This is a genomic window from Sessilibacter sp. MAH1 (assembly GCF_054658315.1).
Map to the genome: position 1 here is coordinate 230,686 of NZ_BAAGIC010000003.1, position 57,671 is coordinate 288,356.

The 57,671-nt window shown below is 42.9% G+C and carries 41 protein-coding genes (2 of these 41 only partly in view); 32 read left to right on the forward strand and 9 right to left on the reverse strand.

All coding sequences use genetic code 11. The features are described 5' to 3' along the window. Positions 1-1,042: the 5' portion of an NCS2 family permease gene (locus ACYQ28_RS04435; protein ID WP_460048285.1), read on the reverse strand. The gene continues 278 nt to the left of window position 1, outside the view; the window shows 1,042 of its 1,320 coding nt (coding positions 1-1,042); it begins with the start codon at positions 1,040-1,042; its stop codon lies beyond the left edge, outside the window. A 658-nt stretch (positions 1,043-1,700) separates the two neighbouring features. Here ACYQ28_RS04435 and xdhA point away from each other — a divergent pair. The 10 genes from xdhA to ACYQ28_RS04485 all read left to right on the forward strand — a co-directional run bounded on the left by xdhA (position 1,701) and on the right by ACYQ28_RS04485 (position 15,132). Beyond that, entirely contained in the window at positions 1,701-3,236 is a 1,536-nt protein-coding gene (gene xdhA, locus ACYQ28_RS04440) for a xanthine dehydrogenase small subunit (protein ID WP_460048284.1), read from the forward strand. Further along, the gene (xdhB, locus tag ACYQ28_RS04445; RefSeq protein WP_460048283.1) at positions 3,229-5,685 is read left to right on the forward strand and encodes a xanthine dehydrogenase molybdopterin binding subunit; all 2,457 of its coding nucleotides are present in this window, start codon (positions 3,229-3,231) and stop codon (positions 5,683-5,685) included. Before xdhA ends, xdhB begins: the two co-directional genes overlap by 8 nt. Before the next feature lie 320 nt (positions 5,686-6,005). Beyond that, on the forward strand, positions 6,006-6,902 hold the full coding sequence (gene xdhC, locus ACYQ28_RS04450) for a xanthine dehydrogenase accessory protein XdhC (protein ID WP_460048282.1): 897 nt from the start codon (positions 6,006-6,008) through the stop codon (positions 6,900-6,902). An 18-nt stretch (positions 6,903-6,920) separates the two neighbouring features. After that, entirely contained in the window at positions 6,921-7,448 is a 528-nt protein-coding gene (gene uraD / locus ACYQ28_RS04455) for a 2-oxo-4-hydroxy-4-carboxy-5-ureidoimidazoline decarboxylase (protein ID WP_460048281.1), read from the forward strand. A 60-nt stretch (positions 7,449-7,508) separates the two neighbouring features. Beyond that, positions 7,509-7,856: a hydroxyisourate hydrolase gene (gene uraH, locus ACYQ28_RS04460; RefSeq protein ID WP_460048280.1), complete on the forward strand. Its 348-nt coding sequence runs from the start codon at positions 7,509-7,511 to the stop codon at positions 7,854-7,856. A gap of 26 nt (positions 7,857-7,882) precedes the next feature. Beyond that, entirely contained in the window at positions 7,883-9,196 is a 1,314-nt protein-coding gene (gene guaD, locus ACYQ28_RS04465) for a guanine deaminase (protein ID WP_460048279.1), read from the forward strand. Between the two features lie 245 nt (positions 9,197-9,441). Then, positions 9,442-10,656: a urate hydroxylase PuuD gene (locus ACYQ28_RS04470; protein WP_460048277.1), complete on the forward strand. Its 1,215-nt coding sequence runs from the start codon at positions 9,442-9,444 to the stop codon at positions 10,654-10,656. A 334-nt stretch (positions 10,657-10,990) separates the two neighbouring features. After that, positions 10,991-12,010, forward strand: a complete 1,020-nt coding sequence (locus ACYQ28_RS04475; protein WP_460048276.1) for an acyltransferase family protein — start codon at positions 10,991-10,993, stop codon at positions 12,008-12,010. A 553-nt stretch (positions 12,011-12,563) separates the two neighbouring features. After that, complete coding sequence (locus ACYQ28_RS04480; RefSeq protein ID WP_460048274.1) at positions 12,564-14,096, forward strand: FMN-binding glutamate synthase family protein; 1,533 nt, start codon at positions 12,564-12,566, stop codon at positions 14,094-14,096. Positions 14,097-14,550: 454 nt separating this feature from the next. After that, a complete protein-coding gene (locus ACYQ28_RS04485) occupies positions 14,551-15,132 on the forward strand; it encodes a superoxide dismutase (protein ID WP_460048272.1) in 582 nt (193 codons plus the stop codon). A gap of 100 nt (positions 15,133-15,232) precedes the next feature. On the opposite strand, the gene ACYQ28_RS04490 is transcribed toward ACYQ28_RS04485, so the two are convergent. Then, entirely contained in the window at positions 15,233-16,108 is an 876-nt protein-coding gene (locus ACYQ28_RS04490) for a LysR family transcriptional regulator (protein WP_460048271.1), read from the reverse strand. A gap of 150 nt (positions 16,109-16,258) precedes the next feature. On the opposite strand from ACYQ28_RS04490, the gene ACYQ28_RS04495 reads away from it, so the two are divergent. From ACYQ28_RS04495 to ACYQ28_RS04505, 3 genes are all read left to right on the forward strand, one after another. Next, positions 16,259-17,365, forward strand: a complete 1,107-nt coding sequence (locus ACYQ28_RS04495) for an S-(hydroxymethyl)glutathione dehydrogenase/class III alcohol dehydrogenase (RefSeq protein WP_460048270.1) — start codon at positions 16,259-16,261, stop codon at positions 17,363-17,365. Between the two features lie 329 nt (positions 17,366-17,694). Continuing rightward, on the forward strand, positions 17,695-18,531 hold the full coding sequence (gene fghA, locus ACYQ28_RS04500; RefSeq protein ID WP_460048532.1) for an S-formylglutathione hydrolase: 837 nt from the start codon (positions 17,695-17,697) through the stop codon (positions 18,529-18,531). 497 nt (positions 18,532-19,028) lie between these two features. After that, positions 19,029-20,138 carry an enoyl-CoA hydratase/isomerase family protein gene (locus ACYQ28_RS04505; RefSeq protein WP_460048269.1) on the forward strand — a complete coding sequence of 370 codons (1,110 nt, stop codon included), beginning with the start codon at positions 19,029-19,031 and terminating at the stop codon, positions 20,136-20,138. A 482-nt stretch (positions 20,139-20,620) separates the two neighbouring features. On the opposite strand, the gene ACYQ28_RS04510 is transcribed toward ACYQ28_RS04505, so the two are convergent. After that, positions 20,621-21,382, reverse strand: coding sequence for an SDR family NAD(P)-dependent oxidoreductase (locus ACYQ28_RS04510; protein WP_460048267.1), 762 nt, complete (start codon positions 21,380-21,382; stop codon positions 20,621-20,623). Positions 21,383-22,146: 764 nt separating this feature from the next. Between ACYQ28_RS04510 and rimP the strand changes: the two genes are divergently transcribed. The 10 genes from rimP to ACYQ28_RS04560 all read left to right on the forward strand — a co-directional run bounded on the left by rimP (position 22,147) and on the right by ACYQ28_RS04560 (position 35,474). Then, a complete protein-coding gene (rimP, locus tag ACYQ28_RS04515; RefSeq protein ID WP_460048265.1) occupies positions 22,147-22,602 on the forward strand; it encodes a ribosome maturation factor RimP in 456 nt (151 codons plus the stop codon). 22 nt (positions 22,603-22,624) lie between these two features. After that, entirely contained in the window at positions 22,625-24,127 is a 1,503-nt protein-coding gene (gene nusA / locus ACYQ28_RS04520) for a transcription termination factor NusA (protein WP_460048264.1), read from the forward strand. A gap of 16 nt (positions 24,128-24,143) precedes the next feature. Further along, on the forward strand, positions 24,144-26,957 hold the full coding sequence (gene infB / locus ACYQ28_RS04525) for a translation initiation factor IF-2 (RefSeq protein WP_460048262.1): 2,814 nt from the start codon (positions 24,144-24,146) through the stop codon (positions 26,955-26,957). A 26-nt stretch (positions 26,958-26,983) separates the two neighbouring features. Next, positions 26,984-27,373, forward strand: a complete 390-nt coding sequence (gene rbfA / locus ACYQ28_RS04530) for a 30S ribosome-binding factor RbfA (protein WP_460048261.1) — start codon at positions 26,984-26,986, stop codon at positions 27,371-27,373. Between the two features lie 3 nt (positions 27,374-27,376). Further along, positions 27,377-28,360 (forward strand): tRNA pseudouridine(55) synthase TruB, encoded by a 984-nt coding sequence (gene truB, locus ACYQ28_RS04535; RefSeq protein ID WP_460048260.1) that lies wholly within the window; start codon positions 27,377-27,379, stop codon positions 28,358-28,360. Positions 28,361-28,674: 314 nt separating this feature from the next. Beyond that, complete coding sequence (rpsO, locus tag ACYQ28_RS04540) at positions 28,675-28,944, forward strand: 30S ribosomal protein S15 (protein WP_460048258.1); 270 nt, start codon at positions 28,675-28,677, stop codon at positions 28,942-28,944. Between the two features lie 123 nt (positions 28,945-29,067). Beyond that, positions 29,068-31,188: a polyribonucleotide nucleotidyltransferase gene (gene pnp, locus ACYQ28_RS04545; RefSeq protein ID WP_460048256.1), complete on the forward strand. Its 2,121-nt coding sequence runs from the start codon at positions 29,068-29,070 to the stop codon at positions 31,186-31,188. A gap of 113 nt (positions 31,189-31,301) precedes the next feature. Then, complete coding sequence (locus tag ACYQ28_RS04550) at positions 31,302-32,135, forward strand: S1/P1 nuclease (protein ID WP_460048254.1); 834 nt, start codon at positions 31,302-31,304, stop codon at positions 32,133-32,135. 701 nt (positions 32,136-32,836) lie between these two features. Next, the gene (locus tag ACYQ28_RS04555) at positions 32,837-33,649 is read left to right on the forward strand and encodes a formate/nitrite transporter family protein (RefSeq protein ID WP_460048253.1); all 813 of its coding nucleotides are present in this window, start codon (positions 32,837-32,839) and stop codon (positions 33,647-33,649) included. Between the two features lie 103 nt (positions 33,650-33,752). Further along, positions 33,753-35,474, forward strand: coding sequence for a protein kinase domain-containing protein (locus ACYQ28_RS04560; RefSeq protein ID WP_460048252.1), 1,722 nt, complete (start codon positions 33,753-33,755; stop codon positions 35,472-35,474). A 167-nt stretch (positions 35,475-35,641) separates the two neighbouring features. Here ACYQ28_RS04560 and ACYQ28_RS04565 read toward each other — a convergent pair whose 3' ends face one another. The 4 genes from ACYQ28_RS04565 to ACYQ28_RS04580 form a co-directional block, all read right to left on the reverse strand. After that, complete coding sequence (locus ACYQ28_RS04565; RefSeq protein ID WP_460098975.1) at positions 35,642-36,085, reverse strand: CopD family protein; 444 nt, start codon at positions 36,083-36,085, stop codon at positions 35,642-35,644. A gap of 282 nt (positions 36,086-36,367) precedes the next feature. Beyond that, positions 36,368-36,757 (reverse strand): type II secretion system protein GspG, encoded by a 390-nt coding sequence (locus ACYQ28_RS04570; protein ID WP_460048250.1) that lies wholly within the window; start codon positions 36,755-36,757, stop codon positions 36,368-36,370. A 195-nt stretch (positions 36,758-36,952) separates the two neighbouring features. Continuing rightward, complete coding sequence (locus ACYQ28_RS04575; RefSeq protein ID WP_460048249.1) at positions 36,953-37,642, reverse strand: hypothetical protein; 690 nt, start codon at positions 37,640-37,642, stop codon at positions 36,953-36,955. 9 nt (positions 37,643-37,651) lie between these two features. Further along, positions 37,652-38,203 (reverse strand): flavodoxin, encoded by a 552-nt coding sequence (locus ACYQ28_RS04580; RefSeq protein WP_460048248.1) that lies wholly within the window; start codon positions 38,201-38,203, stop codon positions 37,652-37,654. A 662-nt stretch (positions 38,204-38,865) separates the two neighbouring features. On the opposite strand from ACYQ28_RS04580, the gene ACYQ28_RS04585 reads away from it, so the two are divergent. From ACYQ28_RS04585 to ACYQ28_RS04605, 5 genes are all read left to right on the forward strand, one after another. Continuing rightward, a complete protein-coding gene (locus ACYQ28_RS04585; RefSeq protein ID WP_460048247.1) occupies positions 38,866-39,756 on the forward strand; it encodes a LysR substrate-binding domain-containing protein in 891 nt (296 codons plus the stop codon). A 795-nt stretch (positions 39,757-40,551) separates the two neighbouring features. Then, positions 40,552-42,834 carry a TonB-dependent receptor gene (locus tag ACYQ28_RS04590; RefSeq protein ID WP_460048246.1) on the forward strand — a complete coding sequence of 761 codons (2,283 nt, stop codon included), beginning with the start codon at positions 40,552-40,554 and terminating at the stop codon, positions 42,832-42,834. Positions 42,835-42,935: 101 nt separating this feature from the next. Then, a complete protein-coding gene (locus ACYQ28_RS04595; RefSeq protein WP_460048245.1) occupies positions 42,936-44,309 on the forward strand; it encodes an APC family permease in 1,374 nt (457 codons plus the stop codon). 295 nt (positions 44,310-44,604) lie between these two features. Then, complete coding sequence (locus tag ACYQ28_RS04600) at positions 44,605-45,942, forward strand: aminotransferase (protein WP_460048243.1); 1,338 nt, start codon at positions 44,605-44,607, stop codon at positions 45,940-45,942. 421 nt (positions 45,943-46,363) lie between these two features. After that, positions 46,364-48,229, forward strand: coding sequence for a DUF885 domain-containing protein (locus ACYQ28_RS04605; RefSeq protein ID WP_460048241.1), 1,866 nt, complete (start codon positions 46,364-46,366; stop codon positions 48,227-48,229). Positions 48,230-48,449: 220 nt separating this feature from the next. Here the strand turns inward: ACYQ28_RS04605 and ACYQ28_RS04610 are convergent, their stop codons facing one another. Beyond that, the gene (locus ACYQ28_RS04610; protein ID WP_460048240.1) at positions 48,450-49,349 is read right to left on the reverse strand and encodes a response regulator; all 900 of its coding nucleotides are present in this window, start codon (positions 49,347-49,349) and stop codon (positions 48,450-48,452) included. Positions 49,350-49,365: 16 nt separating this feature from the next. Then, a complete protein-coding gene (locus ACYQ28_RS04615) occupies positions 49,366-52,824 on the reverse strand; it encodes a hybrid sensor histidine kinase/response regulator (RefSeq protein WP_460048238.1) in 3,459 nt (1,152 codons plus the stop codon). A 611-nt stretch (positions 52,825-53,435) separates the two neighbouring features. Between ACYQ28_RS04615 and ACYQ28_RS04620 the strand changes: the two genes are divergently transcribed. The 4 genes from ACYQ28_RS04620 to urtC form a co-directional block, all read left to right on the forward strand. After that, positions 53,436-54,401, forward strand: coding sequence for a porin (locus ACYQ28_RS04620; RefSeq protein ID WP_460048237.1), 966 nt, complete (start codon positions 53,436-53,438; stop codon positions 54,399-54,401). Positions 54,402-54,512: 111 nt separating this feature from the next. Beyond that, positions 54,513-55,754, forward strand: coding sequence for an urea ABC transporter substrate-binding protein (gene urtA, locus ACYQ28_RS04625; protein WP_460048531.1), 1,242 nt, complete (start codon positions 54,513-54,515; stop codon positions 55,752-55,754). Between the two features lie 144 nt (positions 55,755-55,898). Continuing rightward, complete coding sequence (gene urtB, locus ACYQ28_RS04630; protein WP_460048236.1) at positions 55,899-57,575, forward strand: urea ABC transporter permease subunit UrtB; 1,677 nt, start codon at positions 55,899-55,901, stop codon at positions 57,573-57,575. Next, positions 57,575-57,671 carry the beginning of an urea ABC transporter permease subunit UrtC gene (gene urtC / locus ACYQ28_RS04635; RefSeq protein WP_460048234.1) on the forward strand. 1,043 nt of this gene lie beyond the right edge of the window, so the window shows 97 of its 1,140 coding nt (coding positions 1-97); its start codon is at positions 57,575-57,577; its stop codon lies off the right edge, out of view. The genes urtB and urtC overlap by 1 nt, the downstream gene beginning before the upstream one ends.

The following is a 57,671-nucleotide window of genomic DNA, read 5'->3' on the forward strand; positions in this document are numbered from 1 at the left end:
TAACTTCCATTAACGGCGTTAGGAACAAGGCCAGAATAAAGCAGATGGCAACCACAATACCGGTCAACCCGGTACGACCACCGGCAGAAATACCGGCTGCGGATTCAACATAAGAGGTGACCGGAGAAGTACCTAAAACCGCACCGGCAACACTGGCGGCGGCATCGGCGGTCATAGCACCGCCCATTTTGGGCAGTTTACCGTTCTCGTCGAGAAGTCCTGCGCGACGAGAAACCCCTAGCAGTGTACCAATGGTATCGAACATGTTGACGAAGACCATGGCAAACACAATATCCCAAGTGTCTTCGAAATGTTTGAACGGGTACATTAAATCCATAGCAAATAAAGTATCGGCCATGCTTTTGGGCAAACCGATGATCGCTTCGGGAACCGGTGTAAGGGTGCCTTTTTCGGTCGGAATAAATAAGCCGATAATGGTTAATGCTAGAACGGACAACACAATTGCTGAGTTGATTTTGCGGATCACTAAAACCGCGGTTAACACAATACCTGCCAGTGCTAAGATTACCGCAGGCTCGGATAGATCGCCCAAGGTGACCAAGGTAGCTGGGTTATCGATAACTAGCTGCGCATTTTGTAGACCGATAAAGGCGATGAATAAACCAATACCACACTGAACACCGACTTTTAGCGCGTGTGGAATGGCATCGGCGATTTTGGTTCGTACCCCGGTTACCGACAGCAGTAAAAACAGAATACCGTTCCAAAACACCAAGCCTAAGGCGCCTTGCCAAGGTACTTCGCGAGTAAGACACACGGTGAACGCAAAAAATGCGTTAAGACCCATGCCCGGAGCAAGCGCAATAGGGTAGTTAGTAAACAGCGCCATCATTAATGTGCCAATGCAGGCGGCTATGGCGGTTACCGTGATCAAACCTTCTACGGGCATTCCGCTTTGCGAGAGAATCGCGGGGTTTACAATCAACACATATGACATTGCGGCAAAGGTTGTTAAGCCTGCAATTATTTCTGTGCGCACGGTGGTGTTGTGTTGTGTGAGTTTGAAGAAGTTTTCCAGCATAGCGTTAAATAGCCTTAATAAAATGCATAGACAGACGTTTGAGCGTGAACGTCTCTATAATTACGGTGCTATTAATATCACCTGTTAATTGTTACCGACGATCAATAAATCGACGCTTTAATACCTATAAACCCGAATTAAAGGTAAAAGATGAGTTTATCGATCGGTGTGTCCATACACGAGTTTTGTATTGTTAGGTTGTGAGCGCTTTAAAGACGGTAAGCCGCTTGAACCTAAAACTTGACGAAGAAATCACAAAAGCTTTCAGTGTTATTCTCAGGATTTTACGTTAATAACGAAAATCCTGGCAGCTATTTGTGCAGATCGTACAGGAACGAGGCTTATTTGAGATGTTTCGCCGCGTTTAAAGAATTTTCGATACACGTTTAAGAAAGTATCAATCTCTGCGTGTGTCGTAAAAATCCTCAAGCTTTTTTCAACATAAAACTTGTCCATCTGGTCAGATTCCTGCATCATCTGCTCCAACTTAAACCATTAAAAAGCCGTAATTCGGTCAGTGTTGTTCGCTCTTTGGAATTATCTGAGCGCGGTATTCACAATTTTGAGAAATTAACCGCGCGCAGCTCAGGTGTTATCCGGTTTGCGCGAAGATCAGCTGGTTGGATTCGGTACGAATTACACATTAGGTTTTTTCACTGTGATCGAACTATGTCTCAACGGGCGCTGGTTAAGAGTCGATGAAATTGATCCATCAATGACGCTTTTACGGTTTTTGCGCACAAACCTAGGGCAAACAGGTACCAAAGAAGGTTGTGCATCGGGTGATTGTGGAGCCTGTACCGTGGTGGTTTATGACGATACCGGCGATGCGGCGACCTCAACCTTTCGCTCCATTAATAGCTGCATCACATTACTTGCGGCCGTTAATGGTAAACGTATTTTTACCGTTGAAGGTTTGCGTGGCGAAGGTAATGACCAAGAATTACATCCCGTGCAGGCTGCCATGGTCGATTTTCACGGCTCCCAGTGCGGATTTTGTACGCCCGGATTTGTGATGTCATTATTTGCTCTGTTTAAAAATCAGGGCAGTGCGTTAACCGAAGAACAGGTCTTATCGGCGATATCGGGTAATTTATGCCGCTGTACCGGCTACAGACCGATAGTTGATGCCGCACTTCATTTAAAAAATTATCAAGAATCTTCATCGACCTTATTTCCAGAACTGCCCGAAGAGTTTTCTAGTGCTGAGCAAAACGCTGTAAATGTCGGCGAAGATTTTTGCGTGTTCCCTAAGAGCGAATCGCAGCTGCAACAATTATTGCAAGACGTATTAGCTACTTCTGGCGAAAATTTTCGATTTGTTGCCGGTGGTACCGATTTATTGCTGGAGCAAACCCAACAATTTAAACCGCTCGAAAAAGTCATTGGTTTAAGTGAAGTTCAAGAATTAAAAACACTTAGCCTAAACGCAGAAGCACAAACACTTTCGGTGGGCGCTGCGGTAACGCTGTCTGAGCTTGAATATTTTTGTGAAGAGTATTTTCAAGAATTCGCTAAATTGTTGCATCGTGTTGGCTCTCGCCAAATTCGCAACCAGGGCACATTGTTAGGCAATATTGCCAATGCATCGCCCATTGGTGATACGCCGCCCTTTTTGTTGGCGTTAGATGCAAATTTAACTCTGTGCAATGCCCACGGTGTGCAAACAACTTTACCGCTTGCCGATTTTTTTGTGGGTTATAAACAAACTCAACGTGGCGAAGGTGAATACTTACATTCGGTCGATTTTAAACTGCCCGAAAACGACGTTTTTTTAAAGTGCTATAAAATTTCGAAACGTTTTGAAGACGATATTTCTGCGGTGCTATTGGTCGTTCGTTGGTCGGTAGAAAATGATCAATTTAAAAACGTACGCATCAGTGTTGGCGGTATGGCGGCCATTCCAAAACGTGTTTTTGCCGTTGAGGCTGCTTTAGAAGCAAAACCCGCATCAATGGCGACGATCAATGCCGCTAAAGCTGCGTTTGCACAAGAATTAACGCCGTTATCGGATGTGCGTGCGAGTTCTGAATATCGAATGACATTAGTCGAAAATTTATTGGTTAAAGCATGGCTTGAATACAGTGAACCAGAAGCTGCTGTGAGTGTATGGGAGCCGGAATTGGCTCGTGTAACCTCACAGCATTACGCCAGTAAGTCGACCAACTCTAAGTTTGGAGGTCAACATGCGTAATATTCGACCGGGCGATGCCTTCGCTGAAAAAGCCTCAAACGTTGCAAAAGCGGATTCATCATCGACGCTTTTATCCGAAAATTTGCTACCCAAACGACAAAGACCCCGAAAAAGTTCTGCCAAAAAAGTACATCCCAAGCAGGGCAGTGCCGGTAAGCCGAGCATTCACGAAAGCGCTATCAAGCACGTAAGTGGTTTAGCGACTTACATTGATGATATACCCGAATTATCGGGCACTCTGCACATGGCGGCCGGTGGTTCTGCTCATGCTCGTGCAAAAGTGATTGCCATGAATTTTGAGCAAGTCCTTGCTGCGCCCGGTGTGGTGGATGTTTTTACCGCCGAAGATGTACCGGGTGAGCTAGACATAGGCCCGGTATTTTCCGGCGACCCGCTGTTTGTGACGATGGGTAAAGAAACACAATTTGTTGGTCAAACATTGTTTGTTGTGGTTGCTAAAACCTACGAACAAGCCTGTGCTGCGGCAAAACTTGCCGATATTCAATACGAAGTTTTAACGCCCAATGTGCGTTTGCAAGAAGGTCTAGACGCCCAAGAATTTGTGTTACCCGAGCATATCATCGCCAACGGTGACGCAAACCAAGCAATCAATAGCGCTGAATTTCAATTGCGCGATGGTGGCTACATTGGTGGTCAAGAGCATTTTTATCTAGAAGGCCAGATTTGTTACGTGTTGCCTGGCGAAGATAACGGTGTGCATGTATTCACTTCTAGTCAGCACCCAACCGAAGTGCAAAAGCTTGTTGCCGAAGTGCTGGATTTACCCAGCCACAAAGTGGTTGCCGAAGTGCGCCGCATGGGCGGTGGTTTTGGTGGTAAAGAAACTCAAGCCGCGGCCTTGGCCTGCGCTGCTTCGGTTGCGGTATATCACCTGCAACAACCGGTAAAATTTCGGTTACCGCGCAAACACGATATGGAAGCCACCGGTAAGCGTCACGATTTTAAATACGACTACGAAGTCGGCTTCAATCAAGACGGTGTCATTGAAGGTTTAAACATGACACTCGCGGGTCTGTGTGGCTGTTCACCGGATTTATCCCAGGGCATTGTAGATCGCGCCATGTTCCATGCCGATAACGCCTATTTTATCAATCAATCTCGTGTTTTAGGTTTATGCCCACGCACACACACGGTTTCTAATACCGCATTCCGTGGTTTTGGTGGTCCGCAAGGTATGGTCGCCATTGAGGCGGTCATTGATGGTATTGCTCGCTCTTTGGGTGAAGACCCTTTAACCATTCGCAAGCGCAATTTGTATCGCGACGGCGCCGATATCACCCATTACGGCCAGCAGCTCGATCCCAGTGTTTTGCAAGAGGTGGTTTCTACCCTAGAGACCAGCAGTGAATATTGGGCGCGTCGTGAAGCGGTTAAATCTTTTAATGCTGCTAATCCGTTCGTGAAAAAAGGCTTGGCATTAACGCCGGTTAAATTTGGTATTTCTTTTACCGCCCAGCACTTAAATCAGGCCGGTGCGTTGGTTCATGTTTATACCGATGGCAGTATTTTAGTGAACCACGGTGGTACCGAAATGGGCCAAGGTTTGTACACTAAAATTGCACAAATTGTTGCCGACGAATTTGGTGTTGATATTGAACGCGTTCAGGTCAGCGCGACACGAACCGATAAGGTCGCAAACACATCGCCAACGGCGGCGTCATCGGGTACCGATTTAAACGGCTATGCCGCAAAAAATGCCTGCCAAGAAATTCTGCAAAACTTTAAGGCCTTCGCCGCCGAACACTATAACGTTGATGTGAGCGCGGTAAGTTTTAGCAACGATCAGGTTTTTGTGGGCGAGCAAGTGTTGAATTTCGCCGATTTTTGTTTGCAGGCCTATAAAGGTCGTGTGCCGTTAATGGCTTACGGATTTTATAAAACACCGAAAATTTATTACGACCGTGATTCTGGTCATGGCCATCCGTTTTTCTATTTTGCCAATGGCGCGGCCTGTTCAGAAGTGTTGGTTGATAGTTTTACCGGCGAATATAAGGTGCTGCGCACCGATATTTTGCACGACGTTGGTAAGTCGGTGAATCCAGATTTAGACATCGGCCAGATTGAAGGGGCTTTTATTCAAGGCATGGGCTGGTTAACCACAGAAGAGCTTTTGTGGGACGATCAAGGCCGTGTTATGTCGAACTCACCGGCAAGCTACAAGATTCCGACTGCCTTTGATGTGCCGCGAGAATTTAACATAGCCTTATATGAGCGCGAAAACTCGGTTGATACCGTGTTTAACTCGAAAGCCGTGGGTGAGCCACCGCTCATGCTGGCGATTAGCGTTTGGAGTGCGTTAGCCGATGCTTGTGCAAGCTTTGCGAATTATCAGTATGCGCCGCGACTTGATCCACCGGCAACGCCAGAAAAAGTACTCAAAGCCATTGAAGATGCGAAATTGTTTGCAGCTTCAAAAGACCAAGCATAAATGCATAATGACTGGGTTTATACTCATTAAAAACAAGCACCGATAAATTCATCGACGATTTAAGCGGGACTGTTTTTAAGCGGGACTGTTTTTAAGCGAGATTGTTTTTAAGCGGGGCGGTTTTAAGTAAAGACTGCTTTTAAGCAGAGCTTGTTAAAAGACATTTTGGGGTTAGTGGTTGTATAAGCGTTTGTGGTTGTTAACTTTCGCCATAGGTGTAACCCAAATTAATATGAATTGGAATCTCTGATTAAATCCGTAATCAGTTAATCACAGATTCCAATATTGACTTGTACTGATTATTGTTGAGGATGCTGATCGTGAATCGCCCTTGGTATTTAGCTATTGCAGACTGCAAAGAGTCCGGTGAAGGGTTTGCTTTGATCACCGTATTGGGTGCATCTGGCTCAACGCCCAGAGAGCCCGGCGCCAAGATGGTTATCACCAGTGATGCAACCTATGACACCATCGGCGGCGGCCAGCTTGAATATTTAATCACTCAGCAGGCTCGTGAACTTATTCAAGATAACTGCTCTGAAATCGTCATTAAAGCATTTCCGCTAGCCGCTGAAGCCAAGCAATGTTGTGGTGGCCAGCTGAGTGTGATGATCGAAGTTTTTCCGGAAAATACTTGGAAATTGGCCGTATTTGGCGCCGGTCACGTTGCCCAACAGTTAATTCCCATTTTATCGCGAATGCCCTGTCAAGTGAGTTGGTTCGATAAACGCGCTGAACTGATTCAAAAAGTCGATACATCTAAAGTAAAAACTGCTTCATTAGACAATGTTCAGCAAGCGGTTGCTAATTTACCGCGCGGTTGCGATGTTTTAATTTTGACTCATGATCATGTTTTGGATTACGAGATCGCTAAAGAATGTTTATTCCGCGATGATCTCGCCATTGTGGGTATGATTGGCTCAGAAACAAAATCCCAACGCTTTATTAAACGCTTACAGCGCGATGGTATTTTGGAAGACAACTTAAACCACTTTGTTTGTCCAATTGGTATTCCGCAGGTTAAGGGTAAATTACCCATCGAAATTGCTGTGTCTATTTGTGCGCAGTTAATCGCACTTCGACAAATTGATAATCAAGCCGTGCACGATCGTCGTGGCCTTGCCTGGAAAGATCTTAAAAACAGCTTAAATCAGGCAGGTACCTTAGAAGGTCATCAAATTCGCCTGAGTTTAGAACCTAATTTATTTAATGAAGATTAAAAACCGGAGCAATAACGAGTGAGTTTAACCTCTAGTGCGCCGAGCACAGAAAACCCATTAACGCGCTTTAATCAGCTAGACGATGCTGCTGCTTTTGAAACCCTATTTAAGGTTTGTCATTGCCAGCGTTGGGCGCAGCAAATGGTCGATGCTCGTCCGTTTGCGTCCATCGAAGATGTTCAATCTAGTGCTGCGCAATTATGGTCTACTGCTACAGAATCCGAAATATTAGAAGCGTTTTTAGGTCACGCTCGTATAGGTGATATGAATGCGCTTAAACAAAAATACAGTGCCGCCTCAAAAGAGCAGGGCCAGGTTGCAGCCGCTAGCGACGAAACTATCAAAGCATTGTTTGATGAAAATAACCAATATTTTGATAAGTTTGGTTTTATTTTTATTGTGTTTGCCAGTGGTAAATCTGCCGACGAAATGCTCGCTATTTTGCGTTCACGAATAATCAATACTCGCGAGCAAGAATTAAAAAACGGTGCTGGCGAGCAACAAAAAATTACCCAATTACGATTAGCGCAACTGCTGTCTTGTTAAATCACTCTTTATTTAATTCACCTATTTATTTAATTCACTTACGTAATTTAGACAACTGTCATGTCCTCACGAGCACCAATTACTACACACATTCTGGATACCCACAAGGGTCGTCCAGCGGCGGATGTTGCCGTTAGCTTATATCGTCAAAATGGTGACCAATGGTCCCTGCTTGGCGAAGCAACGACTAATGCCGACGGACGAATAACCCAATGGAATTCTGAGTTTGAATTTCAAGAAGGGTTATACCAGTTAATTTTTTTAACCCAAGATTATTTTGAGCGAGAAAACTCGGCCAGTTTTTATCCGCAGGTCAGTATTACGTTTCAAGTAAATGCTACTGATGAACACTACCATGTGCCTTTATTGTTAAGCGCGCACGGTTACAGTACTTACCGTGGTAGTTAAGCAATCGTGGCAGCTGAGAAATTTTCATGAGTAACAATAGCGGTGCAGTGCAGGCGTATCGAGCCAGCATTTTGCATTTCACCAAAGCACCCACCGTCACTGGTGAGGGTGTAGTTTTTTTTGACGACGGTTTATTGGTTGTTCGCGATGGCAAGATTTATGCGCTCGATCACGCAGAAACACTACTTGCCGAGCTCAAGCAGCAAAATATTGAATTTGAATTAATTGATAAAACCGGCCAGTGGATTATGCCGGGTTTTATTGATAGCCATATTCATTTTCCGCAAATTAATATTATTGGCAGCTACGGCGAAAAATTATTGGACTGGTTGAATAATTATACCTTTCCGGCGGAAATGAAATTCTCCAATAAAGCCTACGCCGAGCAAATTGCCGATGTATTTGTACAAGAGTTACTTGCATCGGGTACGACTACGGCGATGGTTTACTGTACCGTGCACGAACATTCGGTGGATGCTTTTTTTCAGGCATCGCAAAAATACGGCACCTGTATGTTGGCCGGAAAAGTGTTGATGGACAGGCATTGCCCAGAAGCATTGCGTGATACTCCTATTACAGGATACGAGCAAAGCCAAGCGTTAATTGATCGCTGGCACGGCAATGGCCGACAGTTGTATACGGTAACACCGCGCTTTGCGCCAACCTCAACACCCGAACAATTAACCTTCACCGGTAAGCTGTTGCAAGAAAACACTAGCGTTTATATGCAAACGCATTTGTCTGAAAATATCGGTGAAATTGCGTGGGTTAAAGAGCTGTATCCGCAGTATAAAAATTATTTAGATGTATACGACGGTTTTGGTTTGCTCGGCAGTCGCAGTGTGTTTGGGCATTGCATTCATTTATCAGACGATGAATTAACGCGCATGTCTGAAACAAATTCTAAAATTGCCTTCTGCCCAACCTCGAATTTATTTTTAGGCAGCGGTTTATTTGAACTGCAAAAAGCAAAAGATTTTGCGGTAAAGACCAGTATCGCCACCGATGTTGGCGCCGGTACCAGTTTTTGCCAATTGCAAACTTTGGCCGAAGCTTACAAAGTTAATCAATTAAACGATTACGCGTTGCATCCCTTTGAGGCGTTTTATTGGTTAACCTTGGGTAATGCCGAATGTCTTGAGCTTGAGCAAAATATCGGTAACTTTGAGACGAATAAAATTGCGGATTTTATTGTGTTAGATTTTGAGTCAACACCGTTAATGAAGCACAGAATGTCGCTGTGTAATGAGTTGCACGAAAAATTATTTTTATTAATGACTATTGGTGACGACCGCAATATTAGCGAAACCTATGTTGCTGGTAAGTGTGTTTACAGCTGAGGGAATTTAGAGCTTTTAACTTACGCCTATAGAAACCTCTGATTAACTCATCCATGATTTAATCAAAGGGCAGAGATTGAAAATGCGATTTCCAATTTCTTCACAATTTCAATCACTTATTGTTTTTGAAATTGGCGACACATCCCTGTGTCGCAAGAAATTCTGTTAATCAGAGTTTTCTATAGAGTTTGGTTTAATGCTCTGCATTAGCTGGTGGTATTTTTTGTTGTAAAAAGGAAAAAATTTTGTCTGCTTATCTTTTAGATTGGCTAAGTTTAGCATTTCGGTGGCTGCACATTTTAGCGGCCGTTGCTTGGATTGGCTCGTCGTTAAAATACGTTTGGATCGATAATAATTTACGCAAACCACCGCAGTGGAAAGCCGATAAAGGCATAAAAGGTGATGTTTGGGTAATTCATGGTGGTGGTATTTATGAATTTCAAAAATACGATCTAGCCCCAGAAAAAATGCCCGACGTATTGCACTGGGTAAAATGGGAATCTTACACAACGTGGTTGTCGGGGTTTTTATTAATTTCCATTGTTTATTACAGTCAAGCAAGCAGCTATTTAGTGATGCCAGACGGTTTAATTACCGATCCAATTCAAGCAGTGCTGGCCGGTATTGGCTTTTTGGCCACAACGGTGGTGGTTTATGAGCTTCTTATTCGCACGCCGTTAGTGGCAAAAGGGCTGTTATTTGCGGCCATTATGTCGCTGTTCTTTTTAGGCTTAAGTTATCTCGCGTTTCAACTGTTTTCGCCTCGCGCTGCTGCCTTACACGTAGGTGCTGCCATAGGTACGCTCATGTCGGGCAACGTATTTTTTGGCATTGTTCCTGCGCAAAAAGCCTTTATTAAAGCCATTGAATCGGGTCAAGAGCCCGACGCTAAAAAGGCCGCTTTTGCCAAACAGCGTTCTATGCACAACAACTATTTTACGCTTGCTGTCGTGTTGTTGATGATTTCTAACCATTACCCGATTTTATATAGTCATGAGTATGGTTGGTTTTTAATTGTCGCAGTGGGTGTCTTAAGTGCTTATATTCGCCACTTTTTTAATCTTAAAAATCGCGGTGTTCTACGCCCACAAATTTTGATTATTTCGGCAGCATTTATAGCGGCGCTTATTTATTTTGCCAAACCTAATATTGGTCATTCCGTTGCTGCGGCTAATCATTCGTCGGCAATAACAGAAGACATGCGTTTAGAGCAAGAAGCAGTTGCCTTGGATATCGTTTCTCAGCATTGCTCCGGTTGCCATTCCTTAGAGCCCTCCCAGCCGGGTTTTGTGGCGCCCCCAGCAGGCTTGGTTTTGGATTCTAAAAACCATATTGTAGCTTTAAAGGATCGAATATTAGCGGTATCTGTTCAAAGCCAGTACATGCCTTTGGGCAACTTGACGGGTATGACTCAAGCCGAACGTGAACAGTTGGGTGAGTGGTTGGTAGGTTTGGAATAACGATTTATGAGTTTGGCACATCACTTTGAATACGTTAAGGTTTCTGGAAAGGTTAAACCGAGTGCGTGATTTATATAAAGATAACTGCTTGATATTGTGGATAAATTGTAAAAGACGCTTGTGAGCGTCTTTTTTTTGGATGAGGCAATGATCGAGTTGGTAAGGCACGCTTATCGTTGACAGTCTTATATTTTATATCGATCGTTCATTATTCGATAATGTAAATTGTAGCTTTTACTAGTATTTGTTTAACAAGGTCTCGTTTTAGCAAAGAAGTTTCTGCGCTAAACTATCGATCAAAGGATCGACAGACATTAAACAATTGAGGTCAGTAATGGCGGACGCTGCGACTAGGGACTATTGGGTCGATTACGCCAAGGCAATTGGTATTGCTTTGGTGGTTTATGGGCATGTAATACGAGGCGTCTATGACGCAGGTTTGTCGATTTCAGAAGGTTTTTTTCTTCTCTCCGATAGTATCGTCTACAGTTTTCACATGCCGTTGTTCTTTTTTCTTTCGGGACTGTTTTTCTTCGGTTCTTTTAATAAGCGTGGGGCAAAAGATTTTTTACTGAATAAAGTCGATACGGTAGCCTATCCTTATTTTCTCTGGTCATTTATTCAAATAACCTTTGTTGTGGTCTTGGCGCGATTTGCGAATTCTCCGGCAGATTCCGGTGCATTTTGGTCGATATTAACGCATCCTTTTGGCCAGTTCTGGTTTTTGTACGCGTTATTTTTCTTTTTTGTTGCCTCTTCGATTGTGTTTTTTAAAGAATTTCGGTTTTCGTTTATTCTTATTTTATTGTTCTCTTTGGCGATATTTTTACGGCCTTTGCCATCGAATTGGGGAATTCTGGCTATTTTCTTCTCGTCGTATTTTTGCTTCTTTTTGTTGGGGGCTGGATTTAAACGCCTAACCAATACCCATTGGTTAGGCGATCTTAAAGTTACCTTAGCTTTGGCAATGGCGTTTATTGTTTTCCAAGGCTTTTATCATTTTGAGTTAAACAAAACCTTCGCAGAGCGAACGGCTTGGTCTTTGGCTCTCACTCTCGTATCCATGTTGTTTGTGGTGTCGCTTTCGATGTGTCTTGCCCGTAAACCTAAAAAATGGGTGTTGTTTGTGGGTGCTTCGTCCATGGCAATTTATGTTATGCACATCTTAACAGGCAGCGGTATTCGGGTGATTTTGCAAAAAATCTTCGGTATTGATGATGTGATTGTGCACGTTCTATTGGGGTTTGCTTTTGGTATGCTGGTACCTATGCTGGCTCAGTATCTTATCGATCGCTATAAAATTCCGTTGGTGTTTAGCGCGCCTATTTCCGTTCTATTTACCTCGAATAAATAATGTTTCAGCATAAGCGTTTAAGAACCTCTGATTAACTCATGGAACCTCTGATTAACTCATCCTTGATTTAATCAGAGGACAGAAATTGAAAATGTGATTTCCAATTTCTTCACAATTTCAATCACTTACAGTTCTTGAAATTGACGACACATCCTTGTGTCGCGAGAAACTCTAGGTTAATCAGAGTTTCCTCATCTGTGATTTAAGCAAGCGACAGAAATTGAAAATGTGAATGCCAATGTCTTTAACGTTGCAATCACTTGCTTTTCTTGGAATTGGCGACACATTCTTGCATCGTAGAAAACTCTAGGCTCTTCAGAGTTTATTATCGGTTAATCAAGACTTCCTTTAGAATAAGACGATTGGTAAACATGGTCGTACTGGAAACTCTGATGCAGTTTGAGTTTCCTATATTCTGTTATCGCGCGTCGTTATTTTGAGGATAATTTCGGCAGCGTGTGGTCATTATAAGAACGATTTTTCACAGAGCATTTTAGTAGATACCAAACGATGGTGAATGTGCTAAAACGCGATTAAAAGTGTAGGGCGCTTTATGGATAATTTTACGTTTGCTGACTTTACCTTAGAGGTATTGGGTGTCAGTGCGGTTATTTTTATTGTTTTAGTGGGTGGGGTTGTATTGTGGGTGGCGGCTATGTACTGGTCTGATATTAATCAGCGCCAACATACCATTCGCAGAAATTATCCTGTTATTGGCCGATTTCGCTATTTCTTTGAGCACCTTGGTGAGTTTTTCCGCCAATACTTTTTTGCACAAGATCGAGAAGAGTTACCCTTTAATCGTGCCCAGCGTTCGTGGGTGTATCGCGCCGCAAAAAATATCGATTCAACAGCGGCCTTTGGTTCTACTCGGCCGTTAAATAATCCCGGCGATTTCATCTTTTTAAACTGTTTATTTCCTACTATTGCTGAAGATCACGTTGAGACTGATGCCGTAGTAATTGGTGAAGGTTTTGCTCGACAGCCTTATGCCGCAAAATCCTTTTTTAATATCTCTGGGATGAGTTACGGCGCTTTGTCTAAGCCCGCGGTAAGGGCTTTATCAAGTGGTGCGCGCAAGGCCGGTATTTGGATGAATACCGGTGAAGGTGGTTTGTCACCTTATCACCTTGAAGGCGGTTGTGATCTTGTATTTCAAATTGGCACTGCAAAATACGGAGTGCAAGACTCCGAAGGAAAACTCAACGAAGAGAAGTTATTGGCGATTGCTGCTCACGAACAAGTCAAAATGTTCGAAATTAAGCTGAGCCAAGGTGCAAAGCCGGGTAAAGGTGGTATTTTACCGGGCAAAAAAGTCGGCCCAGAAATCGCAAAAATTCGTCATATTCCCGAGGGGCAGGATTCCATTAGTCCTAACGGCCACGTTGATATTCGCAATGTGGATGATTTGCTGGATATGATTGAGCGTATTCGTCGCCTAACCGGAAAGCCCGTAGGTTTTAAATTGGTGCTTGGTACGACGGATTGGTTGGTGAGTTTTTTTGGCCGCATTCACCAGCGCGGTTTAGAGTTCGCTCCTGATTTTATTACCCTAGACAGTGCCGACGGCGGTACCGGCGCTGCACCACAAAGTTTGATTGATTATATGGGGCTGCCTATTCAGCACAGTCTACCATTATTGGTAAATACCTTGGTTGAGTGTGGTCTTCGTAAGCGTATTAAAGTGGTTGCCAGCGGTAAATTGATAAACCCCGGACGAGTCGCGTGGGCCCTAGCGATGGGCGCTGATTTTGTGGTCAGTGCGCGTGGTTTTATGTTGTCGTTGGGATGTATTCAAGCCTTGCAATGTAATAAAAATACCTGCCCCACAGGTATCACCACCCACGACCCAGATTTACAAAAAGGCTTAGATCCTTTTGAAAAATCTACCCGTGTGTGCCACTACGTTGAAAATCTTGTAAAAGAAGTGGGTGTTATCGCGCACTCGTGCGGCGTGGTTGATCCCCGACATCTTGATCGTAACCACGTACACATTATTAACGAACATGGCTTGCCAACACCGGTTGTTCATTTTTATCCTGTGGCAGAGACGCGGTTAGAATTCGTCGATAATAAGCGCGATTAAAAGATTATTTTTACCAGTTCAATATTATTATTTTAGTGTTGTATCTAATCGTTGGCACCTCTGATTAACTCATTCCTGATTTAATCAGAGCACAGAAATTGAAAATACGATTTCCAATTTCTTCACAATTTCAATTACTTACTGTTCTTGAAATTAGCGAAACATCCTTGTGTCACTGGAAACTCTGGCTTAATCAAAGTTTCCCATTTTCGAGCCACTTTAATATTTCAGTTACCGTCAATTAACGACGGTTATTAAGTTCATTATTGTGAGTGGCAAGAAATTTGATAGACATATCTGCATGGTACAATGTTACCGGTTTTGGTTTGATCGATGGCTGGGCTGATTGGTGTTGATTATTTTAAATTGATCGATCATCGAGCCTTGAAATTTTTGTATTCGCCCAAAACTCTGTAGCGTTGAATTCAACCCAACAAGCGAAGGAATCATAACAATGGCATTTGAATTACCAGCTTTACCGTACGCGAAAGACGCATTAGCCCCGCACATTTCAGAAGAAACTTTGGAGTTCCATTACGGCAAACACCACAATACTTATGTGGTTAAGTTAAATGGTTTGGTCGAAGGTACCGACAACGCCTCTAAATCTTTAGAAGAAATCATCAAAACTTCAACTGGCGGTTTGTTCAATAATGCTGCGCAAGTATGGAACCACACTTTCTACTGGAACTGCCTAAGCCCGAATGGCGGCGGTGAGCCAACTGGCGCGCTTGCAGACGCTATCACTGCAAAATGGGGTTCTTTTGCTGCATTCAAAGAAGAATTTACCAACAGCGCAATTAACAATTTCGGCTCAGGCTGGACTTGGTTAGTGAAAAATGCTGATGGCTCTTTAGCGATATTAAACACCGACGACGCTGGCTGTCCTTTAACTCACGAAGGCGTTACCGCGTTGTTAACCGTTGATGTTTGGGAACACGCTTACTACATCGATTACCGCAATGCTCGTCCTACTTACTTAGATGCATTCTGGAATCTTGTTAACTGGGAATTTGCTGCTGCAAACCTAGGTTAATAACAGTTGCGTTTACCTATTTAGGTTAGCTTAGGTTAGCGACCAAAAAGCCGAGTGAATACTCGGCTTTTTTATGTCTCGATATAGCGTAGAACACGTATTACATGCTCTTAAATTCATCGGCTAAAAAGTTGATAAACAGTCGCACTTTTTGGGATAGGTGTCGGTTGCTGGGATAAACCGCCCAGGTTCCCGTATCGGTTGGATTGTTCTCTTTTAATATGGTTTGCAACAAACCAGCTTCAATGCTCTGGTCGACATAAAACGACGGCAGTTGTACTACACCCATTCCGGCTTCGGCGGCTTTAACCAATGCACGCCCGTTATTGGATCGCCAGTTACCGTTGAGCCTCAGGTCAATGTGCCTACCTTTTTCTTTAAAACGCCAAGTTTGCAGTGTTCCCATTAAGCAGTTGTGATTGATCAGCGCGTGAATATCACTGGGGCGACCGCGTTGTGACAAGTAATCTGGGCTGGCACACACCACCAGTTTTCTCGGAGCGATTCTTCGGGCTATGTAAGATGAGTCTTGTAAGGTGCCGGAACGAATAGCGAGATCAAAGCCTTCCGAAATGACATCGACCACGCGATTAGTGAAATCCATATCGATCTCGATGCTGGGATTTAGCTGCATAAATTTGATGGCCGCCGGAGTGATGTGTTCCTCGGCAAATAGACCTGCCACGCTAACTCTGAGCAAGCCCTTGGGTGAGTGTTGTTGTTCAATAATAGCGCGTTCGGCTTCATCCAAGCTGTTTAGCATGTCTTTGCACGTCGGATAAAACGTTTGCCCTAGCTCAGTTAATGAGACTGCGCGAGTAGTTCGGTTTAAGAGTTGCGTATCCAGTCGATTTTCGAGTTGGTTAATTTGGCGGCTTATGTGTGATTTAGATACGCCGAGTTTTTCAGCGGCTTTAGAGAAGCTTTTCATCTCTACCACGGCAACAAACGCTTCAATACTTTCCCAGCGACTCATAACATATCCTTTGACGATCAATTTTATTATTGTTTTCCAGTTGCAACAGTGTTGTGATTTTTATCTGGTTTATAGGCTCCACGGGAACAGATATGATCTCATTATCTACTAAAAACGAACAAGTAAAATCATTCAAGAAGAGAAATGCCCATGAAAACTCGTGCCGCAGTAGCTTTTGAGTCCGGAAAACCCTTAGAAATTGTCGAGGTTGATTTACAAGGACCAAAAGCTGGTGAAGTTTTAGTTGAAATCAAAGCCACTGGTGTTTGTCATACCGACGCATTTACCTTATCTGGTGACGATCCTGAAGGTGCATTTCCGGCAATTTTAGGCCACGAAGGTGCCGGAGTTGTTGTAGACGTAGGCCCCGGCGTAAAAGGTTTAAAGCCGGGCGATCATGTAATTCCGTTATACACACCCGAGTGTCGAGAGTGCGACTATTGCTTGCATCCTAAAACCAACCTCTGCCAGTCGATTCGTTCTACTCAAGGGCAGGGTCTAATGCCCGATGGCACCAGCCGTTTTTCCCTTGATGGCAAACCCATTTTGCATTACATGGGTTGCTCTACCTTTTCTAACTACACAGTTTTACCCGAAATTGCCTTAGCTAAAGTTCGTGAAGATGCTCCTTTCGATAAAATCTGTTACATCGGTTGTGGCGTAACTACGGGCATTGGTGCGGTAGCGTTCACCATGAAAGTTGAACCGGGTTCAACGGTTGCTGTGTTCGGTTTAGGTGGCATTGGTTTGAATGTTATCCAAGGCGCGAAGATGGTTGGTGCAACACGCATTATTGGTGTTGATATTAATCCTTCAAAGGTTGAATTGGCGAAACGTTTTGGTATGACCGATTTCGTTAACCCTAAAGAGGTTGATAACGTTGTTGATCATATCGTGCAAATGACCGGCGGCGGTGTTGATTACAGCTTTGAATGTATTGGTAATGTTCAAGTTATGCGACAAGCGCTTGAATGCTGCCACAAAGGCTGGGGCGAGAGTTGTATTGTTGGTGTTGCTGGCGCTGGCCAAGAAATTAGCACTCGTCCATTCCAATTGGTTACTGGCCGATCGTGGCGTGGTACTGCATTTGGCGGTGCAAGAGGTCGTACCGATGTGCCTAAAATTGTTGATTGGTACATGGAAGGTAAAATTAATATCGATGAATTAATTACTCACACAATGCCACTAAATGACATCAACAAAGCCTTCGATTTAATGCATTCCGGTGAAAGTATTCGCTCGGTTGTTCTTTATTAAGTCGTAATTAATCGAATAAATACGGAATTCAATGGCGAGGTGATAAACCTTGGCTAGTAAATTGCGCATAATTAATTACCAGCCAAGGTTTCGGATAATTGACGCTGTTCATTTACATAAAAGCGATAGGCGGATGATATTTTTAAGAAATTTAAAATTGCATTGTCCGCTTCTGTGCTCTGGCCAAATGGTAGATGAGTTAATCAGAAGCTCTTATGTTGGTTCGTGAATATATGGGTTATGGAATTATCCCTTCGTCATAAGTACTAAGTGCAGACCAGGTTCATTAAGCTGCTGTCGCGGCCTTCTTTAGGGGAAGAAATTTGAATATTTCAAAAATAAGTTCATTTAAGTGTTTTGACGGTGAGCAATTACGCTACCGACACTTTTCTGAAACCTTGCAATGCGAGATGACATTTTCAATTTTCTTGCCGCCGCAGTCGCGAGAAGGTTCTGTGCCAGTGTTGTATTGGTTGTCTGGATTAACCTGTACCGATGAAAACTTTGTCACCAAAGCCGGTGCGCAACAGTATGCTACGGATTTTGGTATTGCGATTGTCGCGCCGGATACCAGTCCGCGTGGTGACGACATTCCCGATGATCCTGAAAAAGCCTACGATTTTGGTCTGGGTGCGAGTTTCTATGTGAATGCTACTGAAGAACCCTGGGCGAAAAATTATCGAATGTATGACTACATCGTTCGAGAACTACCACAGTTGATTGCTGCAAACTTTCCAATTAATAGCGATTTAACCTCAATTTCTGGACACTCAATGGGTGGTCACGGTGCGCTTACGATTGCACTTAAAAATCCAGAAGTATTTCGCTCGGTATCGGCTTTTTCGCCAATTTGTTCGCCTATCGAATGTCCGTGGGGACAAAAAGCCTTGTCTTTGTATTTAGGCAAAGACAAATCCAAATGGCAGGAATACGATACGGTGGCGCTGGTTTCTAAAGTCGAGGCGCGATTGCCGGTGTTGATTGATCAAGGTGATGCTGATAATTTTTTAGAAGAGCAATTAAAAACACCGCTGCTTATTGAGGCGGCTGAGCATGCTCAATTTCCAATGTCGATTCGTATGCAGCCCGGCTATGATCATAGCTACTTTTTTATTGCCAGTTTTATTGGTGAGCACATTAAGTTTCACGCAAAAAACTTGCTGTAACAAATTCTAGGAACCTCTGATTAACTCATCCTTGATTTAATCAGAGGGCAGAAATTGAAAATGTGATTTCCAATTTCTTCACAATTTCAATCACTTACAGTTCTTGAAATTGGCGACACATCCTTGTGTCGCGAGAAACTCTAGGTTAATCAGAGTTTCCTCTAATTAACCTACTCGTGAATTTATTGAATCGCAAAAATTAGCGTTCATATTTATCTCTCTTGTCCTCTGATTAATTCTCGGTTGAGTTCATCAGAGGCTTCCATAAGTTTCTTATAGTATTCCACTATTTATATCTAACGGTTGATTGGGGTGTTTAGGTTATTGCTGCAATAAGCAGTAATTATAACCCTCGCCGTTATTATTAATTTGTTGCTCATGTGCGACTATCGTCCAGATTACGCCGTTATTAAATCTCTCTAAGATGAGTCGTTACTACATCGCTGGTTCTGTGTATTTAAAATACCGATCCTAAAATTAATAATAAAGAGGCGGCTATGTCATCCAGTGTACAACCTTCCGTTTTATTTGAAGAGCTTGCATCATCGGCGAGCTACAAAATAGCCATCGCAACACTTAATGCGCCCAAGACCATTAATGCGCTTTCGTCCGATATGGTTTCTCTTTTACTTCCTCAGCTCATGGCTTGGCGTAATGATCCCGCCATTGCTTGCATTGTTTTGCGAGGCGAGGGTGATCGCGGTTTTTGCGCTGGGGGTGATGTGGTTGAGCTGCGTCGTTCAAGTCTTGAAGACGACGGTAAGGCCGCACAGTTTTTCGCCAATGAATACCGCCTTGACTACACCATTCATACCTATCCAAAACCCATTATCGTCTGGGGTCATGGTGTGGTTATGGGTGGTGGTTTGGGTTTATTGGCTGGCGCGAGTCATCGAGTGGTTACCGAAAAAACACGGTTGGCGATGCCCGAAATTACCATTGGTTTATTTCCGGATGTTGGTGCCAGTTGGTTTTTGAATCGTATGCCTGGCCGTATTGGATTATTTTTAGCCTTAACCGGTGTACCAATTAACGCGGCAGATACTTTATATGTTGGTTTGGCTGATCATTTTTTGAATCATGAGCAGTGGGAAGAGTTTGTCGAGGCTCTGGTTGTGGCCGATTGGTATTCGCAAAATAATTTTGTCGAAGTTATTTCAAAAATTTTAATAAAGCTCAGCAATACCAGTTCTAATTGCCCAAAATCGTTGTTAAAAGAGCATTTTGATCAAATTCAGGAGTTAACATCCGGTGTTAATTTGGCTGAGATTTATCAAACTATCACCGATTATTCCGGTGACGATCCTTGGTTGCAATCCGCTGCATTAACCCTCAAAAACGGTTGCCCCGTTACCGCCGCTCTGGTTCCCGAATTATTGCATCGAGCAAAGTATTTATCGCTGAAAGAAGTTTTTCAAATGGAGTGGGTTGTTGCCGCAAACTGTATGCGTTTTAAAGACTTTGCTGAAGGTGTGAGGGCCTTGCTTGTGGATAAAGACAAGACGCCGAAATTCGAACCGTCACGAATCCAGGATGTATCTAAGCAAATTATTCTTGATCACTTTGATGACAGTATTTTTGCTGTAAATCCGTTGTCTGATTTATAGGAAACTCTGATTAACCTAGAGTTTCCTTGGTTATGTTGTGCTTTTATCATTGCCCTTGCAGTGTGCTTAGCTTGCAGACGTATTTTTATGGATTAATAACTCCGTTATTTTTGTGATTGCTATGAGCACAGGTATTTTGGGCGGTTTTTTATCGCCGTAACCCTTGTGTGTTGATGCTAACAAAGTTGTTGGTAATTTTTTATTTGCTTTTGTGGTCGTGAGCCTAGTATTGAGCACGGTGATATTGATTCAATACTTGCTCTAGAAAGGTAGGGGGAATGGGTTTCAAAGTAACTAATCTCGTGCGTCTTACTTTCCAGTGAGAGTGTTCTTTTTAGGGGTTGTCAGAAAGATCCTTAGGGGTTTTCAGAAAGATCCGCTGATAGATTTTACTGACGATAAAACGAGGGCTTTTGCGCAAGCCCTCCACGAATTACTCATTCTTGATGTTTATTGGTATGAGAGGTGTTAGCGGTATGAGATTATTTTTCTCGGTGTACCGCAAAAGGACTCCACGCTTGCCTGACCGGCATAATTTCAAAGTTATTCACATTTAGGTGATCGGGCATATTTGCCAGCCACCATAACGTATCTGCAATATCCTCTGGCTGAATGGGATTGGCACCTTCGTACAAATTATCGTGGGCTTGTTGATTTCCGCCAGTGCGTACCAAGGTAAATTCACTTTCTGCCATGCCCGGTGCAATGTTGGTTACACGTACGCCGGTTCCTAACAAGTCACAGCGGATGGCTTTTGAGAATTGCTCAACAAACGCTTTGGTTCCGCAATACACGTTGCCACCCGGGTAAGGGTAGGTACCCGCAACAGAGCCAATATTGAAGATGCTCGCGCCCGCGCCAAATTCAATTAAGCGCGGCAAGAGCGTGTGCGTTATGGTGACCAAACCTTTGGTGTTGGTATCAATCATCTGATGCCACTGCGCTAAGTCGCATTCAACCGCCGGTGATGTGCCCAAGGCGAGGCCTGCGTTGTTAACCAAGACCTTGAGCGGCGCCAAGGTTGTTGGGTAGGTCGATAATGCCGAGATAACCTGTTCGGTGTCGCGCACATCTAACGCGATGGTTTCAACGCAGGTTTTTTCGCTTAACTCGGCTTTCAGGGCCTCTAGGCGGTCTTCTCGTCGGCCAATGAGCAAAAGGTGCCAGCCTTGGTTTGCAAATTTTTCAGCAGTTGCCTTACCAAAGCCAGAAGTTGCACCGGTAATACATGCAGTGAAGGTCATAAATGCTCCTAAGCATAAGTGAATGTGCGGCCTAGGCCATAGGTTTGAATGAAATCATTAATCGGTGTGCTTTTAATTGCAACCAGAAAGTCCCGACAAAAATCGGTTCCGCTTTTGTCTAAATTAGGGCTCTATGTTGAGGCCTCGCTCAGATTATCTGCTTCTATTTTAGCGGTTCACTTGAATAACCGCGTCAGGGTCGTTATAATCCGCGCCCGTTAGCATGGGCTCCCTCCAAAGTGATGTGTTCCAAGTCGGACGCAACTGACTTTTGTTTATACCCTTGATTTTTTTGCTTAACTGCTCAATGTTTATCCTTTGAGGCATTATGCATATACAAAAACTGGGTAAGCGCTTCACTGATGGTTGCTGAATTAGATTGAACGTAAATGTCTGGATTTTATCCGACAAGATTCAGCAGGCAGTGATAGTAACGTGCTACAAATGGTGGCTGCATCTTCGGTTTTACCGAATGAATTGAGCCAGTGCTTAGAATTTTTCCTGATGATATTTGTTCATCAGTTTGTTAGGGATGTGGCATCTGTCATGTGCTAATTACGTTGGTTGTCAGTTGTTATGCAACGCAGCAGTGGTCAGGAATACGAAAAGGCCCCTCAATACTCTAGGGGCTTTTTCATATTTATGATCATCCCGGTTATCCGGGAACAGTAAATGGGCCTTGGGCCCTTTTTTGTTTTCTAGAGCCGGTTAATTTTTACTAACGATCATTGATTGTGTTATCGGAGAGTGACCAAAACACGAATATGTCAGCAAGACTTGAACAGTTAACCGAACTTTTACGGCCTTCAATCGAGGCTCTGGAGTGTGAGCTTTGGGGAATCGAATACATCTCCCAAGGTCGCCATACCCTACTGCGCGTTTTCATCGAAAAAGAAGCTGGTGTCAACCTTGAAGACTGTGAGCGTGTTAGCCGACAACTCAGCAGTGTGTTGGACGTAGAAGACCCTATAACCGGCCAATACACTTTAGAAGTTTCCTCTCCTGGTGCCGATCGCACACTTTTCACAATAGAACAGTTCCAGCGATATATCGGTGAGCAGGTGAGTATTCGCCTTCGAGTGGCGTTTGAAGGCAAACGTAAAATAAAAGGGCAAATCCGCGCGGTAGAAGATGAAGATGTAGTCATTTTCATGGGTGATGAGGAGTATCTACTACCGATGAGTTCCATAGACAAAGCCACAATTGTTCCCCAGTTCTAGGGGTGGAGTGAAAGAGGCAAGAATGAACAAAGAAATCCTACTGGTTGCCGATGCGGTATCCAACGAAAAGGGTGTCGATAAAGGCTTGATATTCGAAGCTATTGAAGTCGCCTTGGCGACAGCTACGAAAAAGCGATACGACGAAGACTCCACCATCCAAGTGACTATTGACCGAAAAACTGGCGACTATGTGACCTATCGTAGTTGGGAAGTTGTGGACGACGATACTCTCGCGGAACTTGGTACCCAATTCACCTTAGAAGAAGCGCACGAAAAAGATACCAATCTTGTTGCTGGCGATGTTTATCGCGAGCTCGTTGAAAACGTTGGTTTTGGACGAATCGCTGCGCAAACAGCTAAGCAAGTTATTGTACAAAAAGTTCGTGAAGCCGAGCGTGCTCAGGTGGTTGATGAGTACCGAAGCCGAGTGGGCGAACTGGTTAACGGCAGCGTTAAAAAGGTAACACGTGACAACATCATTATTGATCTGGGTAACAATGCTGAAGGCTTGATGCCACGTGATCAGTTGGTTGGCCGTGAGATTTTCCGCGTTGGCGATCGTGTTCGCGCCATTCTGAAAGAGATTCGTACCGAGTCTCGTGGCCCACAACTTTTCTTAAGCCGTGCCTGCCCAGAAATGCTGACCGAACTGTTCCGCATTGAAGTGCCAGAAATTGCCGAAGAGGTTATCGAACTTAAAAGCGCTGCTCGCGACCCAGGCTCTCGCGCTAAGATTGCCGTTGCGACCAACGACGGCCGAATCGATCCTGTGGGTGCTTGTGTTGGTATGCGCGGTTCACGTGTACAGGCGGTATCTAACGAATTGGGTAATGAGCGTGTTGATATTGTTCTGTGGGACGAAAACCCAGCTCAGTTCGTAATCAACGCCATGGCTCCTGCTGAAATCGAATCCATTGTGGTTGATGAAGACACCCATTCAATGGATGTGGCTGTACAAGAAGACAATCTTGCTATGGCAATTGGCCGGGGTGGTCAAAACGTACGCCTTGCCGGCGAATTAACCGGCTGGGAAATTAACGTACTTAGCCTAGAAGCGTGGAAAGAAAAACAACAAGAAGAAACAGGCAGCTACATGGAAACCTTCATGCAAGCGCTGGATATCGACGAAGATATCGCTGAAGTTCTTGTTGAAGAAGGATTTACCTCCTTGGAGGAAATCGCCTACGTACCGCTTGATGAAATGCTTTCCATCGAAGGTTTCGATGAAGACATTGCAGAAGAGCTACGTGCGCGAGCAAAAGATGCATTGCTTACCCAAGCACTTGCGTCTGAAGAACAATTGGAAAATGCCGAACCTGCCGACGATCTATTAAATATGGAAGGCATGGAAAGACATCTTGCCTTCACCTTGGCGAGCCGCGGAGTCACCACTATGGATGACTTGGCAGAACTTGCTGTAGATGAGTTGTTAGATATCGACGGGATTGACGAAGAACGTGCCGCCGCATTGATTATGAAAGCGAGAGAGCCTTGGTTCTCAGGCTCAGACGGCGAAAATAATTAAAAACTGAGGAGTGATAATGGCCGAAGTAACAGTAAGCGAACTCGCCAAGTCAGTAGGTGCCTCAGTGGAACGCCTGCTGAGCCAAATGAAAGACGCTGGTCTAGATCATGAAAGTCCTGATTCATTGGTATCTGACGACGAAAAACAGAAACTTCTGTCTTTCTTAAAAAGTAGTCATGGTGATGCTAGTGAAGCACCACGAAAAATTACGTTAAAGCGTAAAACAACGACGACGTTAAAAGCGGGTAACCGTAAAACCGTCAATGTTGAAGTGCGTAAAAAACGTACCTACGTGAAGCGTGATCCAGAACTTGAGCAAGAAGACACATTGTCTGACGGCGAAGTTAGCGCAGAAGAATTGCAATCAGAAGCAGATGCAAATATTGATGTTGCTGAAGAATCTACTGTTGAAACATCCACAGAAGCCGTAGATCAACCAGAAGTTTCAGTAACCGTTGTTGCTGAAGAAGCATCAGTTGAGACTGTGGTTGAAGAACCGAAAGCAGTTGTCGAAGAAGTACCAGAAACTGTGGCTGCGGAATCAGTAGCGGCAGATGAAGGTGTATCCGATGACGAACCTGCCTCTGATAACGGTGAAACTGAAGCCGAAAATACGGTTGAAACTACCGAATCTGAAGCAATTGAGCCTCGTAAGTCATTTACATTAGACGACTTCGAAGAGCGTCGTCTTGCCGCCATGCGTCAGCGCAAAGTCGATGAAGAAAAAGCAGAGGCTGTGCTTGAAGAGAAAAAACGTGTTCTAGAAGCAGAGAAGACTGAAAAAGAGAAAAAGACGGCGGGTAAAGAAAAGCCCAAAACCGAAGTTGCTCATGTTAAACCTGTGGCTAAGAAGCGTCATCAAGACGATGAAGATGACGATGATGAACCAAAACACGTTAAGAAGGCAGGTAAAGGTGCTACCAAGCCTAAAGGCTTAGGTCCGAAAAAGACCAACCTTAAGAAACTTCTCGATTTTGACGATGACGATGATGATGCCGATGCGCAAGCGCGTAGACGTTCAAAAGCGACTCTCAAGATTAAAAATAAACACGGATTTAAGAAGCCAACCACGAAAATTGTGCATGAAGTAGAAGTTGGGGATACCATCATTGTATCCGACCTTGCCCAAAAAATGTCTATCAAGGCAGGCGAGGTCATTAAGCAGCTCATGAAAATGGGCATCATGGCCACCGTAAACCAAGCTATCGACCGCGATACTGCCGAGCTGATCGTTGGGGAGATGGGCCACAAGGTTAAATACGTTAGCGACACCCAGATGGAAGACGATTTGATTGAATCGGTAACCCAAGCTGAAGGTGAAACCGTAAATCGTGCACCTGTGGTAACCGTAATGGGGCACGTTGACCACGGTAAAACATCGCTATTGGATTACATTCGTAACGCCAAGGTAGCCTCGGGCGAAGCGGGTGGTATTACACAGCACATCGGTGCTTACCGAGTGAAGACCGGTCAAGGCGAAATTGCATTCCTAGATACTCCCGGACACGCCGCATTTACTGCAATGCGTGCTCGCGGTGCCCAGTGTACCGACGTAGTAATTCTAGTGGTTGCAGCCGATGACGGTGTAATGCCGCAAACTCGCGAAGCTGTAGAACACTCCAAAGCTGCCGGTGTACCTATTGTTGTTGCCGTTAACAAGATCGATAAGCACGAAGCTGATCCCGATCGCGTTCGTCATGAATTGACTCAGCTTGAGGTAATTCCGGAAGAATGGGGTGGTGACACTCAGTTCATCAACGTATCGGCACATACTGGTGAAGGTATCGATGAGCTATTGGAAGCGGTTTCACTACAGGCTGAATTACTAGAGCTTTCTGCTCAAGTTAACGTACCGGCAAGCGGTGTTGTTATCGAATCCCGTATGGATCGTGGTCGCGGTGTTGTGGCGACTGTGCTGGTTCAAAACGGCGAGTTGAAACGCGGCGACATCTTGTTGGCGGGTCAAAGCTTTGGTCGTGTTCGTGCAATGACCGATGAATTTGGTCAATCCGTTGAAAAAGCAGGTCCATCTTCGCCAGTAGAAATATTAGGTTTAGATGCACCACCAGATGCGGGCGATGACTTTATTGTTGTATCGGATGAGCGTAAAGCTCGTGAAGTGGCTTCACAGCGCTCAGACCGTGAGCATCAAGAGAAACTTCAACGTCAACAAGCGGCGAAACTTGAAAACATGTTCGCTAACATGAGCGGCAATGAGAAGAAAGTTCTTCCTGTTGTGCTTAAAGCTGACGTTCGTGGTTCTTTAGAAGCAATCACCGCTGCACTAATGGATATCGGTAACGATGAAGTTCAAGTGAACATCGTGTCTTCGGGCATTGGTGGAATCACTGAAAACGACATCAACCTTGCGGTAACCTCCGGTGCGGTTGTACTTGGCTTTAACGTTCGTGCGGGTACTGCAACACGTACTTTGGCTGAAGATTCTTCGGTTGAAATTCGTTACTACAGCATTATTTATCAGCTTCTTGATGATGTGAGATCTGCGCTTGCCGGTATGTTGGCACCAGAACGCATTGAAGAGATTGTTGGTATTGCCGATGTGCGCGAAGTCTTCCGTTCACCAAAATTTGGTCAAGTGGCCGGATGTATGGTTACCGAAGGTACGGTTTATCGCTCTAAGCCAATCCGTGTATTGCGCGATAACGTAGTAATCTTTGAAGGTGAGCTTGAGTCGTTGCGTCGCTTTAAAGACGATGTCAACGAAGTTCGTAACGGTGTTGAATGTGGTATTGGCGTAAAAGATTACGATGTTAAGGTCGGCGATCAAATTGAGGTCTACGATGTAAAAGAAGTTGCTCGTGAGCTTTAATAATCGTTAACCTAATTTGAGAAACTATGCCAAAAGACTTTAAAAGAACGGATCGCCTAGGCGATGCCATTATGCGAATCCTGGCCGTTGCAGTACGCGACCAGGTTCGTGATCCTCGTGTTGGAATGGTTAATATCAATGAGGTCGTGGTAACTCGCGACCTTTCATTGGCAAAAGTGTATGTCACCATTGTTGACCGCGAGTCGGAAGACGAGCGTAAAGCAGCGGTGGCGGCGCTTAATAAAGCCTCCGGCTTTTTGCGCACATTACTGGCGCGAGAGCTCGATACTCGCATTACGCCACGCTTGCAGTTCATCTATGACGAAACTTCTACTCGTGGTCAGGCATTATCACGTTTGATCGATCAAGCTATTGCCTCTGATCGAGCTAATCATTCGGACGAGTCTGAAAGCTAAGTTATGGTTGAAAAGAAAAAATCCCGTGTACGATTTCCCATACACGGGGTCTTACTGCTCGACAAGCCTTTGGGGTTATCCTCAAATCAGGCTCTGCAAAAAGCAAAATATCTATTAAGGGCACAAAAAGCCGGGCATACCGGTGCTCTTGATCCTTTAGCAAGTGGTGTTTTGCCGTTGTGCTTTGGTGAAGCGACCAAATTTTCTCAGTTTTTACTCGATTCGGATAAGCGCTATCAGGCGACTTTTCGACTTGGGCTTGAGACCGAAAGTGGCGATATGGACGCCCCAGTCGTTGTCGATCAGGACGCGTCGCACATTACCCTTGAGCAAATAGAAAACGCGATTGAGAATTTTCGTGGTTGCATTGAACAGGTACCGCCGATGTTCTCAGCATTAAAACACCAAGGCCAGCCTCTTTATAAGCTGGCGCGCAGTGGTGTTGAAATCGAGCGTAAACCGCGATCGGTAGAAATCTACGAATACCGATTGTTGAACTTTCGAAGTGGTCCGCAGCCAGAAATCGATGTTGACGTTTTTTGCTCCAAAGGCACCTATATTCGCAGCCTTGCGCTCGATTTGGGTTTTGCTTTGGGTGTTGGTGCTACAGTCACGCAGTTGAGACGAACCCAAGCTGGTCCTTATTTTTTGGATCAGTGTGTCACTTTAGAGCAGCTGCAGGAATGGTTACCTGACGATCAGCCAGAAGAGCTTTCGAAAGAAGCGCTTTGGCAGATGTTTTCAGCAAAATCCGATGAACTACTCGCACCTGTTGATTCTCCGGTTGCCAGTTTGCCGTCGGTGATAATACCCGCAGAGAGTGAAAAATACTTCTCTCATGGTAATTCGGTGTTTAGTGCAGATTTTTCTGAGCTTGCGGTCGCTACGGATGTGCGAGTGTTTTCAGCCGAGGGTACATTCTTAGGTTTAGGCGCGATTACCGAAGGTTCTCGTGTGCAACCCAAAAGACTGGTTGTTATCGACTAAATAAACTTTAAGGCACAGGTTTATGTGCTTTAACCGTAAAAACCAACAGTAAAAAACCAATAAATAAAGGCTAATTTTCGTGGAAAAGTTGCCTTTCTGGGAAATTTCTGAATAAATATGCGCCCTTTGGGCGAATGTTTGTCTAGAATCCTAAAGAACATGAGGTTCGCCTCATTAGAATCGCAAACTCATGTACTAGCTATAGTAGTTTTCGGTTCTCAGACCTGTCTGTAAATATGCGCGGGCAGGCCTTAGAAGGTTGATCGTATAGCCGATCATACGGCATATTTTAAATTAATTAAGAGGAAATACCTATGGCACTGAGTGCTCAAGAAAAAGCGGCTATCGTTAAAGAACACGCAACTTCTGAGACCGATACTGGCTCCCCTGAAGTACAAGTTGCTTTGCTAACTGCAAACATCAACAAACTTCAAGGTCACTTCGCTGATCACAAACAAGACCACCATTCTCGTCGTGGTTTGATCCGCATGGTTAACCAGCGCCGTAAGTTACTTGATTATCTTAAAAAGAAAGATGTCAATCGTTATGCTGCATTGATCCAAAAATTGGGTCTACGCCGCTAAACCTACTTCAAAGTGCCCGCATGAGCGGGCACTTTGTTATCTCAGTTCTCCGATCTTTTCGGTTCCTCGTATTTTCTGTCTATTTTCGAATCGAAAAGTCGTATAAATCATAAGGATATTGTCGTGAATCCTGTAATAAAAACATTTCAATACGGCAATGACACCGTGACATTAGAAACCGGACGAATAGCTCGTCAGGCGTCAGGTGCAGTCGTCGCCACAGTTGGCGACACGTCGGTATTGTGCACCGTGGTTGGTGCCAAGAAAGCCTCAGAGGGCCAAGACTTTTTCCCTCTATCTGTGCATTATCAAGAAAAAGCATACGCAGCTGGTAAGATTCCTGGTGGTTTTTTCAAGCGTGAAGGCCGCCCAAGTGAAAAAGAAACGCTAACTTCTCGTCTTATTGATCGTCCAATTCGTCCGCTTTTCCCAGAAGGTTTTTTCAACGAAGTACAAGTAGTATGTACTGTTTTGTCTGCTGATAAAAACGTAGACCCAGACATCGCTGCAATGATTGGTACTTCTGCGGCATTGGCTATTTCGGGTGTGCCATTTAATGGTCCAATTGGTGCGGCACGTGTTGGCTACACTCAAGAAGACGGCTACTTGCTTAACCCAACTTACGCAGCGATTGCTACCTCTGAGTTAGACATGGTTGTTGCTGGCACCAAAGACGCGGTATTGATGGTTGAATCAGAAGCTAATGAGCTTCCTGAAGACATCATGTTGGGTGCGGTATTATTTGCTCACCAAGAAATGCAAGTCATCATTGCGGCGGTGGAAGAATTGGCTCGTGACGCTGGCAAAGAGCGTTGGGAGTGGTCTGCTCCAGAAACTAACGTAGCGCTTAAAGAAGCGGTTGCCGGTGCAATGGCTGAAGCTATTGCAGAAGCTTACCGTATTACCGATAAGCAAGAACGTTACAAAAAGCTAGACGAACTTCGTACTCAAGCCATCGCGCAAATCGCTATCGAAGGCAGCGAATTCTCGGCTGACGATGTTAAAGGCGAATTTGCCAAACTAGAGAAAAACACCGTTCGTTCAGCGGTTGTTGCTGGCCAGCCTCGTATTGATGGTCGCGATAACAAAACCGTTCGTCCAATTGCGGTAGAAGTTGGCGTATTGCCAAAAGTACATGGTTCTGCTTTGTTTACTCGTGGCGAAACCCAAGCCTTGGTTGTTGCTACTCTAGGTTCTTCTCGCGATTCACAAATCATTGACTCACTCGAAGGCGAGCGTCGTGACAACTTCATGTTGCACTACAATTTCCCTCCTTACTCAGTGGGTGAAGCAGGTCGTATGGGCGCAACTGGTCGTCGTGAAATCGGCCACGGTCGTTTAGCACGTCGCGGTGTTGCTGCGGTTCTTCCAACCGAAGAGCAATTCCCGTACGCCATGCGCGTTGTGAGTGAAATTACCGAATCTAACGGTTCAAGCTCTATGGCATCTGTGTGTGGTTCAAGCCTTGCGCTTATGGACGCAGGTGTACCGCTTAAAGCACCGGTTGCTGGTATTGCTATGGGCTTGGTTAAAGAAGGCGAGCAGTTCGCAGTTCTTACCGATATCTTAGGTGATGAAGACCACCTTGGTGACATGGACTTTAAAGTAGCGGGTACCGCCAACGGTGTTACTGCTCTGCAAATGGATATCAAGATTGAAGGTATCACCGAAGAAATTATGGAAATCGCTTTGAAACAAGCAATGGATGCGCGCTTGCACATTCTTGCTGAAATGAACAAAGTGATCTCTGAATCTCGCGGTCAAGTAGCGTCTAGTGCGCCACGTATTGAAACCATCAAAGTTGATCCTGATAAGATTCGCGACATCATTGGTAAAGGCGGTGCAACCATCCGTTCTATTACCGAAGAAACCGGTGCGTCTGTGGATATCGAAGACGATGGTACCGTTAAGATTTACGGTGAGGGCGACTCTTTACAACGTGCGCTTGAGCGTATTCAAGAAATTACCGCAGAAGCAGAAATTGGCGCAACCTACGAAGGTACTGTGGTACGTATCGTAGACTTTGGTGCGTTCGTTAACTTCTTGCCAGGTAAAGACGGTTTGGTTCACATCTCGCAAATTGCTCATGAACGTGTAAATAACGTTTCTGACTACTTGCAAGAAGGCCAAAAAGTTATCGTTAAGTGTATGGATATCGATAACCGTGGTCGTATCAAGCTTTCTATTAAAGAAACCTTGGAAAAACCAGAGCCAAAAGAAGAAGCGCCAGCAGCTGACGAATAATAATATCGTCATCTTCTTTGTGCTAAAAAAACCCGCTGTTGCGGGTTTTTTTGTATCTGTTCGTTTTCACTAGATTACATTTTTAGCGCTAAATTCATTGAGAGATTCCTGCCATGAAACTTCATCGCTCGGTTTTATCCATCTTGAGCTTATGTGCCGTTGCTTCAGCAGCATTGCACAGTCATTCAGTACTGGCATGGGGAGCCTCCGGGCACGCCATTGTCTGCGAAATCGCCTGGCAGAACCTAGACTCGACTACGCAAGAATGGATTAAACCGCTGTATAAAGAAAAAGGTTTTGAGACCTTTGCGCAATCTTGTAATTGGGCCGATCAAATTCGCAGTGATCATCAGTACGATTATTTGGGGCCAATGCACTACGTAAACGTGCCCAAAGATGCCAAAAAATTCAGCGAAGATAACCAAATTTGTGGGCAAAAATCCTGCGTGACCAGAGCCATTCACGACAATATCAAAGCGTTAAACACCCAATCCGGTGATCAAGCTCAAGCGCTCTTATTGCTTGGTCATTTTGTTGGCGACATACATCAGCCTTTGCATGTGAGTTATTCAGAAGACTGGGGTGGCAACAAAATTCAGGTCATGGTTGCTGAACATATCCATTCAGATCACTTAGTTGAAAGTAACTTACACGCCGTTTGGGATACTTGGTTGGTTGAACAAAACGGATTTAAAAAGTGGAAAAAATCGGCAAAGCGCCTCAATCAATCCATAAATACTGATGAAAAAAGAGATTGGCGGAAAAGCCTAAGTCCAGAACAGTGGGCCAGTGAATCCTATGATCAGGTTCTGGTGATTTATAAGGATGTTAAAAATCTACCGCCGTTGCGAAAAGATTACGCTCAGAAAAACAAAGCCATTATTCAAGAACGACTACAGCAAGCTGGAATTCGATTGGCTGAAATACTTAACGCAATTACTCGATAAGAACAGAACAGTAAGTGCCTCTTTAGCAAAAACATTGAGTCAGTAAAAACATTGAGTCAGTAAAAACATTGAGTCAGTAAAAACATTGAGTCAGTAAAAACATTGAGTCAGCAAAAGCATTGGGATTTAGGCTCAATGCTTTTTTACCATGTGTTAACTCTACGGATAATTGTTGAGTCTGTTTATGCGGTTCAATGGAATTTGCTCTTCTCAATTAAGAATTGCTCCAATGAAAAAACACTCCAATTAAGATTCATATAAGGCTCTTGCTAATAGGTATTAGAGTCTCTGTCAAAAATGCCTCTTATTAGGTCGCTCCCTAAGCTCCCGTATTTACTGTGTTTTAGCTAAAAACCTGTTTGAATGATTTATTTTTTTACGACTAAATCCGTATTTTTTCTGGGTTTTTAAGGCATGTTGGATGATTTTTATTATTTAACATTCGTTTTAAATAACTCTTTATGCATTTAACTGGTGCGCTAATGCCATTAAATGTAACAAACTGACATCTATGTAGTGATTTATTTTAAGGCATAAAATATCCAATATATACATTTTGGTTCAGTAACATTGTGAGAACATTTGTAAAAGAGCAGGAGAATTAATCTAAGTTATTGAAATGAATCAACTTTGTGCTTTTGGCCTCTAGGTTGCTATTACAGACGCATACCTTTTACCACACCAACGGGGAGTGTCTGTTTATGTCCTACTTAGAACCGAGTGAATTCGTCACGAAAATGGTAGATTCGGGAGAATCTAAAATTTACATGTCTAGTCGCGATACCATCATTCGTGCCTTTATGGCCGGTGCTATCTTGGCTTTGGCAGCGTTTTTTGCCATCACAGTGACGGTTAAAACTGGTCAACCTTTGGTTGGTGCACTTCTCTTCCCAGTCGGGTTCATCATGCTGTATTTAATGAAATTCGATCTACTTACTGGTGTATTTACCTTAGTTCCACTTTCAGTCATTGATCGTCGTCCCGGTTGTACCATGGGTCAATTATTCAGAAACTGGGGTTTGGTGTTTGTGGGTAACTTTGCCGGTGCTCTTACCGTTGCATTTTTTGCCTCGTTTATTTTGACCTACGGTTACCACACCGATGGCGGTGCCTTGGCAGAAAAAGTAGGTAGCATTGGTGAGTCGCGTACTTTGGGTTACAAAGAACACGGTGTTGCTGGTTGGTTTACCATTTTTATTCGCGGTATGTTGTGTAACTGGATGGTATCCATGGGTGTGGTTGGCGCTATGATTTCAACGTCTGCTGGCAGCAAAATGATGGCGATGTGGATGCCAATCATGCTGTTCTTCTACATGGGTTTTGAGCACTCCATCGTAAACATGTTCTTGTTCCCATTCTCAATGATTATGGGTGGTGATTTCACTATCATTGATTACTTCATTTGGAACGAAATTCCAACGGCCTTAGGTAACCTTGTCGGCGGATTCTTTTTGGTAGGATTACCGCTGTACTTAACTCATGTTAAAACCAGTGCAGCTCGCAAACTTGCATAAGATCACAATCAGCGCTGTTAAACTAAGATTGGTTTTACCAATACGAGTTACAGATCGTTAATTGCAAAACCCTCACTCGAAAGAGTGGGGGTTATTTTTATTTATGACTAAACAACTTCGAATCTCTCAAGATCAGTTTTCTACGGCGGGTAAAAAAGCCGTCAATCAAGATTGTCACGGCATTATTATTCCGGAGGAACCACAGCTAACCTCAAAGGGCATTTGCGCCGCGATTGCCGATGGTATTAGCAGCAGTCAGGTGAGTCACATTGCCAGTGAGGCAACTGTGCAAGGGTTTCTGTCAGACTACTATTGCACGTCCGATTCTTGGTCTACCAAAAAATCCGGCCAGAGAGTACTTGAGGCCATTAATTCTTGGTTGTTTGCGCAAACTCAATACAGTCCTCATAAATACAATAAAGATAAGGGTTACGTCTGTACCTTTAGCGCAATTATTTTTAAATCCAACACCGCACATATTTTCCACTGTGGCGATGCCAGAATTTATCGGCTTGCTAATGGCGGCCTAGAACAATTAACCCAAGATCACCGTCGTGTTATTTCGTCAGAAGAAAGCTATTTAGCCAAAGCGCTGGGAATTAATAATTTTTTAGACCTAGATTATTTAATGGTAGATGTTACCGAAGGTGATTTTTTTCTGTTGGCAACAGACGGTGTTTATGAATTTATTGACGATAAACTGCTGATTCAAACTATCATCGAACACCGTAATCATTTAAGCGGCTTAGCCGAAAATATTATTCAAAAAGCATTGAATGCCGGGAGTGACGATAATTTAACACTGCAAATTATTCGTATTGATGAACTACCCGAACAAAATTTAGGTGAAATACATCGGCAAGTAAATCAACTACCGCCGCCGCCGCAATTAGGCCCGCGAATGGAATTCGAGGGTTATAAAATTATTAAGGATGTGTACATCAGCAGCCGCAGCCACGTGTTTTTAGCCGAAGACATAGAAACGCAACAACAAGTTATATTAAAAACGCCTTCGGCAGAAAAGCGCGACGATCCGGCGTATCTTGAAAATCTTTTAATGGAAGATTGGATTGCCAAACGCCTTAATAATTTACACATTTTAAAAGCGATTGAATCTGCTCGAAAACAAAATTATCTATACACCTTAAGTGAATACATAGAAGGTAAAACGCTTGCGCAGTGGATACTGGATAATCCAAAGCCTGATATAGAAACCGTGCGGAATATTGTTGAACAGGTTGCCAAGGGTTTGCAGGCGTTTCATCGCCAAGAAATGGTTCACCAAGATTTGCGGCCTAATAATATTATGATCGATCGCAATGGTGTGGTAAAAATTATTGATTTTGGCTCCACCAAAGTAGCCGGTATTTCCGATATTGTGCAGCGTAACGAAGGTATCGTTGGTACCGCCCAATACACGGCACCGGAATATTATTTGGGTTATTTAGGCACGAGTCGGTCGGATATATTCTCGTTGGGTGTTATTACCTATCAAATGTTGAGCGGTGAACTCCCCTACGGAAATGCTATTGCACGCTCAACCGATGCCAGAACACAACTACGACTGCGCTATAAATCCCTTGCCACCGACGAAAACGCAATACCGAGTTGGGTCGATTTTGCCATTAAAAAAGCGGTTAACATCAACCCGCTAAAACGCTACGACGAAGTGTCTGAATTTATTTACGAACTTCGCCACCCAAATGCAGATTTCGTAAAACGCGAAAAACCACCGTTAATAGAACGAAATCCAGTGCTTTTTTGGCAGGTAGTATCGTTTATTTTGTTTGCGATAAATGTGTATTTTATTGTTAGAAATATCTGACACAGATTCTAGGAACCTCTGATTTGCTCATCCATGATTTCATCAGAGGACAGACATTGAAAATGCGATTTCCAACTTCTTCACAATTCCAACCATTTACCGTTCTTGAAATTGGCGATACATCCTTGTGTCGCAGGAAACTCTAGGTTAATCAGAGTTTCCTCTAATCAATACAACCAACCGGTTTTAAAGGATACGCCTGTTGCGGCAAATAAAATGGCGAATAGTGTTACGGTGCGAATATGCCAAGCCATTGTGGGTAAAGATTTTGCCGTTAAATTAGGAATAACTCTAAAGCGAGCGTTTAACGCCAAAAGTATGGTTGACAGTAACAGAGCCAATTTCAACATAATGGGATGAGTGATGGGATTACTAACGTTAAACCAGTCACCTATGTTAGGCACTAAACGATGCGCCAAATAAAAGCCCGATAGAATTTGAACGATCAATGCAGGCATGCCAATCTTTTCAAACTTTTGTTCAAAGCTCAGTAATATCTGTGGTGACCGTTCTTTTAGCGCATTAGGTAAAATAATAGTGCTGAGAATAATATGCCCACCCACCCAAATAGTCGCCGCTAAAATATGCAGTAATAAAACAATACCGTACACAATCATTCCACCAAAGCCAATTTTCCAGTTTTCGATACTACATTAATCTGCTTGCCAAACGTTGATTGCGGTCAAGTACGTACTAAGCATTTAGAGATTTTTAAATCCAGTATAGTAACCTCTAATTAAACTATGAATGAGTTAATCAGAGATTGCTTTAGAAGCGCTTGAATGCTTTTATTAAATGATCAAATATTACAATTGTTTCGATGGCCAATTGTTTTTCTTTTAAATTAAATAATTTTAAAATTAAGAAGATACTAAGGTTTAATCGAGATGTTTTTATTTAGCATAAATAATGTCTGCGTTTTTACTGTTTGGATCTCCATTACTCCACAATATAAAGTCATTCTTCTCAGACGAGCTATCAATTGAATATTGGTATGAATTGCCCCATGGATCTTTTGGGGATTCAAGCAAGAATCCACCTTTAGGATAGTTTGGCAATAAAGCGCCTTTTTCTTCTTGCCATAGTATCTCTAGACCTTCCTCTTGTGTGGGATAACGTCCATATTGTAACTTAAACGCTTTTAATGCTGTCGTTAACAGTCGCATGTCGGCTTGTACTTGTGCATTCATGCTGTGCGGTCTACAGATAATTTGAGTATCCATCAATACGATTAAACCCAATACGCCAACTATAAAGGCACTAATTATTAACGTTTTTTTCATTTACAGCTCAATTGTAAATCTATAGGAAACACCTATCGGTACAGCCGAGTTTATACCAATATCAAGGCTGTAACTGTAAACATTTATGAAATTAAACCACGAGAAGGGAGTATTGGTAACTACAACAATATAAAGCACCGTTGAAGGGAAAACTAAAGTGATCGATTTTTGAAAAAGGAATTCTTGCTATAGAGGCTAGATAACAGAATTTCTGGCGCTTAAGGTTAGTCCTAAAATATTACTTTCGTTTAATTTCTCAAACAAAGCTTTTCTTCCGGTTTCTTTTTTACCTTTTAAAAAGGTCAATTCTTCTGTTGTTAATAAGGTTGCAGCAATTAATTTAAAACCACCGTTATTGGTATTTAATTGCGGTTTTTCAATTGGGTTGTGCAGAAGTGCGCCTACTAAACCTCGGCCATCTTTTATATGTTCGATATTAAATGTTAGGGCGAGAGGTTCGTCGTTTAAAAGTTTTTCACAGAGTCTTGGATACTGGGCGAGGGTGTGGCTTATTTCTGCAATCATGGGAAACAACCATGTATTTGCAAGGCTTTCTAGGTTACTTGGGTCTGGAATGGTTAGGTCGGCAGCTTCTATGTACACCTCTAAGCCAAGGCCGTTTTTGGGTTTATTTCTTTCTACGTAAGGGTCAGAGAGTCCGTCGGAAACGATACAAGGATTACCATTATGTTGTATTGCTAACCAAGATGCGCCGCTTGGCCACTGTGGTCCTTCGCCCATGGGTCCCATCAACGAAGACAGCGACACCGCATGAGAGCCAAAATGACTTTCGATGGCCTGTAGACGTGAACTCGACGCTAACTGCAAACGATTAATGTAGGTCAGTCCGGTAATTTCCGGTATTTGTACGGTTTGCTCAGGCATAGTGTTTCCTTAAGCGGCGGCCGATTTATCCAGCAGAGCAGGCAGCGTGTGGGCAAGCCACTGCTCGATTCGCTCATCCGTTAAAAACGCTTGGGTGCGTTGATCCAACACTAATCCAACAAACTGGCCGTTAATAATTGCGTCCGAATGCTCAAATTCATAACCGTCAGTGCTCCAACTGCCCACCACATCGGCGCCGTAGCCATACACCAATTGATACAATTTAATTAACGAGCTGGCAAAACGCGAAGCGTAGCGTTCTTGATGACCCAGGCCAAACAGCGCAACGCGTTTGCCTTTAAGGTCATAACCATCTAGATGAGGCGCGAAGTCCGACCAGCCCGCCTCCACGCAGCCAGTATCTTTACCCGGTAAATCGCCAACACCGTAACTGGGCGTTCCAAGGATTAGGCAGTCGTAATTGAGCAGTTCTTCAGGGCGAGTGCGATTGATGTTTTTCGGCTTGTCGGCTAGGTCTTCACCAAGGGCTTTATAAATTTTCTTGGCCACTAATCGAGTGGTACCTGTGTCGGTTCCAAAAAAAATGCCTATTTTTTTCATGGCCGGAAGCTCCGCAACAAATAAGAATATATCTGCTATCGGCAAGAAAAATGCCATCAAAATAGATTTTGCCATCTGTTGGCATAGTTAATTCTTGGAATCGCTAATTGACTCATCCATGAATGAATCAGAGGTTAGAAATTGAAAAAGTGATTTCCAACTTCTGTACAATTTCAATCACTTACAGCTCTTGATATTGGCGACACATCCCTGTGTTGCGGGAAACTCTAGGTTAAGCAGAATTTCCTCTTATTAAATAAACGAAAAAAAAGACGCTTTTAAAAATACTAGAGTTATCTAAATAACGATTTATTGCTGGGTTAAAAATACAGAAAACCAACTTAGATAATAAAAATTATTTTACCTTTGGGCTTTAGCGTGCAAAAAATTTCTCGTTTAAGTCTTAAAAAGAAATCCGTGTTTTTGTGATACATATGTTTGTAATTTTTATCAAAACAACAAAATCTATTTAATTTAGTGAAAAAACTATCTATAGGCTTGTGTGAAATAAAATTTGCCATTACGCTCACGTTGTTACTTAGTTTCACTGATTTTAGGTAAAAAATAACAAAAAATGTGAATTTAATTCACAAGCAAGCTCAGCTTACAGTAAAAAAGCTGATCATTTGGTCAGTACATTTGAGTATCTCTCGGAGGTTTTCTTGGATAGAAGAAACTTGCCACTTTCGGCGTTGCGTGCGTTTGAAAGTGCTGCTGAGTGTTTGCACCTGGGTAGGGCGGGTGAAAAATTAGGGGTGAGTCATGGTGCTATTAGTCACCAGGTACGTGCTTTAGAAGAGCAGTTATCCGTTAAATTATTTTCTCGCGCTCACAATAAACTAGCGTTAACTCCGGCCGGCCAGCGTTTGTATCAATCTGTTAAAGACGGTTTTGATAAAATTGCCGATGCAACCCGTAATTTAAATCCGCTGGAGCTGAGCGGGCCTTTAGTGGTTGCTTGTACGCAAACCATTGCATCCAGTTGGGCGGCAAAACACATCTGTGAGTTTTACCAAAAATACCCAAGCATTGAGTTGCGCGTTCGAGAAATCGAGCCTTTACAAAAAGACATTCCGTTAGACATCGACATTGCCATTTGTTATGGACGACCAAACTCAGGTGATCGCTCGGTAAAAAAACTGGGTGCGCCGCCACTGTATCCGGTTTGCAGTCCGACAATTTTGCAAGGCCGTGCACCGGTAAATAATCCCGATGATTTAAGCAGTTTTACCATTATTCACGACGGCGAAGTACTTTGGTCGCGTTGGTTTGAACGCTACGGTGTTGATCCAGATTCACCAAAATCCAATATTTATTTTTCAAATACCAGTCAAGCATTGGCCGCGGCTAGGTTGGGTTATGGTGTTGCTTTAGGAAATACCTTTGAGGCCTACGATTTTATTCGTGATGGCCAATTGGTGCAGTTGTTTGATTTACCGATTGATGAAGCTCACGAATATTATTTGCTGACACAAACCGAAGCGAATAAACCTTTAAAGGTTTCTATTTTTGAAGAATGGATTACTCGCGATCGATTAATTGAAGATGAATAATCGATTTTATAAAACAGTTTTTAGGAATTGATAATACCTATCACGGCAATTTTATAGGAAACTCTGATTAACCTAGAGTTTCTCGCGACACAAGGATGTGTCGCCAATTTCAAGAACGGTAAGTGATTGAAGTTGTGAAGAAATTGGAAATCGTATTTTCAATTTCTGCTCCCTGATTAAGTCATGGATAGGTTAATCAGAGGTTCCTATAAGTTGTTTGATGTTTTGTTTTTAAGTCGAAAATTTAGAGTCATAAGTTTAAAGGCAGAAGTTTAAAAAGCTTCTGCCTTTTTTATTTTTAGGGTTCGTAAATGTAAAACGCTTATTTTAATTTTAATGTTCGTCTGTTTGATTTTTTATTCGCTAAGTTGAATGTGTTTTAATCTCAATAAATAATTACACAGAGTCTTATAATTTTTCTCACCCCTAGGTTGGTTTTCACGATGTTATTTTATACAAAATAGTTGTGTTCAATATTTTTATAACTAACTTTGAAATTGTTAAATATTTTAGAAATATTAATCGTGTAAAGGCACAGGTTTATTAAGTCGATCACAAAAAACACAATTCAAATCGCTGGTAGATGGTTTCTGAGTGAAAAAAATTGCCATAAATCTGTAAATTTTCTCGATTGGCGTGAATATATTTAACACGTATTGTCGCGCTCAAATAAAAAATGCTGAAATTTAAGCAAACCCCATCTAGCAACGCTTCATAATAATTCTAAAGTCTTGTTGGCAAGTCATGAGGCCAACACATAACTATTGACTAGAACCTTGGGAGTTAAACGAACCAATGGCAAAGCTACATTTTTACCGTACGAAGTTATTTATTGCCGCGAATATTTTATTCTGTGGATACGCATCTGCTCAGAGTAGTTACCAACTAGAAGAAGTAGTAGTAACCGCTCAAAAACGCCAGCAAAGCGCCCAAGATGTGAGTATTGCGGTTACCGCTTTTGACAGCAGCAGTTTAGAAAAACTGGGTGTTAATCAACCGGCAGATATTGCATTACACACACCGAATTTAAATGTAAAAAACGTTTTAAATAAATCCGCGCCCATTTTCACCATTCGCGGGATTGGTAACGCAGCGTTTACGTCAAACAGTGTTGCACCTGTTGGCGTTTATGTGGATGAATTATTCCTACCCACCAACACCATGATGAGTTTCTCGGTATTCGATATCGAGCAAGTAGAAGTTTTAAAAGGCCCACAAGGTACCTTGTTTGGTCGAAATACCACCGCCGGTGCGGTAAGTTTTGCAACAGCACGTCCAGCCCACGATAATGAAGGTTATATTAAAGTTGGCGGCAGTAACTTTGATGGTTTAGAAACCGAAGCCGCGCAAAATATTTCGTTGAGCGACACCGTTGCTATGCGCCTTTCCGGTAAGTGGACTCGTCAAGACGAAGGTACTTTTACCAATGTTAATAACGGCGGTAATCGTGATGTGGGTACCACCAACACCTACGCAATTCGCGCCGGATTTTTATTTGAGTTAGAAAACGGTGAAGTCTACTTTAACGTTCACGGTGGCCAAGATAAAAGTGAAAACGAACCTTGGGTAGGTATCGGCCGCAGTGCTTTAGATGATCCTTCTGGTGCAGCGCCGGAATTACCGGGTGTTGATGGTCAACAGTACCGCAATAACTGTTTAGATCGCGCAACCAATTCTATTCAAAACTTTATTAATAATCCTAACTGTGTAAACCGTGTGGGTTATTACGATGAAAATACCGATCCGCGTGTAGGTGAGTTTAGTTTAAATCCTAAAATCGAAGCCGACAGTTTTGGTTTATTGCTCAATACCGACTTTGCGTTAACCGATACCGTCGATTTTGCCTCTATTACGGCTTACGAGTTATTGGATAAAACTACGCAAGAAGATTTCGACGGTAGTCCATTCCGTATTGGTGATACCACCTATCGCAATGATATCGAAGTGTTCAGCCAAGAATTCCGCTTCTCGTCTGTTGAGCCTTATAAAGGCGTGACCGATTGGATAACCGGATTTATTTATTATCAAGATACGCAAGACGTAACCGATTTGTACGGCTACACCGATCGTGTAAACCACGACGTTTTAGTTGATTTCACCCAAGAGACCGTAAGTGTTGCCGGTTACTTGCATACCGAGACTCAGCTTTCTGAAAAATTCCGATTAATCGCCGGTGTGCGTATTTCTTACGACAATATTTCGTTTGACGGTGGTACCACTGCGGTTAACTTCGACGACGATTTTACCGGTGACGTAACCTTCTTCTCGGTGAATGATCCTATTTTGGTCGATGACGAAGATATCGAATCAACCGAATTAACCGGTAAAATTGGTATCGACTATAATTTAGCGGAAGACATTTTGTTGTACGCAAACTATAGCCGTGGTTATAAAGCAGGTGTTTGGAATGGTTTCTGGGCAGCAAGCCCTGGCGATCACTCTTCTGCTGAACCCGAATTTATTGATGCCTACGAAATTGGTTTTAAATCAACGTTGTTAGATCAGCGTTTACGCTTAAACGCCGCGGCGTATTTGTACGATTACAAAGATCAACAATTATTCGCCGACTTACCCGATGGCCGCTTTACTATCTTTAACGCCGGTAGCGCCGACGTACAAGGTGCCGAAGTAGAAATTAATTGGCTCGTTACGCCTAATTTTGAATTGCGCGGTGGTGTGGGTTATACCGATGCGAATGTATCGGCCAGTGTTGGTTTATTGGAATTTGACGACGCCCAACCTGCAAATACTCCAGAATACACCTACAACTTGTTGGCACGTTACAGCTTTGAATTTGGCCAAGGTTTTTCTGGCTACGTACAAAGTGATTACAGCTACCAAGACGATGTTTTCTTCTCGGTGGATAATTTAGAGGCCATTAGCCAAGATGGTTATGGCTTATTAGGTTTCCGTGCCGGTGTAGAAGCACCACAAGGTTGGGAAATTAGTGCTTGGATTAAAAACGCAGAAGACGAACTCTACTTTACCGAAATCTTAACCTCTGGCAGTGCCGGTGTGGTTTCTGGTCAAGTCGGTACGCCTAGAACTTACGGTGTCTCTTTCAAAACTCACTTTTAAAAGTCACTAAAATAGTTAAACACTGGGTGCTTTGCAGCGCGAGCCGTCTAATTTAGGTTACGGCTGCAAAGTACTTCAGTTTTATTCATTAGGGATTAAAAATGAGTAAAGAATTAGAACGCAGTTTAAAAGTTAGAGATTCCCTAGCACTGGCATTCGGCTGCATGATCGGTTGGGGCTGGGTTGTATTAGTCAGCGAATGGATTGTGGTCGCCGGTAGCTTTGGTGCCATTGGTGGTTTTATTGCGGCGGGTTTAGTGCTTGCGGTGGTTGGTGTTTTATACGCCGAACTTGCCTCAGCAATGCCAGAAGCCGGTGGTGCGCAAAATTACGGTCAACGTGCTTTTGGGCCACTAATGGGTTTTGTGTGCAGCTGGGGGCTTATTTTAGGGTATGTATCAATCACCGTGTTTGAAGCCGTTGCTTTACCGCAGGTGGCCGAATACGTAGTTGGCAATTTAGATCATATCTTTTTATGGCAAATTGCCGGACACGACGTTTATCTAAGCTCCGCGGTGGTGGGTGCCATTGGTGCATTGGTATTTTGTTATCTCAATGTGCGCGGTGTAAAAACCTCGGCTATTTTCCAAACACTGGTTACCGCCGTCATTGTTGTTGCCGGTATTTTATTGTTCACCGGTTCTTTTGTGAGCGGTAAAACCGAAAACCTCTCGCCAATGTTTGTGGGTTCCGTATTTACCAGCGTTGCTGCGGTTATGGTCATGGCGCCATTCTTGATGGGTGGGTTTGATGTAATTCCCCAAGCGGCGGCTGAAATCGACTTACCTCCTAAGAGCATTGGTAAACTAATTATTGTTGCGGTTATTTTGGGTGTGGTTTGGTATTGCGGCGTTATTTTGTCGGTATCGTTATTGTTTGACGAAACCGGTTTAGCCGCGGCAAGTTTACCTGCGGTGGATGCCGCCGGAGTTGCTTGGGGTGAATGGGGCAAACAGGTTTTAATCTTAGGTGGTTTGGCCGGTATTTTAACCAGTTGGAATGGCTTTTTAATTGGTGGCAGCCGGGCGGTGTATGCACTGGCTAAAATGGGTGCTTTACCACAATTTTTTGCCAAAGTTAGCCCAAAATACCACACGCCTGTAAACGCTATTTATGTGATTTCGGCCATTGGTGTCATCGGTCCATTTTTTGGCAAACAATTACTGGTGTGGATTTCCAACGCCGGCAGTATGGGATTTGTCATTGCTTATATTGTGGTCGCTTTGTCGTTTTTAAAACTACGCTACAGCGAACCCGACATGCCCCGGCCATTTAAGGCCAGCTTTGGTAAGTTTTGGGGTATTGTAGGCGTTATAGGTACCTTTGGATTACTGCTACTTTATTTCCCGGGCAGTTCCGGTGCTCTTAAATGGCCGCACGAATGGGTTATTATTTTGTTGTGGTTTGGTTTTGGTTTTAGCGCTTATTTTTATCAATCGCTTAGTAATAAATCGCTAGCCGTTAGTTATAAATAACACTTACACGTAAGTGAGTAGTAACAACTCTCTGGTTAACTGTTGCAGAAAGTATTGACTGAAGCGATGCTTTTCGTAAAAAACTCCATTGCCATAATTTTCTTGGCAATTTAGTTAGTAAGGTTATGAAACGTAAATGTATTTCTTACTGTTGATCTAATTGCAAATGAGTGAGTCAATAGTTTCTACAGATTTAACCAGAGCGCAAAAATCAAAGGCTTTTAGTAGATTTGTAATAATTCACTGTCTGCTAAAAATCCGTAATTTAGAAGTCCCATTTTTCATGGAGTAATACATGACTTCGATTATTTATCCCATCACCAATCTTACCTCTATCGAGCAACTGGATATTACCCGTGGTGAAGGTGTTTACGTTTATGATCAAAATGGTAAACAATATCTAGAAGGCATGGCGGGTTTATGGTGCACCTCTTTGGGTTATGGTAACCAAGAGGTTATTGAAGCTGCCAAAGAACAAATGTCTAACCTGAGTTTTGCGCATTTATTTGGTGGCAAAACCCATCCGGCTAGTCGTGAACTTGCCGATCGCCTACAAGCCATGGTTCCTGTTAAAAATGCCAAGGTATTTTTTGGTAATTCCGGGTCAGACGCCAACGATTCACACATTAAAATTTTACATTACTATTTTAATGCGATTGGTAAACCCAATAAGAAAAAAATCATAACTCGCGAAAGAGCCTATCACGGTGTTACGGTTGCTTCTGGCTCTTTAACCAGTCTTCCGGTAAACCTTGCTGAATTTGATGCGCCTTTGGATGCACTCGGTATTTTACGCACCGATCACCCGCATTATTTTCGCGGTAAATTATCGCAAGAGAGCGAAGCCGCATTTGTCGATCGTATTGCACAAAATTTAGAAGCATTAATTGATCGCGAAGGACCAGAAACCATTGCCGCCTTTATTGCTGAGCCTATTACTGGCGCTAGTGGCGTTATCGTTCCACCAGAATCTTATTACCCTAAAATTCAACCCATTTTAGAGCGACACGGCATTTTATTCTGGGCCGATGAAGTGATTACGGGTTTTGGTCGTACCGGTAATGATTTTGGTTGCACTACCATGAACATTAAAACCCCAGATTTAATGACCTTTGCTAAACAATTATCATCAGCGTATTTCCCCATCAGTGCCTCGGTAATTAGCGGTGATTTTTACGAAGCCATTGTAGAGCAATCCAATAAAGTTGGCGTTTTTGGTCACGGCTATACTTACACCGGCCATCCTGTGGGTTGTGCGGTGGCTAATAAAGTTTTAGAAATTTACGAGCGCGATAATATTTTTGCGAAAGCCGCCGAAACCGGTGAATATTTACAGCAACAATTACGTAAGTTCGAAAGCTTTGCCAACGTCGGTGAAGTTAGAGGAAAAGGCCTACTGGCGGCAATAGAGTTTATTACCGCCGATCAACCGGGATCACAACCACCCGCAGGTGTTGCAGCATTCTGTGCAAAAACCTGTGAAGAAAATGGTTTGATCGTAAGACCGGTTGCAGGAACCACCGTAGCGATTTGTCCGCCGTTAATTATTAGCAAAGCGCAAATCGATGAGTTGATTGAAAAGCTAGAACGTTCGCTTCATAAAACTCTAGAGTTTTCGGCTAAAGCTCAATAAAACTCAACCGTTAAAAATCTTTAACCCAGCGCTTGGCTTCTCTTTGGGGGAGCCAAGTTCTCGCCTCTTGATGTATTTTCTGCTTAATTCCCAGTGTTCAATTTTTATCTTGTTCAAATGCCCCAAGTCCTTATCGTTAAGAAAACGCCCATTAAATTACGCACGAGTTAATCAGAAATTCTTCAAAATGGTCTCAAACAAGCATTCCGAGTTGTTTGACGCCTAACTTATAGCGTTGTGCAGATTTCCCACAAATCGCCGCTGATTGCCTGTCAATGATGATCCTATGACTGTGCGAAAAAAATTGCCTGTAATTTATACACTTTGAGGTTGATCGATTCGATTTCGTTTTGGTCTAGAGCCATAACTCTTTGCGTTTTGATTGAACAACAGTGAACCTAACACAGCGGAATTCATTACGATGAAAACATTTAAAAAGCTGCTACTGACCAGTGCAGTAGCTGCCACTTCTTTGGCAATGATTGCCTGTTCCCCAAGCGAAGAGGCTTCTAAGCGTTCAGAGCAAGTTTCTGCCAGTGAATCAGCACCAGCAAGCACAAGCGAAAAAACTGAGCAAGAGAAGCTCATTTCCACCCTAGAGCAATTTTACGAAGAAGATCTAAAACGCTCGCCGTTATTTGCATCTTACCGTGGTTCTAAAGAAGGCTATGGATTATGGAATGACATTTCGTTAGCGAAACAAGACGAAGAACATGAGCTGGACAAAACCCGCCTTGCGATTTTAGAAAAGTTTGATGCGTCACAATTAGATGATCAAAACAAAATCACCCTAGCCATTTCTAAAGCAGGTTTAGAGCGCAGCATTGCTCAATACGAATTCCGCGATAACGATTATGTTATGCAGCAGTTTCGTTCGTGGCACACAACCGTTCCCAGTTTATTAATTAATATCCACCGCGTGAGCAGCGAGCAAGATTTAAAAGACTATTTATCGCGTCTTGAAAAAGTAGCGCCGTTGTTTGATCAAACCATTGATCTTATGCGTCATCAAGCCGGTTTGGGAGTATATCCACCCCGTTGGACTTACCCACAAATGATTGAAGCATCGAAAAATGTGATCACCGGTGTTCCCTTTGATGATAGCGAAACCGAAAATCCCATTTTTGCAGACTTTAGTAAAAAACTTGCCAGCCTTGAGCTTACTGAAGAAGCATCCGATGCGTATTTAGCACAAGTGACAAAAATATTAAAAGAAGTCACCGCACCGGCCTACGAAAAATTAATTGCCGAACTTGAAGTTCAACAAGCCAAAGCGCCAGAAGGCGACGGTGTGTGGCGTTTGCCAAAAGGTGATGCTTATTACGCGCAACTTCTAAATTATTACACCACCACCAATTTAAGTGCCGAAGAAATTCACCAACTGGGTTTGGATAACGTTAAACGCATTCATTCCGAAATGGAAGTCATTAAAGACAAAGTCGGCTTTAAAGGCTCTCTGCAAGATTTCTTTAAATTTATGCGTGAAGACTCACAGTTCTTCTATCCAGAAACCGACGAAGGTCGCGACCAATATTTGGCAAAATCGGTCGAAATTATCGATACCATGCGCGACGCCTTACCCAATTATTTTGGTATTTTTCCGAAAGCAGAAATTAACGTAAAACGCGTTGAACCGTTTCGTGAAAAAAGCGCCGGTAAAGCCTTCTACCAAGGCCCACCACCCGATGGCAGCCGTCCAGGTATTTATTACGTAAACCTTTATCGCATGGCCGATATGCCAACGTACCAAATGGAAGCATTGGCTTATCACGAAGGTATTCCGGGTCATCACATGCAACTTGCGATTACCGCCGAATTAGAAGGTATTCCTGAATTCCAGAAAACTGCACGCTTTACCGCCTTTACCGAAGGTTGGGGTTTGTACAGTGAGTATTTAGGTAAAGAAATGGGCTTTTATCAAGACCCGTATTCTGACTTTGGTCGCCTTGCCATGGAATTATGGCGCGCTTGTCGATTGGTGGTAGATTCCGGTATTCACGCAAAACAGTGGAGCCGAGAACAAGCGATTCAATACTTGCAAGACAACACACCTAACCCGGAAAACGACACCGTTAAAGCCATTGAGCGCTACATAGTTTATCCGGGCCAAGCAACCGCTTATCTTGTGGGTAAAATTAAAATACTGGAATTGCGCGAATACGCCAAAGAACAACTTGGTGATAAGTTTGATATTAAAGCCTACCACGATCTAGTTTTAAAAGATGGCCCAATGCCGCTTTCAATGTTAGAAGACAAGGTGAATGCTTGGATTGAAACAGTAAAATAAATTTTCGATAGCAAATATATAAAAACTCCACTTTATAAGAGTTTTTAATCGCACAAGGATGTGCAAGCAAGTTAAAAAACTCGAATTTCTTCGAGTTATTATGTATAGGAATCTCTGATTAAATCATGGATGAGTTAATCAGAGGTTCCTATAGATCAAGCAGAGTTTTTTCCCGAATCAACCCATCATAAGCGTCTTTAAACAATATGTAATTGCCAAGCTAAGCAAAAGACACCGCATCTAGAGCAATGCCAGCAGCGGCCGTTCTATTATCAACATCCAATTTTTTAAAGATTTGCTCTAGGTGTTTGTTGATTGTTCTCGGTTTTATACCCAGAATGGTTGCAATATCCCAATTGGATTTTCCTTTCGATAACCACAGTAATACTTCCGCTTCGCGTTGCGTAACGGGTAGTTTTTCAATCAGCCGTGCCAAGTCTAGATTATGGTTGTGGCCAGAAAGCCGAATTAAATGCTGAGAGCCAACCTGATTAAGGTAGGTAACACTAATCGTGGAATTTTCAAAACCGTCTAGCTGAACGGTTGCGGTTGGGTCTTTTTCCCAGGTTTTATTTAACGCGGTTTGTAAATGTGAAAAAAGTATTTGGGGCTCGTGCTCGTATTGATCGAGCTGTTGTTCGGCGCGATTGGTGGCCCAAATTATAAAACCCAATTTGTCGATTGCGATAATCGATTGATCCGCCGAATCAAGCGCAGCTTTAGCGCTGAGTTGTCTGCGGGCGTTATGTACATGAACTTTTAGTCGAGCAATAGCTTCTTGATTATTAATCGGTTTGGTAATGTAGTCTACGGCCCCCGATTCTAATCCGCGGATAATGTCTTCTGTTTTCGATAAGCCCGTCATAAAGATAATCGGTAACGAGGGTTTTTTGGCAACAATTTGACGGCAGGTTTCAAAACCGTCTATTTCTGGCATTAGTGCATCAAGCAAAACAATATCGGGGGTAATACGCTCGGTTATTTTAAGTGCTTGTTTGCCGCCCAAGGCGACCAGTACCGTCATGCCTTCGGAGTTCAACGCTTGATTTAACATCCCTAACGAATCTGGTGAATCGTCGACAATAAGTACCGTAATGGGTTGATGCCCGTTGCTATTCATCGTTGTTTTCAACCTTTCAAGACTTGAGAATGTCTGTTGTGATAATTTCCAATTCTTCGAAGTTAAAATGTTTGGCGAAAGTACGCATCTTATTTAAGGTGTTTTGAGGTAATCCTTGAGAGCTTTCTAACTGGTCTAATTCAATCAATATTTCGTTTAAATTGCCGATTTGAGCATTTTGTTGAATATTGTGTACGTTCTGTGTTGCGGTTTTTGTGGCCTGAGACTCCGATTTTTCTGATGCTTTTACAGTGTTATTGGGTGGTTTAATATCGTTATCATAAATCCATTGAATGTTTAAAAGATTCCGTATTTTTTCTAAAAGTGCGTCGAGTTGAATCGGCTTTTCTAAATAATCGTCATGCAGCTTTTGGCTGGAATTAACGTTGTAGAATCCACGAGCATTTGCAGAGACCATAATGATCGGCAATTTTTCAAAGTTGTCTCTGATATATTTCGCCAAATCCCAGCCGGATGCAGCCCCCAGTTTTATATCCAGCAAAACCAGATCAATGTTATTGAGTAAGGTTATAGCAGATTTTATATTCTGCGCTTGCAATAAATTAAAATTTAATGGTGTTAACAGACTAACCAAGAGCTGTCGGTGATCACTGTTGTCGTCAACTATCAGAATATTTTTTACCGGCCCAGAATAACCCACAATGGTTGCGTGTGGATTTTGTTCCACAACTTGATCTTGTGTAGGTGCAGCTTGAAGTAATAAGGTAAAAGTCGAGCCAACACCTTCTTCACTTTCAACCTCGATATCAGCACCCATCATGTCGGTCAGCTGTCGGCAAATAGCAAGACCTAATCCTGAGCCCGATATTTGCCGCTGTTCGGCTTCTTCTGCACGTACAAACGGCAGAAAAATAGCTTTTAGTTGTTCTGAAGGAATGCCATAGCCGGTATCCCGGATTTTAAATTGAGCAACGTGGTTTTTATAACTTACCGAAAAATAAATAGAGCCAACCTCGGTAAATTTTATCGCGTTTGATAACAAATTAATGAGTATTTGACGCAATCGCTTTTCGTCGACTTTAATGGTTTTGGGTAGATGTTCTGGGCAATGGTAGTGAAATTCGAGATTTTTCGATTCAGCTTGCTGTTTGAACATTTTTACCAACTGATCCAGCATTAAATCGAGACGAACTTTGTCAGAATTTAAATTCAAACGTCCGGCCTCGATTTTAGAGATCTCCAACAGTCCCTCGATCATTGTCGCCAGATGCTCTCCGTTACGATGCAAAATTGATAGCTTATCTTGGTGAGCCGCGGAAATTTTGTGATCTTTTTGTAAAAGCTGTGCATAACCTAAAATAACGTTTAACGGCGTACGCAGTTCGTGACTGAGCGCGGTGACATAATTACTTTTAGCAATGTTGGCTGAGTCTGCGACTCGGCGCGATTTTTCCAGCTCTTTTAAGGTTATTCTGTGCGCGGAGACTTCCTTGACCAGTTTTTCGGTTTGTAGATTAGTCTCCTGTAGTGCCATTTTTGAACTTTTATGAGCCAGTATAAATAACCAAACCAGCACGCCCAGCAATATTAAAATCAGTACAAAACTTGTTGTTAACGCTTGCTGCACGGCTAAATGTTCTATTGTGCCGTTGCCATAAATTGGAAAATAAGCAATATAAAATATGCCCGCAGAAATGACCGAAATTATGGTGAATGCAAATATAAATTGCGCGGTTGGACCCAGAAAATAACGATACGCACTTTCGCCAAAAATAGGTTTTAACAGAGCAGTTAATTGTGCAGAAAGATGGGCGTTGGGTCGGCATTTATCATTGCAACGTGTTTCTAGTACGCAGCATAACGAGCAGATAGTGGCGTTGTGAAATGGACAATGGCTAAGATCTTCGGGATCAAATTGATTGCTGCATAATGTACAAGTATCTTGCGTGTGAGGTTTCGTTAGTGGTTTTATTTCTATAGGCTGATTACAGTTTGTATTATGACAATCATCAGCCTCAACTAAGTAGTATTTGCTTTTCGTTGCAATGGCAATTAAAGGAACCGTAATAAACGGCATAAAAAAGGCGATAAATCCTGAAAATGCAGCGAGCTCGTTACCCAATAAACCGGTGCTAGAAAAAACACCGAAAATAGAGGCGAGGGCGGTTGAGCCTACACCAACCGGATTTATGTCGTACAGCTTGGAGCGTTTAAATTCAATGTGTTTGGGGCTTAATCCTAGCGGTTTATTAATGACTAAGTCAGCAATAATGGAGCCGAACCAAGCTAATACAAAAACCGAATAATGGTGCAGCACGGTCTCAATGGCACGATACACGCCAAGTTCCATGAGCAACAAAGCAATGGTTACATTAAAAATTAACCAGACAACACGTCCGGGGTGGTGATGGGTTAATCGCGAGAAAAAGTTTGACCAAGCCAAAGAGCCTGCGTAAGCATTGGCAACATTAATTTTTATTTGGCAAATAATCACAAATAATGCCGATATGATTAATGCCCATTGGGGTGATAAAGAAAAATGCTGAAATACGGTACTGTACATAATGGTTGGGTCGGATGCTTTATCAACCGAAAACCCCTGTTGCAGCAGTATAAATCCTAAAAGGGTACCTAAAATTAATTTAATAGCACCAAAAATTACCCAGCCTGGCCCTGCACTTAATATGGCAAGCCACCATTTTTTTTGATCTTTCTTGTTAATGTCGGAGTTAGAATTAGGCTCGGGCATAAATCGCAAAAAATCCACCTGTTCACCGATTTGTGCCATGAGCGCAAATAACACCGCAGTGGCAGCGCCAAAAGCCATCCAATCAAAATTTTGGCTATTTACCGTCGAGTTAATACCGGGAAAATTAAGCCATAAATCAAGGGTATTTTGTGGATGCTGCGCAATATAAATAATGGGCGCAATTTGCAGCAGCAACCACAACGGTTGAGTGACTAGCTGCATTCGGCTGATCATCGTGATGCCGTGGGTCACAAGGGGAATTACCACAACGGCACTGATTAAATATCCCAACCAGACCGGAATATGAAAGAGTAAATTGAGCGCACCCGCCATAATAGTGGCTTCAAGCGCAAAAAATATAAAGGTAAAAGACGCGTAAGTTAACGACGATATTGTCGAGCCAATGTACCCAAATCCTGAGCCGCGGGTTAGCAGATCGATATCCACCGAGTATTTAGTGGCGTAGTAGCTAATGGGAATGCCGGATAAAAACAATAACGTACAAACGACAAAAATAGCCCATAACGAGTGGTACACGCCGTAATTAATAGCGATAGTGGCGCCGAGTAATTCCAGAACTAAAAACGAACTGGTTCCTAGGGCGGTATTCGCAATTCGAGAAAACGACCATTGCCGCGCTCGTCGAGCTGTGTATCGCAGAGCAAAATCTTCTAAGGTTTCATTAGCCACCCATTGATTATATTGTCGATGGGGTTGAGCTTTTGACTTTGCGGTTTGGGATTGATCGTTAAATAGTATGTTCACAGAATGCGTTTTTTGAGTATGCGTTTACAAGCTATTAACGTCGAATAACCGTTAAGAGTTCTGCGTATATTATTGGTGACTTTTTTACTACGGGAAATTTTGATTAACCCATTCATGATTTAATCAACAGCCAGAAATTGAAAAGGTGATGTTCAATATCGTTACCATTTCATTCATCGACAATACTCAGTGTTGGCAACTCATTTTTGGATTGCTGATACTCTGGGTTAATCAGCGCCACCTTTCATAAATCAAAATCGCAAAAAACCACGAGTTGATCACATCCTAAAAATATTTGAATGTAAAAAAAACAATGCGTTAGTGTGGTGCTGTTAGTTTTTATGTGATCTCAATTTGTGCATTTATCTTATTTATTTTGCTTGTCAGTAGTTCAATGACTATTGGATGGCAATTATCTTGCCAGATATTTGGGCGTTTTTGGCTTGAAAAACGGTATTTTACGATTTTATCAATACGTCATTTTGCGCAGTATTTAGCGTCAATCACCGAATTCTTATCAATTACTCACCTTTGCATAATTGGCCCAGAACCAAGGTTATTTAAACAATCTTTGTCGCCAAGTTATTCATGTAAAGGGAGATATTGCTGTTATGAAGTATTCAACTGTTAGACCTACTTATTTTTTGACCGCTTTGTTATTAACAGCACCTTTGTGTCACGCCGAAATAGAGATTGCAGAAGGTATTAGTGCCACTGGGTTTATCGACATGTCGTTCGTCAGTACAGATATGGACGGCGCTGAAGACAGTGATAATGAATTTTCGGTCGATCAGGTTGAAGTTGATATTACTTATCAAGGTGCGGAGGGTGTTTCTGCCCGTATTGATATCGAGTTTGGTGAAAATGGCACCGGTAACGGAGAAGACGAGACATTTATTGAGCAAGCATTTATCACTAAACAAATTGATAAATCCTTTAGCGTAACGGCTGGTCGTTTTTTGAGTTATACCGGGTGGGAAACCGAAGAGCCTACTGGCTTGTATCAGGTAAGTGGTACTGGTTATGCACCGGTTTTTTACGGTTTTTATCAGCAGGGAGTATCGGGTAAATACGTCTTTAATAAAGCGATATCCGTGACCTTATCGGTAGTAAACGATTTATTTGCTAATCCTATAGAAAGCGATACTAATAATTTGGGATCAGAAATTGGTATTCATTTAAATCCTGTAGAAGGGTTAACTGCCAAGGCGTTTTATCTGTCGGAAACAGATCGTAATTCGCTAAATGTGTGGAGTTCGTACGAAATCAAAGGTTTTACCTTTGCAGCGGAATACAACATCGCAGAAGGCACAACAGGTTTGGATGACGAATCTGATGGATATTTATTGATGGCAAATTATGCCTCGGGAGACTACGGAATAACCTTGCGCTATCACGCTTATGAAACTGAAGATCCTACCGGTCAAACAATTACCGACTTGAGTGCAATCACCATTGCCCCAAGCCTAAAAGTAGGTGAAAACCTACAATTAATTGCCGAATTTAGAATGGATTCCGATGACATCAACAATGTTGATACAAATACGTTTGCTTTAGAAGCTTTATTTACGTTCTAAATAATATCAATTGACTCATTTACCTGAGCATTAAATGAGCTCTTTAAAAAATAACAAGTAAGGTATACAGCTATGAAATTAAAGACCATTTTTATCGCTACCGCAGCGACCATGTCGTTAACCTTATCAAATGTATTGTTAGCGGGCGAGACCATCAAAGTGGGTGTATTACACTCGCTATCGGGCACCATGGCGATCTCAGAAACCACGTTAAAAGACACGGTTTTAATGATGATTGACGAGCAAAACAAAAAAGGTGGTTTGCTCGGTAAAAAATTAGAACCGGTCGTAGTAGACCCCGCTTCTAATTGGCCATTATTTGCCGAAAAAACCCGCGAATTAATTACCAAAGACGACGTTGACGTTATTTTTGGTTGTTGGACGTCGGTTTCTCGTAAATCGGTGTTACCGGTTATTGAAGAATTAAACGGATTATTATTTTATCCCGTGCAATACGAAGGTGAAGAATCGTCGAAAAACGTTTTTTACACCGGTGCCGCGCCTAATCAACAAGCAATTCCGGCGGTGGATTATTTAATGGATGAAATAGGCGTAAAACGCTGGGTACTTGCCGGTACCGATTACGTTTATCCACGCACTACCAATAAAATTTTAGAAGCGTACCTAGAAGCAAAGGGTGTCGATAAAAAAGACATTATGATCAGCTATACGCCGTTTGGTCATTCTGATTGGCAAGGTATTGTCTCTGATATTAAAAAGTTTGGCAGCGAAGGTAAGCAAACCGCGGTGGTTTCAACCGTAAATGGCGACGCTAACGTGCCGTTTTATAAAGAGCTGGCGAACCAAGGCGTTTCTGCCGAAGATATTCCGGTGGTGGCTTTCTCGGTCGGCGAAGAAGAGTTGTCTGGTTTAGATACTGCACCGTTGGTTGGTCATTTGGCGGCTTGGAATTATTTTCAAAGTGTTGAGGCCGATGTTAACGAAGATTTTATAAAACGTTGGCAAGCATTTACCGGTAAAGAGCGTGTCACCAATGACCCCATGGAGGCAACCTACATTGGCTTTAACATGTGGACTGCCGCCGTTGAAAAAGCCGGTACCACCGATGTTGATGCCGTTGAGCAGGCAATGATTGGCATTACCTCACCAAATCTTACCGGTGGCATTGCCGTGATGAATAAAAACCATCACCTATCAAAACCGGTGTTAATTGGCGAAATTCAAGAAGATGGTCAATTCGAAGTTGTTTGGAAAACCGAGAGCGTGGTACCGGGCGATGCCTGGTCTGATTACCTTCCTGGTTCGAAAGATATTATTGCCGATTGGACTGCACCCATTAAATGCGGTAATTACAATGTAAAAACCGAAAAATGCTCGGGCCAGAATTTCTAATCCATTCATATTTTTTCATGGAGCCTTTGATGAATTCATAACGGAATTGATCAAAGGCTATTAAATAGTCACCACGCTGATAATGATTCCGAAATTATTTTGGGATTGTTATTGTGTGCTCAACATATCTATAAAAGTGAGTTTATGTATACGGTACTATTTAAACTTAAAAAGCTCGCTGTATTTTTTTTACTAACACTTTTTGTTGTGATTTCATCGCGCGCGCAGACTTCAGATATTCAAGCTGCTGAGACCAGTGACTCGCTCACATTTGAACAATTAGTCGCGCAAATGCCCTCGGCGAAATTAAAAGATTTGCCCGAAATTATCGACGCACTTGAATTGCTATCAGACGACCGCTCGCTGGTTTTATTTGAGTTTATGCTTGAGGGAAAATTGTATTTTATTGAAGCCGATAATGCAGTAATTACGCTTAACGAAGAGCTAAATGGCGGTGAAGCCTATGTGGCTACCAATGTAATAGATCTAAGCATTATTGCACGCATCAATGACGATGAAATCAAAAAAATACGTGTTAATAATAAATTGCGCATTCAGTTGAGAAAAGCCATTGCTAAGTTCACCTTGTTTAGTAAAAATCCCGAGCGAAGAAAAACAGCAGTAGAAAACTTAATGGCTAATCTTACAGCAGAAAATATAGAACTGCTGCAAGAAGCTAAAGCATCTGAAAAAAATACCGCCATTAAAAATAAAATAGAACTGGCATTAAATATAGCCGCGTTACAATCTAAAAACATTGATCAGAAAAAATTAGCGATTAAAGCGCTCGACGGTGAATTGCATCCAGAAGTCCGAGGTGCGCTCAATGCCATTATTGAAAAAGACTCGGACGGTAATTATATAACGCAAGATAAACAACTTATCCAATTGGCAGAGGCTGCGCTAAAAAAAATCGACAGTAAACTCGAATTTTACGGATTTCTAGAGCGACTATTTTTTGGCTTGAGCTTGGGTTCTGTGTTGTTACTGGCCGCCATCGGTTTATCCATTACTTTTGGGGTAATGGGTGTTATCAACATGGCCCACGGTGAGCTATTAATGTTGGGTGCCTATACAACTTACGTAATTCAAACCCTAATGCCAAATTATATTGGGTTATCTGTATTAATTGCTATTCCTGCGGCATTCATTGTTTGTGCATTAGTTGGTATTGCCATTGAACGTGGCATTATTCAATTTTTAAAAGGCAGGCCACTAGAAACCTTACTCGCTACCTTTGGTTTAAGTTTGATATTACAACAAACCGTGCGCAGTATATTTTCACCATTAAACCGACAAGTAAGCACACCTGACTGGATGGCCGGAGCCTTACAGATTAATCCCGGTTTATCACTCACTTATAATCGCCTGTACATTATTATTTTTTCGTTAATGGTGTTTGTAGCGCTGTTATTAGTGATGAAAAAAACCTCGCTGGGCTTGTACGTGCGAGCTGTTTCGCAAAACCGCGATATGGCCAAAGCCGTAGGCATTAAAAGCGACTGGGTTGATGCCATGACCTTTGGCTTGGGTTCTGGCATCGCCGGTGTGGCAGGTGTTGCACTTAGCCAATTAACCAATGTTGGCCCTAACCTCGGTCAATCCTACATTATCGATTCGTTTATGGTGGTGGTGTTTGGCGGTGTGGGTAATCTTTGGGGCACGCTGGTTGCGGCGTTTTCTTTGGGTGTATTTGGTAAATTCCTAGAACCACTTACCGGTACAGTGCTCGCACAAATTTTTGTTTTAATTTTTATTGTGCTGTTTATTCAAAAACGGCCAAGGGGCTTATTCCCACAAAAAGGGAGGTCGGCAGAATAATGGCTAACGCAATAAACTCGTCGTTTTTATCCATAAATAACACATCCCGCGAAGGTATGTTATCTAGCCGTGGTGGTAACGTATTTTTAGCTCTTC

Bases quoted from the DNA above. Each gene is read 5' to 3' on its own strand.
- xdhB (WP_460048283.1), top strand. From the start codon at position 3,229: ATGCGTAATATTCGACCGGGCGATGCCTTCGCTGAAAAAGCCTCAAAC.
- uraH (WP_460048280.1), top strand. From the start codon at position 7,509: ATGTCCTCACGAGCACCAATTACTACACACATTCTGGATACCCACAAG.
- guaD (WP_460048279.1), top strand. From the start codon at position 7,883: ATGAGTAACAATAGCGGTGCAGTGCAGGCGTATCGAGCCAGCATTTTG.
- ACYQ28_RS04475 (WP_460048276.1), top strand. From the start codon at position 10,991: ATGGCGGACGCTGCGACTAGGGACTATTGGGTCGATTACGCCAAGGCA.
- ACYQ28_RS04480 (WP_460048274.1), top strand. From the start codon at position 12,564: ATGGATAATTTTACGTTTGCTGACTTTACCTTAGAGGTATTGGGTGTC.
- ACYQ28_RS04485 (WP_460048272.1), top strand. From the start codon at position 14,551: ATGGCATTTGAATTACCAGCTTTACCGTACGCGAAAGACGCATTAGCC.
- ACYQ28_RS04490 (WP_460048271.1), bottom strand. From the start codon at position 16,108: ATGAGTCGCTGGGAAAGTATTGAAGCGTTTGTTGCCGTGGTAGAGATG.
- ACYQ28_RS04495 (WP_460048270.1), top strand. From the start codon at position 16,259: ATGAAAACTCGTGCCGCAGTAGCTTTTGAGTCCGGAAAACCCTTAGAA.
- ACYQ28_RS04505 (WP_460048269.1), top strand. From the start codon at position 19,029: ATGTCATCCAGTGTACAACCTTCCGTTTTATTTGAAGAGCTTGCATCA.
- ACYQ28_RS04510 (WP_460048267.1), bottom strand. From the start codon at position 21,382: ATGACCTTCACTGCATGTATTACCGGTGCAACTTCTGGCTTTGGTAAG.
- rimP (WP_460048265.1), top strand. From the start codon at position 22,147: ATGTCAGCAAGACTTGAACAGTTAACCGAACTTTTACGGCCTTCAATC.
- nusA (WP_460048264.1), top strand. From the start codon at position 22,625: ATGAACAAAGAAATCCTACTGGTTGCCGATGCGGTATCCAACGAAAAG.
- infB (WP_460048262.1), top strand. From the start codon at position 24,144: ATGGCCGAAGTAACAGTAAGCGAACTCGCCAAGTCAGTAGGTGCCTCA.
- rbfA (WP_460048261.1), top strand. From the start codon at position 26,984: ATGCCAAAAGACTTTAAAAGAACGGATCGCCTAGGCGATGCCATTATG.
- truB (WP_460048260.1), top strand. From the start codon at position 27,377: ATGGTTGAAAAGAAAAAATCCCGTGTACGATTTCCCATACACGGGGTC.
- rpsO (WP_460048258.1), top strand. From the start codon at position 28,675: ATGGCACTGAGTGCTCAAGAAAAAGCGGCTATCGTTAAAGAACACGCA.
- ACYQ28_RS04550 (WP_460048254.1), top strand. From the start codon at position 31,302: ATGAAACTTCATCGCTCGGTTTTATCCATCTTGAGCTTATGTGCCGTT.
- ACYQ28_RS04555 (WP_460048253.1), top strand. From the start codon at position 32,837: ATGTCCTACTTAGAACCGAGTGAATTCGTCACGAAAATGGTAGATTCG.
- ACYQ28_RS04560 (WP_460048252.1), top strand. From the start codon at position 33,753: ATGACTAAACAACTTCGAATCTCTCAAGATCAGTTTTCTACGGCGGGT.
- ACYQ28_RS04570 (WP_460048250.1), bottom strand. From the start codon at position 36,757: ATGAAAAAAACGTTAATAATTAGTGCCTTTATAGTTGGCGTATTGGGT.
- ACYQ28_RS04575 (WP_460048249.1), bottom strand. From the start codon at position 37,642: ATGCCTGAGCAAACCGTACAAATACCGGAAATTACCGGACTGACCTAC.
- ACYQ28_RS04580 (WP_460048248.1), bottom strand. From the start codon at position 38,203: ATGAAAAAAATAGGCATTTTTTTTGGAACCGACACAGGTACCACTCGA.
- ACYQ28_RS04590 (WP_460048246.1), top strand. From the start codon at position 40,552: ATGGCAAAGCTACATTTTTACCGTACGAAGTTATTTATTGCCGCGAAT.
- ACYQ28_RS04595 (WP_460048245.1), top strand. From the start codon at position 42,936: ATGAGTAAAGAATTAGAACGCAGTTTAAAAGTTAGAGATTCCCTAGCA.
- ACYQ28_RS04600 (WP_460048243.1), top strand. From the start codon at position 44,605: ATGACTTCGATTATTTATCCCATCACCAATCTTACCTCTATCGAGCAA.
- ACYQ28_RS04605 (WP_460048241.1), top strand. From the start codon at position 46,364: ATGAAAACATTTAAAAAGCTGCTACTGACCAGTGCAGTAGCTGCCACT.
- ACYQ28_RS04610 (WP_460048240.1), bottom strand. From the start codon at position 49,349: ATGAATAGCAACGGGCATCAACCCATTACGGTACTTATTGTCGACGAT.
- ACYQ28_RS04620 (WP_460048237.1), top strand. From the start codon at position 53,436: ATGAAGTATTCAACTGTTAGACCTACTTATTTTTTGACCGCTTTGTTA.
- urtA (WP_460048531.1), top strand. From the start codon at position 54,513: ATGTCGTTAACCTTATCAAATGTATTGTTAGCGGGCGAGACCATCAAA.
- urtB (WP_460048236.1), top strand. From the start codon at position 55,899: ATGTATACGGTACTATTTAAACTTAAAAAGCTCGCTGTATTTTTTTTA.